Annotated in this window: 57 protein-coding genes, 2 tRNA genes and 1 pseudogene (1 of these 60 cut by a window edge); 25 read left to right on the top strand and 35 right to left on the bottom strand. The window is 73.6% G+C overall.

All coding sequences use genetic code 11. The features are described 5' to 3' along the window. On the top strand, positions 1-188 hold the 3' portion of the coding sequence (locus GA0070213_RS06195; protein ID WP_091058803.1) for a PIN domain nuclease. The gene continues 232 nt to the left of window position 1, outside the view; 188 of the gene's 420 nt are visible here — the last part of the coding sequence; its start codon lies off the left edge, out of view; its stop codon occupies positions 186-188. A 111-nt stretch (positions 189-299) separates the two neighbouring features. Here the strand turns inward: GA0070213_RS06195 and GA0070213_RS06190 are convergent, their stop codons facing one another. After that, complete coding sequence (locus GA0070213_RS06190; RefSeq protein WP_091058800.1) at positions 300-1,739, bottom strand: MFS transporter; 1,440 nt, start codon at positions 1,737-1,739, stop codon at positions 300-302. 103 nt (positions 1,740-1,842) lie between these two features. Here GA0070213_RS06190 and GA0070213_RS06185 point away from each other — a divergent pair, with 103 nt between their 5' ends. Genes GA0070213_RS06185 through GA0070213_RS06170 form a run of 4 tightly spaced genes read left to right on the top strand, consistent with a single transcriptional unit; the run spans position 1,843 to position 5,108 of the window. Then, positions 1,843-2,586, top strand: coding sequence for a TetR/AcrR family transcriptional regulator (locus GA0070213_RS06185; RefSeq protein WP_091058797.1), 744 nt, complete (start codon positions 1,843-1,845; stop codon positions 2,584-2,586). Positions 2,587-2,594: 8 nt separating this feature from the next. Then, a complete protein-coding gene (locus GA0070213_RS06180; protein WP_091058795.1) occupies positions 2,595-3,455 on the top strand; it encodes an alpha/beta hydrolase in 861 nt (286 codons plus the stop codon). 39 nt (positions 3,456-3,494) lie between these two features. After that, positions 3,495-3,911 carry a VOC family protein gene (locus GA0070213_RS06175; protein WP_091058792.1) on the top strand — a complete coding sequence of 139 codons (417 nt, stop codon included), beginning with the start codon at positions 3,495-3,497 and terminating at the stop codon, positions 3,909-3,911. 51 nt (positions 3,912-3,962) lie between these two features. Beyond that, positions 3,963-5,108 (top strand): site-2 protease family protein, encoded by a 1,146-nt coding sequence (locus GA0070213_RS06170; RefSeq protein WP_091060046.1) that lies wholly within the window; start codon positions 3,963-3,965, stop codon positions 5,106-5,108. Here the strand turns inward: GA0070213_RS06170 and GA0070213_RS06165 are convergent. After that, positions 5,090-6,316, bottom strand: coding sequence for an FAD-binding protein (locus GA0070213_RS06165; protein ID WP_091058788.1), 1,227 nt, complete (start codon positions 6,314-6,316; stop codon positions 5,090-5,092). The genes GA0070213_RS06170 and GA0070213_RS06165 overlap by 19 nt on opposite strands. 67 nt (positions 6,317-6,383) lie before the next feature. Between GA0070213_RS06165 and GA0070213_RS06160 the strand changes: the two genes are divergently transcribed. Beyond that, positions 6,384-6,734: a hypothetical protein gene (locus GA0070213_RS06160; RefSeq protein ID WP_091058785.1), complete on the top strand. Its 351-nt coding sequence runs from the start codon at positions 6,384-6,386 to the stop codon at positions 6,732-6,734. A gap of 141 nt (positions 6,735-6,875) precedes the next feature. Here GA0070213_RS06160 and GA0070213_RS06155 read toward each other — a convergent pair whose 3' ends face one another. Next, positions 6,876-7,805, bottom strand: a complete 930-nt coding sequence (locus GA0070213_RS06155; RefSeq protein WP_091060042.1) for an LLM class F420-dependent oxidoreductase — start codon at positions 7,803-7,805, stop codon at positions 6,876-6,878. A gap of 20 nt (positions 7,806-7,825) precedes the next feature. Then, positions 7,826-8,782 carry a TIGR03560 family F420-dependent LLM class oxidoreductase gene (locus GA0070213_RS06150; protein ID WP_217628591.1) on the bottom strand — a complete coding sequence of 319 codons (957 nt, stop codon included), beginning with the start codon at positions 8,780-8,782 and terminating at the stop codon, positions 7,826-7,828. Between the two features lie 65 nt (positions 8,783-8,847). Here GA0070213_RS06150 and GA0070213_RS06145 point away from each other — a divergent pair, with 65 nt between their 5' ends. Then, positions 8,848-9,156 carry an ArsR/SmtB family transcription factor gene (locus tag GA0070213_RS06145; protein ID WP_091058782.1) on the top strand — a complete coding sequence of 103 codons (309 nt, stop codon included), beginning with the start codon at positions 8,848-8,850 and terminating at the stop codon, positions 9,154-9,156. Between the two features lie 2 nt (positions 9,157-9,158). After that, a complete protein-coding gene (locus GA0070213_RS06140) occupies positions 9,159-9,689 on the top strand; it encodes an SRPBCC family protein (RefSeq protein WP_091058779.1) in 531 nt (176 codons plus the stop codon). A gap of 3 nt (positions 9,690-9,692) precedes the next feature. On the opposite strand, the gene GA0070213_RS06135 is transcribed toward GA0070213_RS06140, so the two are convergent. After that, a complete protein-coding gene (locus tag GA0070213_RS06135; RefSeq protein ID WP_091060036.1) occupies positions 9,693-10,874 on the bottom strand; it encodes an FAD-dependent monooxygenase in 1,182 nt (393 codons plus the stop codon). Between the two features lie 71 nt (positions 10,875-10,945). Between GA0070213_RS06135 and GA0070213_RS06130 the strand changes: the two genes are divergently transcribed. Further along, positions 10,946-11,536, top strand: a complete 591-nt coding sequence (locus GA0070213_RS06130) for a TetR family transcriptional regulator (RefSeq protein ID WP_091058776.1) — start codon at positions 10,946-10,948, stop codon at positions 11,534-11,536. A gap of 3 nt (positions 11,537-11,539) precedes the next feature. On the opposite strand, the gene GA0070213_RS06125 is transcribed toward GA0070213_RS06130, so the two are convergent. Next, entirely contained in the window at positions 11,540-12,145 is a 606-nt protein-coding gene (locus GA0070213_RS06125; protein WP_139128629.1) for a biliverdin-producing heme oxygenase, read from the bottom strand. A gap of 482 nt (positions 12,146-12,627) precedes the next feature. On the opposite strand from GA0070213_RS06125, the gene GA0070213_RS06120 reads away from it, so the two are divergent. From GA0070213_RS06120 to GA0070213_RS06110, 3 genes are all read left to right on the top strand, one after another. Further along, positions 12,628-13,899, top strand: a complete 1,272-nt coding sequence (locus GA0070213_RS06120; protein ID WP_091058769.1) for a quaternary amine ABC transporter ATP-binding protein — start codon at positions 12,628-12,630, stop codon at positions 13,897-13,899. Continuing rightward, the gene (locus GA0070213_RS06115) at positions 13,896-14,789 is read left to right on the top strand and encodes an ABC transporter permease (RefSeq protein ID WP_091058766.1); all 894 of its coding nucleotides are present in this window, start codon (positions 13,896-13,898) and stop codon (positions 14,787-14,789) included. The genes GA0070213_RS06120 and GA0070213_RS06115 overlap by 4 nt, the downstream gene beginning before the upstream one ends. Before the next feature lie 77 nt (positions 14,790-14,866). Continuing rightward, complete coding sequence (locus GA0070213_RS06110) at positions 14,867-15,754, top strand: glycine betaine ABC transporter substrate-binding protein (RefSeq protein ID WP_091058763.1); 888 nt, start codon at positions 14,867-14,869, stop codon at positions 15,752-15,754. 48 nt (positions 15,755-15,802) lie between these two features. Here GA0070213_RS06110 and GA0070213_RS32060 read toward each other — a convergent pair whose 3' ends face one another. After that, positions 15,803-16,150 (bottom strand): Uma2 family endonuclease, encoded by a 348-nt coding sequence (locus GA0070213_RS32060; protein ID WP_245716279.1) that lies wholly within the window; start codon positions 16,148-16,150, stop codon positions 15,803-15,805. Next, on the bottom strand, positions 16,084-16,359 hold the full coding sequence (locus GA0070213_RS32055) for a Uma2 family endonuclease (protein WP_245716278.1): 276 nt from the start codon (positions 16,357-16,359) through the stop codon (positions 16,084-16,086). The genes GA0070213_RS32060 and GA0070213_RS32055 overlap by 67 nt, the downstream gene beginning before the upstream one ends. A gap of 40 nt (positions 16,360-16,399) precedes the next feature. Between GA0070213_RS32055 and GA0070213_RS06100 the strand changes: the two genes are divergently transcribed. Continuing rightward, positions 16,400-17,122 carry an ElyC/SanA/YdcF family protein gene (locus GA0070213_RS06100; RefSeq protein ID WP_139128628.1) on the top strand — a complete coding sequence of 241 codons (723 nt, stop codon included), beginning with the start codon at positions 16,400-16,402 and terminating at the stop codon, positions 17,120-17,122. Here the strand turns inward: GA0070213_RS06100 and GA0070213_RS32635 are convergent. From GA0070213_RS32635 to GA0070213_RS06085, 3 genes and pseudogenes are all read right to left on the bottom strand, one after another. Beyond that, positions 17,106-17,210: pseudogene (locus GA0070213_RS32635) on the bottom strand (SRPBCC domain-containing protein); the annotation flags it as partial. The gene GA0070213_RS06100 and the pseudogene GA0070213_RS32635 sit on opposite strands and share 17 nt — an antisense overlap. A 21-nt stretch (positions 17,211-17,231) precedes the next feature. Then, positions 17,232-17,582, bottom strand: coding sequence for an ArsR/SmtB family transcription factor (locus tag GA0070213_RS06090; protein WP_217628590.1), 351 nt, complete (start codon positions 17,580-17,582; stop codon positions 17,232-17,234). Further along, on the bottom strand, positions 17,579-18,025 hold the full coding sequence (locus GA0070213_RS06085) for an SRPBCC family protein (RefSeq protein ID WP_091058755.1): 447 nt from the start codon (positions 18,023-18,025) through the stop codon (positions 17,579-17,581). The genes GA0070213_RS06090 and GA0070213_RS06085 overlap by 4 nt, the downstream gene beginning before the upstream one ends. Before the next feature lie 135 nt (positions 18,026-18,160). On the opposite strand from GA0070213_RS06085, the gene GA0070213_RS06080 reads away from it, so the two are divergent. Beyond that, positions 18,161-19,117 (top strand): ATP-binding cassette domain-containing protein, encoded by a 957-nt coding sequence (locus GA0070213_RS06080; protein ID WP_091058752.1) that lies wholly within the window; start codon positions 18,161-18,163, stop codon positions 19,115-19,117. Beyond that, the gene (locus GA0070213_RS06075; RefSeq protein WP_091058749.1) at positions 19,114-19,938 is read left to right on the top strand and encodes an ABC transporter permease; all 825 of its coding nucleotides are present in this window, start codon (positions 19,114-19,116) and stop codon (positions 19,936-19,938) included. Before GA0070213_RS06080 ends, GA0070213_RS06075 begins: the two co-directional genes overlap by 4 nt. On the opposite strand, the gene GA0070213_RS06070 is transcribed toward GA0070213_RS06075, so the two are convergent. After that, positions 19,864-23,097, bottom strand: coding sequence for an AfsR/SARP family transcriptional regulator (locus GA0070213_RS06070; protein ID WP_091058746.1), 3,234 nt, complete (start codon positions 23,095-23,097; stop codon positions 19,864-19,866). The genes GA0070213_RS06075 and GA0070213_RS06070 overlap by 75 nt on opposite strands. Before the next feature lie 90 nt (positions 23,098-23,187). Between GA0070213_RS06070 and GA0070213_RS06065 the strand changes: the two genes are divergently transcribed. Then, a complete protein-coding gene (locus GA0070213_RS06065) occupies positions 23,188-23,679 on the top strand; it encodes a hypothetical protein (RefSeq protein WP_091058743.1) in 492 nt (163 codons plus the stop codon). A 329-nt stretch (positions 23,680-24,008) separates the two neighbouring features. Here GA0070213_RS06065 and GA0070213_RS06060 read toward each other — a convergent pair whose 3' ends face one another. The 4 genes from GA0070213_RS06060 to GA0070213_RS06050 form a co-directional block, all read right to left on the bottom strand. After that, on the bottom strand, positions 24,009-24,254 hold the full coding sequence (locus tag GA0070213_RS06060) for a hypothetical protein (RefSeq protein WP_091058740.1): 246 nt from the start codon (positions 24,252-24,254) through the stop codon (positions 24,009-24,011). Then, positions 24,241-24,549 carry a hypothetical protein gene (locus GA0070213_RS31010; protein ID WP_139128627.1) on the bottom strand — a complete coding sequence of 103 codons (309 nt, stop codon included), beginning with the start codon at positions 24,547-24,549 and terminating at the stop codon, positions 24,241-24,243. Before GA0070213_RS31010 ends, GA0070213_RS06060 begins: the two co-directional genes overlap by 14 nt. A gap of 133 nt (positions 24,550-24,682) precedes the next feature. Beyond that, positions 24,683-25,453, bottom strand: a complete 771-nt coding sequence (locus tag GA0070213_RS06055) for a GNAT family N-acetyltransferase (RefSeq protein ID WP_091058737.1) — start codon at positions 25,451-25,453, stop codon at positions 24,683-24,685. Positions 25,454-25,843: 390 nt separating this feature from the next. After that, positions 25,844-26,428 carry a GNAT family N-acetyltransferase gene (locus tag GA0070213_RS06050; protein WP_091058734.1) on the bottom strand — a complete coding sequence of 195 codons (585 nt, stop codon included), beginning with the start codon at positions 26,426-26,428 and terminating at the stop codon, positions 25,844-25,846. A gap of 39 nt (positions 26,429-26,467) precedes the next feature. On the opposite strand from GA0070213_RS06050, the gene GA0070213_RS06045 reads away from it, so the two are divergent. After that, positions 26,468-26,935 carry an SRPBCC family protein gene (locus GA0070213_RS06045; protein WP_091058730.1) on the top strand — a complete coding sequence of 156 codons (468 nt, stop codon included), beginning with the start codon at positions 26,468-26,470 and terminating at the stop codon, positions 26,933-26,935. Positions 26,936-26,945: 10 nt separating this feature from the next. Here the strand turns inward: GA0070213_RS06045 and GA0070213_RS06040 are convergent, their stop codons facing one another. After that, a complete protein-coding gene (locus GA0070213_RS06040) occupies positions 26,946-27,590 on the bottom strand; it encodes a tetratricopeptide repeat protein (RefSeq protein ID WP_091058727.1) in 645 nt (214 codons plus the stop codon). A 74-nt stretch (positions 27,591-27,664) separates the two neighbouring features. On the opposite strand from GA0070213_RS06040, the gene GA0070213_RS06035 reads away from it, so the two are divergent. Beyond that, complete coding sequence (locus GA0070213_RS06035; RefSeq protein ID WP_091058724.1) at positions 27,665-28,099, top strand: hypothetical protein; 435 nt, start codon at positions 27,665-27,667, stop codon at positions 28,097-28,099. 13 nt (positions 28,100-28,112) lie between these two features. Here the strand turns inward: GA0070213_RS06035 and GA0070213_RS06030 are convergent, their stop codons facing one another. Continuing rightward, a complete protein-coding gene (locus GA0070213_RS06030; RefSeq protein ID WP_091058720.1) occupies positions 28,113-28,493 on the bottom strand; it encodes a winged helix-turn-helix transcriptional regulator in 381 nt (126 codons plus the stop codon). Positions 28,494-28,593: 100 nt separating this feature from the next. On the opposite strand from GA0070213_RS06030, the gene GA0070213_RS06025 reads away from it, so the two are divergent. Beyond that, positions 28,594-29,226 (top strand): NAD(P)-dependent oxidoreductase, encoded by a 633-nt coding sequence (locus GA0070213_RS06025; protein ID WP_091058717.1) that lies wholly within the window; start codon positions 28,594-28,596, stop codon positions 29,224-29,226. Here GA0070213_RS06025 and GA0070213_RS06020 read toward each other — a convergent pair. Continuing rightward, entirely contained in the window at positions 29,216-29,821 is a 606-nt protein-coding gene (locus GA0070213_RS06020) for a hypothetical protein (protein ID WP_139128626.1), read from the bottom strand. The two genes, GA0070213_RS06025 and GA0070213_RS06020, sit on opposite strands and share 11 nt — an antisense overlap. Positions 29,822-29,928: 107 nt before the next feature. On the opposite strand from GA0070213_RS06020, the gene GA0070213_RS06015 reads away from it, so the two are divergent. After that, positions 29,929-30,375: a nuclear transport factor 2 family protein gene (locus tag GA0070213_RS06015; protein WP_091058711.1), complete on the top strand. Its 447-nt coding sequence runs from the start codon at positions 29,929-29,931 to the stop codon at positions 30,373-30,375. Positions 30,376-30,400: 25 nt separating this feature from the next. Here the strand turns inward: GA0070213_RS06015 and GA0070213_RS06010 are convergent, their stop codons facing one another. Continuing rightward, on the bottom strand, positions 30,401-31,015 hold the full coding sequence (locus GA0070213_RS06010; RefSeq protein ID WP_091058708.1) for a DEAD/DEAH box helicase family protein: 615 nt from the start codon (positions 31,013-31,015) through the stop codon (positions 30,401-30,403). A gap of 35 nt (positions 31,016-31,050) precedes the next feature. After that, complete coding sequence (locus tag GA0070213_RS06005; RefSeq protein ID WP_091060031.1) at positions 31,051-31,632, bottom strand: DinB family protein; 582 nt, start codon at positions 31,630-31,632, stop codon at positions 31,051-31,053. Between the two features lie 68 nt (positions 31,633-31,700). Between GA0070213_RS06005 and GA0070213_RS06000 the strand changes: the two genes are divergently transcribed. The 3 genes from GA0070213_RS06000 (at position 31,701) to GA0070213_RS05990 (ending at position 34,492) form a co-directional block, all read left to right on the top strand. Then, on the top strand, positions 31,701-32,546 hold the full coding sequence (locus tag GA0070213_RS06000) for a hypothetical protein (protein ID WP_091058704.1): 846 nt from the start codon (positions 31,701-31,703) through the stop codon (positions 32,544-32,546). 98 nt (positions 32,547-32,644) lie between these two features. After that, positions 32,645-33,382: an ALF repeat-containing protein gene (locus GA0070213_RS05995; RefSeq protein ID WP_091058702.1), complete on the top strand. Its 738-nt coding sequence runs from the start codon at positions 32,645-32,647 to the stop codon at positions 33,380-33,382. Between the two features lie 381 nt (positions 33,383-33,763). Further along, positions 33,764-34,492, top strand: coding sequence for a PT domain-containing protein (locus GA0070213_RS05990; RefSeq protein ID WP_091058698.1), 729 nt, complete (start codon positions 33,764-33,766; stop codon positions 34,490-34,492). A 150-nt stretch (positions 34,493-34,642) separates the two neighbouring features. Here GA0070213_RS05990 and GA0070213_RS05985 read toward each other — a convergent pair whose 3' ends face one another. The 5 genes from GA0070213_RS05985 to GA0070213_RS05965 form a co-directional block, all read right to left on the bottom strand. Beyond that, positions 34,643-35,479, bottom strand: coding sequence for a nucleotidyltransferase domain-containing protein (locus tag GA0070213_RS05985; protein ID WP_175441228.1), 837 nt, complete (start codon positions 35,477-35,479; stop codon positions 34,643-34,645). Between the two features lie 101 nt (positions 35,480-35,580). Next, positions 35,581-35,657 (bottom strand) — tRNA-Ile (locus GA0070213_RS05980). 133 nt (positions 35,658-35,790) lie between these two features. Further along, entirely contained in the window at positions 35,791-37,023 is a 1,233-nt protein-coding gene (locus GA0070213_RS05975; protein WP_091058692.1) for an FAD-dependent oxidoreductase, read from the bottom strand. Continuing rightward, entirely contained in the window at positions 37,016-39,151 is a 2,136-nt protein-coding gene (locus GA0070213_RS05970) for an MMPL family transporter (protein WP_091060028.1), read from the bottom strand. Before GA0070213_RS05970 ends, GA0070213_RS05975 begins: the two co-directional genes overlap by 8 nt. A gap of 160 nt (positions 39,152-39,311) precedes the next feature. Beyond that, positions 39,312-39,384 (bottom strand) — tRNA-Asn (locus tag GA0070213_RS05965). A 194-nt stretch (positions 39,385-39,578) separates the two neighbouring features. On the opposite strand from GA0070213_RS05965, the gene GA0070213_RS05960 reads away from it, so the two are divergent. Both GA0070213_RS05960 and GA0070213_RS05955 read left to right on the top strand, forming a co-directional pair. Next, a complete protein-coding gene (locus tag GA0070213_RS05960) occupies positions 39,579-39,956 on the top strand; it encodes a hypothetical protein (protein ID WP_091058687.1) in 378 nt (125 codons plus the stop codon). Between the two features lie 123 nt (positions 39,957-40,079). Beyond that, the gene (locus GA0070213_RS05955) at positions 40,080-41,264 is read left to right on the top strand and encodes an ROK family transcriptional regulator (protein WP_091058683.1); all 1,185 of its coding nucleotides are present in this window, start codon (positions 40,080-40,082) and stop codon (positions 41,262-41,264) included. Positions 41,265-41,731: 467 nt separating this feature from the next. Here the strand turns inward: GA0070213_RS05955 and GA0070213_RS05950 are convergent, their stop codons facing one another. From GA0070213_RS05950 to GA0070213_RS05910, 9 genes are all read right to left on the bottom strand, one after another. Then, a complete protein-coding gene (locus tag GA0070213_RS05950) occupies positions 41,732-42,742 on the bottom strand; it encodes a sugar phosphate isomerase/epimerase family protein (RefSeq protein ID WP_091058679.1) in 1,011 nt (336 codons plus the stop codon). 174 nt (positions 42,743-42,916) lie between these two features. Next, the gene (locus GA0070213_RS05945) at positions 42,917-45,019 is read right to left on the bottom strand and encodes a ThuA domain-containing protein (protein WP_091058676.1); all 2,103 of its coding nucleotides are present in this window, start codon (positions 45,017-45,019) and stop codon (positions 42,917-42,919) included. A gap of 20 nt (positions 45,020-45,039) precedes the next feature. Continuing rightward, the gene (locus tag GA0070213_RS05940) at positions 45,040-47,877 is read right to left on the bottom strand and encodes a carbohydrate-binding protein (protein WP_091058673.1); all 2,838 of its coding nucleotides are present in this window, start codon (positions 47,875-47,877) and stop codon (positions 45,040-45,042) included. A 136-nt stretch (positions 47,878-48,013) separates the two neighbouring features. After that, positions 48,014-49,417 carry an alkaline phosphatase family protein gene (locus tag GA0070213_RS05935; RefSeq protein ID WP_091058670.1) on the bottom strand — a complete coding sequence of 468 codons (1,404 nt, stop codon included), beginning with the start codon at positions 49,415-49,417 and terminating at the stop codon, positions 48,014-48,016. Beyond that, positions 49,414-50,601, bottom strand: coding sequence for a metabolite traffic protein EboE (eboE, locus tag GA0070213_RS05930; RefSeq protein ID WP_091058666.1), 1,188 nt, complete (start codon positions 50,599-50,601; stop codon positions 49,414-49,416). The genes GA0070213_RS05935 and eboE overlap by 4 nt, the downstream gene beginning before the upstream one ends. Beyond that, positions 50,601-51,452 (bottom strand): TatD family hydrolase, encoded by an 852-nt coding sequence (locus GA0070213_RS05925; protein ID WP_091058663.1) that lies wholly within the window; start codon positions 51,450-51,452, stop codon positions 50,601-50,603. The genes eboE and GA0070213_RS05925 overlap by 1 nt, the downstream gene beginning before the upstream one ends. A gap of 1 nt (position 51,453) precedes the next feature. Next, on the bottom strand, positions 51,454-52,056 hold the full coding sequence (locus GA0070213_RS05920; RefSeq protein ID WP_091058660.1) for an EboA domain-containing protein: 603 nt from the start codon (positions 52,054-52,056) through the stop codon (positions 51,454-51,456). A gap of 35 nt (positions 52,057-52,091) precedes the next feature. Next, complete coding sequence (locus tag GA0070213_RS05915) at positions 52,092-52,982, bottom strand: sugar phosphate isomerase/epimerase family protein (protein WP_091058657.1); 891 nt, start codon at positions 52,980-52,982, stop codon at positions 52,092-52,094. After that, the gene (locus GA0070213_RS05910; RefSeq protein WP_245716277.1) at positions 52,979-53,434 is read right to left on the bottom strand and encodes a UbiA prenyltransferase family protein; all 456 of its coding nucleotides are present in this window, start codon (positions 53,432-53,434) and stop codon (positions 52,979-52,981) included. The genes GA0070213_RS05915 and GA0070213_RS05910 overlap by 4 nt, the downstream gene beginning before the upstream one ends. Positions 53,435-53,560: the final 126 nt, after the last annotated feature.

Here is a 53,560-nt window from a genome sequence, read left to right as displayed (position 1 = left end):
TCGATGTGCAGGTGAAAGCGCTGCACAAGGGCAACCACCGCGCGCTTTCGATGGCCGACCTGCTGATCGCAGCAACCGCCGAACGGCATGACGCAACGGTGCTGCACTACGACGGAGACTTCGACCTGATCACGGCGATCACGGGCCAACCCACCACCTGGGTGGTTCCTCCCGGCGCCGCCGACTGACCGGTGGTGCCCGGACAGCCGTCCTGCGTCCAGGCGCGGCCGATTGGCGCGAGGAGAACCAGTTAAGCGGGGGCCCTTCCTCTACCGAATCCGTTAACAGGGGCCCCTTCCTTACACATCATCGCGGGCGCGGCGGGGCAGCAGGAACGCGCCGACGACGGTGACCAGCACCAGGCCCAGCTCCGCGACGAGGGTGACCCGCACGGCGTGCCCGACGCCACCCGACGCGGCGTCGAAGAAGACGGTCCCGAGAAGCGCCACGCCGAGCGCGCCGCCGAGCTGCTGGACGGCGGTGAGGGTGCCGGAGGCCGAGCCGGTCTCCTCCTCGTCCACCCCGGAGAGCACGATGTCGAAGAAGGGCGCCATCACCAGACCCATCCCGAGGCCGACCGCCAGCAGCGCGGGCGCCAGCCGCCACGGGGTGACGTCGTCCCCGGTCAGGCGCAGGGTGAGCAGCATCCCGGCGACGCCGGCCAGCACCACCCCGAGCCCGAGGTGGATCAGCCGCCGGCCGAGGCGTCGGGCCAGGCCGGCGCCGGCCAGCACGAACGCGAGCACCATGCCGAGCGCCTGCGGCACCGAGGCCAGGCCGGTGCGCAGCGGTGACCAGCCCAGGCCGAGCTGGAGATAGAGGCTGAACACGAGCGAGAAGCCGGTGAGCGCGGTGAAGAAGGCCAGGCCGGCGATCAGGCCGCCGGTGAACGCGCGGCGGCGGAACAGCGTGGGTACGACCAGCGGGTCGCGGCCCGCTCGTTGGCGGGTCACCTCGTACCGGGCGAAGATCGCGAAGACCAGCGCCGCGCCGACCGGCATGGCCAGCGTCCACCAGGGCCAGCCCAGCTCGCGGCCCTGCACCAGCGGGTAGACGAGGAGGACCGCGCCAAGCGAGACGAGCGAGACGCCGGGCAGGTCGAGCCGGGCCACCCGGGCGGCCCGGGACTCGGGCAGGAAGCAGACCGCGCCGAACGCGGCGAGCAGGCCGAGCGGCACGTTGATCAGGAAGATGGCCCGCCAGCCGGTGCCGGCCAGGTCGGCGTCGACGAGCCAACCGGCCAGGATCGGGCCGCCGACGGCGGACAGGCCCATCACCGGCCCGAACGTGCCGAACGCGGCGGCGAGTTCGCCCGTCGAGAACATCTCCTTGATCAGGCCGAGTCCCTGCGGAAGGAGCAGCGCGCCGAAGAGGCCCTGCACGACGCGGGCGGTGATCAGCGTGCCCGGGCCGGCGGCGAGCGCGCACAGGGCCGAGGCGGCGGTGAAGCCGAGTACGCCGACAAGGAACATCCGCCGTCGGCCGTGAAGGTCGCCGAGCCGGCCGCCGGTGACCAGGCCGACGGCCATGGCCAGGGTGTAGCCGGCGCCGAGCCACTGGATGAGGGCGGCCGACCCGCCGAGGTCGGCCCGGATCGCCGGGCCGGCGAGGTTGGTGACCAGCACGTCCAGCAGGTCCATCACCTCGGCGCTGAGGATGACCGCGAGCGCGATCCAGCGCCAGCGGTGGCCGGCGGTGGACGGGCCGGTACGCGCCGGCCGCACGGTGGCAGTGGTCATGGTTCCCCCGATCTCGAACGGCGTTCGTTGTCGAACACCGTTCTAGCAACGAGCGACGTTCGTGGCAAGTACGATGTTCGGGACCCGACCGATGGAGGCGTCAGTGAGCGACCAACCCGCCCCGCCGTGGCGCACCCGCGCCCGAAGTCGGCCGGCCCCCCGCCAGCCGCTCAGCCAGCAGGCGGTGGTGGACGCCGCGCTCGCGCTGGTCAACCGGGAGGGGTTGGGCGCGCTGAGCATGCGACGGGTCGCCCAGGAGCTGGGCACCGGGCCGGCGTCGCTCTACGCCCACGTCTCCGGCAAGGAGGAACTGCTCGAACTGCTTGTCGACCGGGCCAGCGCCGACATCGTCGTGCCGGCACCGGACCCGACCCGGTGGGCCGAGCAGATCCGCGAGGTGGCCTGGGCGGCCTACCGGGTCTACGCCACCCACACCAACCTGGCGCTCGCCTCGCTCGCCACCATCCCCACCGGCCCCAACGCGCTACGCGTCACCGAGGGGATGCTGGAGATCCTGCTCGCCGGCGGCGTACCGCCCCAGCGGGCGGCCTGGTTCCTCGACCGGCTCTTCCTCTACATCGCCGGCGACGCCTACGAGGGCGCGCTGTACGCGGAGAAGGCCCGCGCCGCCGGCCAGGACCCGAAGACCTGGTGGGCGAACCTGCACCGGCAACTCCGGGCGTACTACCAGGGCCTGCCGGCGTCGACCTACCCGCGCATTTTGGGCCACCTGGACGAGCTGATGGAAGGCGGCGGCGACGAGCGCTTCGGTTTCGGCCTGGACCTGCTGATCGACGGGCTGGCCGCGAAGGCGCCGGCCGGGAGTGAGGGTCGCCCGGCCGGGTAAGCCGCGGTATGGGGGTACCGACCGGACGCGTCGACACAATCGTGCTCATCCACGGGCTCTGGATGACCTCCCGGAGCTGGGAGCGCTGGGCCGACCGCTACGCGGCGCGCGGCTTTCGGGTGCTCACCCCGGCCTGGCCCGGCATGGACCGCGAGCCGGCCGAGCTACGGGCCGACCCGACGCCGATCGCCGGCCAACGGATCGCCGACATCGTCGAGCACTACGCGGCGATCATCCGGGAGCTGCCCCGGCCGCCGATCGTGATGGGGCACTCGTTCGGCGGTCTGGTCGCCCAACTGTTGCTGGACCGCCGGCTCGGCGCCGCCGTCGTCGGCGTGCACCCCGCGCCGGTGAAGGGCGTGCTCAAGCTGCCGCTGAGCACGCTGCGCTCCGGGTTCTCCATCCTGCACAACCCGGCCAACCGGCACCGCGCGGTGCCGTTCACCGCCGAGGACTTCCGGTACGCCTTCGGCAACACGCTCACCCGCGCCGAGTCCGACGCCGCCTGGGAGCGGTACGCCGTGCCCGGCGCCGGTCACGTGCTGTTCGAGGGCTCGTTCGCCAACCTCGACCCGAACGCCGCCACCGAGATCGACCGCAAGCGCGCCGACCGCGCCCCGCTGCTGATCACCGCCGGCGGCGAGGACCACGTGATCCCGCCGTCGCTCGCCACCAGCCTGGCCAACCTCTACCGCAGCTCGACCGCGATCACCGGCTACCGGGAGTTCCCCGGCCGGTCGCACTTCGTCGGCGGCGAGCCGGGCTGGGAGGAGGAGGCCGACTTCGCGCTGGAGTGGGCCGTCGAGGCGGCCAACGAATTCTCCCCCACCGTGGTCAGCGAGGCGCCTCGACGACATCGCGCCGGGTAGCGGTCACCCGGTGACCGCCATCCCCGGCACGCTCAGGGCATGAGTCTTGATCGCTCGGGGTCCAGGATCGACCACCTCAACATCGCCGTGCCCGACCTCGCCACCGCCGTGGCCTTCTACGAGCCGGTGCTGGCCAGCATCGGGATCACCAAGATGCTGGAAATCCCGCCGAACGCCACCCCGAACCAGCCGACCGCCATGACCGGCTTCGGCCTGGCCGGCGTCAAGCCGTACTTCTGGCTCATCGACGGCGGCACGGTCGGCACGAACATGCACCTGGCCTTCACCGTCGACACCCGCGACGACGTCGCCACGTTCCACCGCGCCGCGCTCGACGCCGGGGCCGAGTCACTGCTGTCGCCCGCCGTGCACCCCGAATATCACGACGACTACTACGGCGCGTTCGTGCGGGACCCGCACGGCATCAACCTGGAGGCGGTCTGCCACCGCGGCTAGCGGCACCCTCTCGACCGGTGTGGGGGTGGTGGCGGTGGGTATGGGGGAATGATGAGGGCGAGTTTCCGGCTCGGAAAGGTCGCGGGCGTACCTGTCGGCGTCAACTGGAGTGTCCTGGTCATCTTCGTGCTGATCGCGTGGACGCTGTCGGCGAGCCTGTTCCCGCGCTCGTACCCCGGTCATTCCACGATCGCCTACCTCGCGGCCGGCCTGGCCGCGGCGGTGGTCTTCTTCCTCGGCCTGCTCGCCCACGAGGTGTCCCACGCGGTGGTGGCCAAGCGCAACGGCATCGAGGTCGAGGGGATCACGCTCTGGCTCTTCGGCGGCGTCGCCGAGCTGAAGGGCGAGGCGAAGGACCCCGGTGCCGAGCTGCGGATCGCCGGGGTGGGCCCGCTGGTCAGCCTGGTCATCGGCGTGGTGTTCGGCGCGATCGCGGTGGCCGTGGCGGTGGCCGGCGGGCACGGGCTGCTGCTCGGCGCGCTGTCCTGGCTGGCCGGCATCAACGTGCTGCTGGCGCTCTTCAACATCCTGCCGGCGGCGCCGCTGGACGGCGGGCGGCTGCTGCGCGCGGCGGTGTGGAAGGCGACCGGCGACCGGACCCGCGCGTCGGTGGTGGCCGCCGGCGCCGGCCGGGTGCTGGGCATCGTGCTGATCGGCCTCGGGCTGTGGCGGTTCCTCAGCGGGGCCGGGTTCGGCGGGCTCTGGCTGGCGCTGATCGGCTGGTTCCTGATCGGCGCCGCCGGGCAGGAGGAGCGGCAGGCCCGGATGGGCGACGCGCTGCGCGGGATCCGGGTCGGCGACGTGATGACGCCGCAGCCGCAGACCGCGTCCGGCGACCTGACCGTGGCCGACTTCGTCGACCACTACCTTTTCGCGTACCGGCACTCCGCCCTGCCGCTGACCGAGAACGACCGGCCGGTCGGCCTGGTCACGCTCGACCGGGTACGCGGCGTCGCGGCGGACCGCCGCCCGTCGACCACCCTGGCCGAGGTGTCCTGCCGGGCCGACGAGCTGGTGCTGGCCCGCCCGGACGAGCAGCTCACCGAGCTGCTCCCCCGGCTCAACGAGTGCACCGACGGCCGGGCGCTGGTGGTGGTCGACGGCCGGCTGGTCGGGATCGTCTCGCCCAGCGACATCAGCCGCGCGGTGCAGCGCGGCAGCCTGCGCGGGACGACCGGTCAGTCGCGGGGGAAGTAGCGGTCCATCTCCGCGGTGCGGAACTTCCCGGCCGGGTCGAACTCGCGCAGCAGGGCGGCGAAGTCGGCGTGCCGGGGGTACGCGGCGGCCGGGTCCCGCTCGAACAGCTTGCCCCAGTGCGGGCGGGGCGCGAACGGGGCGAGCCGCTGCTCCACCTCGGCCAGGACCGGCGCCACCGCCACCGGGTCGCCGATCCAGGTGAAGTGCACCGCCAGCGTGTCCCGGCGGTAGTTGGGGCTCAGCCACAGCTCGTCGGCGGCCACCGTACGCAGCTCGCAGATCTGGAGCACGGCGGCGATCCGCTCGGCGACCGGGTCGAGGGCGGCGAGCGCCGCCGCCGCGTCGGCGCGGGCCACGTGCCACTCGGACTGCAACTCGTCGCCGCTGCTGGGGGTGAAGCCGAGCCGGAAGTGCGGCAGCCGCTCGTGCCACGGCCCGGGTTCGCCGAGCTGGGCGGTGCAGTGCTCCGGCGACATGCCCGGCACCGGGTGCTGCGGCGTCTCGGCGGCCACCGTGTCCAGCCAGTCGGCGGCCGGCGGCGGCTGGTCGGCGTCCTGCTTGATCCACACCTGGTCGAGGCGCTCCGACCGCCAGTCGGTGAAGACGCTGACGCTGTACGCGGCGCCGAGCGCCTCCGCCAGGGCTTCCCGGGGCAGGCCGAGCCGGACGTACTGCCGCAGCGGGAACGTGGGGACCACGTCGAGCGTGAGCCGGGTGACCACGCCCAGCCCGCCGAGGTTGACCACCAGTCCGGCGAACCGGCTGTCGGTGCGGTCGACGGCGAGCACGTCGCCGTCGGCGGTGACCAGTTCCAGGGCGGCCACGGCGGCGGCCAGGTTGCGGTTGGCGACGCCGGAGCCGTGGGTGGCGGTGGCGACCGAGCCGGCCACCGAGATGTGTGGCAGCGAGGCGAGGTTCGCCAGCGCGTACCCCTGGGCCTGGAGCGCGGTGGCCAGGTCGCCGTAGCGCACGCCGGCGGCGACCGAGACGGCGCTCCGGTCGGGGTCGATCTCGACGGTGGGTGGCAGCCCGGCGAGCGCGATCTGGGCGCCCGGGGTGTCGCCGAGCCGGTTGAACGAGTGACCGGTGCCGACGGCCCGGACCCGGTCCGCGCCGGCGACCAGCCGGCGCAGTTCGTCCAGGGAGGTCGGCCGGTGCCGGGTCCGGGCCGACCAGCGGACGTTGCCGGCCCAGTTGGTGTCGGTCATGCGCTGCATCATCCGCCATCGCGCGCGGGCAGGGTTGCTCCGGGGTCGCAGCGGGAATCCTGGCGGGATGAGCAGTTACCGCGACCCGAGCCTCCACGGTGACGTGTACCCGTCGGAGGAGGAGATCGACCCGACCGGCGTCGGGCCGGACCTGACCGCTCCGGTGCCGGCTCCCACCCCGGAACCCGAGCCCGCCCCGGCGCCCCACCCGGGGCCGCCACCGCGCGACGGGCAGGCCCGGTCGATCGTGACCCGGCACCTGGACGGTTCCGTCGAGGTGGTGACCGACCTGGACGGCGACGGCGTGGCCGACGTGGTGCAGGTCGACATCGACGGCGACGGCATCCCGGACGTGATGTACCTGGACAGCGACCGGGACGGCCGACTCGACACCGTGCGGCGGGCGACCGCGGGCTGACCAGTCGGCCGCCGTCACAGTCGGTGACGGCCGTCAGCGGCTGCCTGGTCGAAACGGTTATACCTCTCGGGCATAATTATGCCTCTGAGGTATACCGCATTCAACCGATGCCTTCTCGACGGAGGCGGGGGGACGAGCCGTTCAGAGCCGCGGCATCACCTCGGCGGCGACCAGCTCCAGGTGGTCCAGGTCGGCCAGGTCGAGCACCTGGAGGTAGACCCGGCCGGCGCCGGCCTCGGCGTACCGGCCGAGCGTCTCCACCACCTCGGCCGGTGTGCCGGCGGCGCCGTTCGCGCGCAGCTCGGCGGGCTCCCGGCCGATCGCCGCGGCGCGGCGGGCCACCTCGGCGTCGTCACGCCCGCAGCAGAGCACCAGCGCGTTGGACCAGGTCATGGTGGAGGGGTCCCGACCGATCTCGGCACAGGCGTCCCGCACGCGCCGGAACTGCGCCGTGGTGTCGTCGACCGAGGCGAACGGCAGGTTGAACTCGTCGGCGTACCGGGCGGCGAGCCGGGGCGTGCGCTTCGGGCCCATGCCGCCGAGCAGGATCGGCGGGTGGGGGCGCTGCACCGGTTTGGGCAGTGCCGGCGAGTCACTGACCGGGTAGTGCTTGCCGGGGAAGTCGAACGTGGCGCCGGCCGGGGTGGACCAGAGCCCGGTGATGACCGCGAGCTGCTCCTCCAGCCGGTCGAACCGCTCCCCCAGCGGCGGGAACGGGATGCCGTAGGCGGCGTGCTCCTCGGCGTACCAGCCGGTGCCGATGCCCAGCTCGACCCGGCCGCCGCTCATCTGGTCGACCTGCGCCACGGTGATGGCGAGCGGGCCGGGGAGACGGAACGTGGCGGCGCTCATCAGCGTGCCGAGCCGGATCCGGGTGGTGTCGCGGGCCAGGCCGGCGAGCGTGGTCCAGGCGTCCGTGGGGCCGGGGTCGCCGCTCACCGAACCCATCTTCAGGTAGTGGTCGGAGCGGAAGAACGCGGCGAAGCCGGTCTCCTCGGCGCGACGCGCCACGGCGAGCAGTTGGTCGTAGCTGGCGCCCTGCTGGGGTTCGGTGAAGATCCGCAGTTCCATGACCCCGAGCATAGGAGCGGTCAGCCCAGGTGCGGCGCGACCTCCCGGGCGAACAGCCGCATCGGCGCGAGGTCGGTCGGCTCGTGGAAGTAGAGGATGAAGTACTCCATCCCCGCCTCGACCAGCCGGCCGAAGACGTCGACCAGCTCGGCCGGGGTGCCGACGGCGCTGCCGGCGGCGGTCGCCGCCCGGTCCCGTCCGGCCAGCCGGGCCGTCACCTCGGCGTCCGTCGCGCCGGTGAAGACGGAGAACGACGCCGTCTTCAGGATCGTGTCGGGGTCGCGGCCGAGGTCGGCGCAGTGCCCGGCGAGCACGTCCAGCTTGTGCCGGTAGAACGCCGGGTCGGTGTGGTCGGTCAGGTTGCAGGCGTCCGCGTACCGGGCCACCGTCCGCAGCGTGCGCTTCTCGCCGCTGCCGCCGACGAGCAGCGGTACGGGTGACGCGGTCGCCCCGGTCGGCACGTTCTGCGCCTCGCGTACCCCGTGGTGCCGGCCCTCGACGGTGCTGACCGGCCGGCGCAGCATGGCGGTGACCACGGCGGCGGCCTCGTCGAGCCGGGTCAGCCGCTCCCCCGTCGACGGGTACGGCTGCGGGAAGCCGTAGGCGTCGTACTCGCGCTGGTCCCAGCCGGCGCCGAGGCCGAGGAAGGCCCGGCCGGCGCTGGCCACGTCGAGGGTGGCGGCCATCTTGGCCAGCAGTGCCGGGTTGCGGAAGCCGTTGCAGGTGACGATCTGGCCGAGCCGCACCCGGTGGGTCTCCCGGGCGATCGCGGCGAGGCTGGTCCAGCACTCGAACGTGGTCTCCGGCTCACCGGAGACGGCCTGCACGTGGTCGTAGAGCCAGACCGAGTCGCCGCCCAGTTCGTCGGCCTCCCGGGCCACCGCGACCATGGCCTCGAACGCCGCGACCGGGTCGGTCAGGTGGGTGAGGTCGGACCGCCAGCCCTGGGGCAGCACGACGCCCCACCGAATTGTCATGCCCCGAGCATAGGGACAGGTCATATGCCTTGACCGGCATATAACCGCAATGGCATATTGGCGGGGTGACCGTGGACGCCTTCGCCGTGCTGGCCGAGCCCGCCCGCCGCGACATCCTCGACCGGCTGCGCCGGGCGGAGAGCAGCGTCGGCGAGCTGGTGGACGCGCTGGGCATGAGCCAGCCCGCCGTCTCCAAGCACCTGCGGGTGCTCCGCCGGGCGGGCCTGGTCACCTGCCGCACCGCCGCGCAGCGGCGGATCTACCGGGTGGACACCCGGCCGCTGCGGGCGGTGGACGACTGGCTCGGGCCGTACCGGCTGATGTGGACCGAGCACCTCGACGCCCTGGAGCGCCATCTCGACCGTCAGGAGTGACGATGCAGCGTGACGACTTCCGCCCCGGCCCGCTCGCCGACGTCGACCGGGTCCCGGTCGACGACCGGTGGGACCTCGTTCTCGTCCGGGAGCTGCGGCACCCGCCCGAGAAGGTGTGGGCCGCGTTGACCGATCCCGGGCAGCTCGCCGAGTGGGCCCCGTTCCTCGCCGACCGCGACCTCGGCCGTCCCGGCGACGCGACGCTCAGCACCGTCGACGGCGACCGGACCCATCCGGCGCCGGCGACCGTGCTGCGCGCCGACCGTCCGAGCGTGCTGGAGCACACCTGGGGCGACGGCCTGCTCCGGTGGGACCTGAACCCGACCGGCGCCGGGACCACGCTGACCCTGCGGCACCGGATCGACCGGCCCGACCTGGCGCCGATGGTGGCCGCCGGCTGGCACCTCTGCCTGGACGTCGCCGGGCACCTGCTCGACGGCGACCCGGTCGGCCCGATCCGCGGCGCGGAGGCGAAGGACTTCGGCTGGGCGGAGCTGCGCGACGCGTACGCCGAACGCCTGGACCGCCGCTGACGCTCAGGCCGCGTCGGGCAGCGCGATCGCGGTGGACGCCCGGCGGATCGGCTCGGCCACCCGGCTGATCATCCGCTCCCGGCCGGGCAGGTGCGTCAGGAGACGCAGCATCGTCGTCTGGAACCGGATCTGCCCGGCCGAGCCGAGCACCATGCCCTTCAGGTTCCGCTCGGCCAGCGCCTGGTTCGCCGCGACGAACGGCCGCATCCGGCGCTCGTAGGCGGCGAACCCGGCCGCCGGCCGCCCGCCCGCCCCGGCCAGCGCGTCGGCCAGCACGTACGCGCCGACCAGACCCAGGCTGGTGCCCTGCCCGGACGCCGGCGAGGCGGCGTACGCGGCGTCGCCGACGAGGCCGACCCTGCCGGTCGACCAGCTCGCCATCCGCACCTGGCTCATCGCGTCGAGGTAGAGGTCGGACGCGTCGACCGCCGCGGCGAGCAGTTCCGGCACCCGCCAGCCGGCGCCGGCGAACGCGCGGCCCAGCACGGCCGCGTCGTCGGGGTCGGGCTCGCCGGCGGGCGAGCGGAAGAGGAACAGCGCCCGGGCGTCGGGCGCGCCCGCGGTCCGGTAGACGCCGACGGTCCGCCCGGGGGCCGGGTGCAGCAGTTCGATCCGCTCCTCGCCGAGGGCGGCCGGCACGGTGCAGATGGCGATGTGGTGCCCGAGCGGGCGCAGGTGCGCCGCCGCCGGGCCGAACGCGAGCCGGCGTACCGTCGAGTGCAGGCCGTCGGCGCCGATCACCAGGTCGAAGCGGTGGTGGCCGCCCCGGGCGAACGTCACGTCCACCCCGTCGGCGTCGGCGCGCAGCGTGGTGACCGAGTCGTCGAAGCGGTGCTCCACGTCGCCGGCGGCGGTCCGCAGGATCCGGGTCAGGTCGCCGCGCATGATCTCGACGTCGCCGTCCGACCGGCCGCCGAAGAGCGCGGCGTCCATGGTGGCGAGTTGCCGGCCGCGCGGGTCGAGGAAGCGGGCCAGCCGCATCCCGGTGTCGTGGGCACGGACCGGCCCGGCGAGGCCCATCCGGTCGAGCACGGTCAGGGCCGAGCCCCGGACGTCGACCTTGTAGCCACCGTCGCGGGGGGCCGGGGCCCGCTCCACGACGGTGGGCCGGAAGCCGTGGCGACGCAGCCACCAGGCGAGCGCGGAGCCGGCGACACCGCCGCCGGAGATCAGGACATCGGTCATGGTCACGACGGTACGGGTGTGTGACACGTTTGTGCAAGACAAATGTTCCATCGCTTCGGTACGCTGTCCGCATGGGAAACCGGGAGGACCTGCTCGCCGGCGCGAAGCGCTGCCTGATCGAGAAGGGCTACGCCGACACCACCGCGCGCGACGTCGCCGCCGCGGCCGGCACCAGCCTGGCCGCCATCGGCTACCACTTCCGCACCACCCGGGCGCTGCTCGACGAGGCGCTCGTCGGGGCGATGGCGGAGTGGGGCGAGGAGCTGGACCGCGCGCTGGCGCACGACGCCGGCCCGGCGGCCGATCCGGAGCAGCGGTTCGAGCTGGCCTGGACCCGGATCATCGAATCGTTCGCCCGGCTGCGTCCGCTCTGGGCGGTCCAGTTCGAACTGATCGCCCGGATGGACCGCTCCCCCGAGCTGCGCGAGGCGTTCGCCGCGGCCAACCGCAGGGCGCGCCTCGGCCTGGCCGAGGTGTTCCACCGGCTCGACCCGGGCGCCGACGAGGCCACCGCGCTCACGCTCGGCGCGTTCCACCAGGCGCTGCTCGGCGGCGTGGCCGCCCAGTGGCTGGTCGACCCGGCCGCCGCCCCCTCGGCGGCGGAACTGGCCCGCGCACTGCGGGTCGTCGCGAGCGATCTGGGCCCCGCCCGCCCGGCGTGACCGTCAGCCGGAGGGGCGGGCCACCTCGACGCGACCGACCAGGTCGAACGTCGACCGCGCGGCGTCCACCGCGGCCGTCACCTCCACGACCGACCACTCCCGACCGCCCACCGCGAGGCGGAAGGCCCGCCAGTCGCGGCCCGGCGTGCCCCCGACCCGGCGGAAGAAGCCGGTCGCCTCCCCCGCGCGCAGACCGAGCCGGCGCTCCACCTCCGGCGCGACGACCCGGCCGCCCAGGGCGCTGCCGAGCAGGACGTACCGGCCGCCGACGGCCCGGGCGGTGGTGGCGAGGTCCAGGCCCGACGACCCGGCGGCCGGCCGGTCGACGGCGACGCCGAGGGCGGCGAGATCGCTCCGCAGCAACGCGGCGGCCTCGCCGACGCGGGGGTCGAGCGGCAGTCCGGACCAGTCCGCGGCGGCCAGTTCCCGCTCCAGCGGCCCCCAGGCGGCGAGCAGCGTGGCCAGCGCGGCGGCGAGGTCGTCCCGGGTGCGGATCCGGTCCGGCAGGCCCAGTCGACGCTCCACCGCGGTGTGGTGGTCGCGGGTGCCGTCGCGCAGCGCGGCAAGCATCGGCGACGCCACCGCCGGGGGCCGGGGCTGATCGGGCATCCGGCGAGTATGCCCTGCCACGCCGGACGACGCACAATTCCCGGAAGTCGTTTCGACGACGCCGCGCCGCCCTCCGGTCCGGCGCGTCCCATTCCGGAATGGGACGGCGACATCGGACCGGCAACCGGTGGGCGAATATGACGAACGCGTGACGGTCCGCTATCGGCGCCTTCATATTCGCGAGCGGACGGCACAACCGCCCACAATCGCCGGAAGTAACTTCTGGGCGAGCGGAAACGCTTGTCGCGCGGGCGTGGCGCGCGCGTACCGGACCTGCCCGGTCGACCGAATTCGGCTCCCGCTTTCTGTGTGCAGTTACACAGGCCCCGTAGTCCCGGCTGGATTAACCACGATGACGTCGGTAGGTTTCTCGGCCGGCCCTCATGAGCCGTTCAATGTGACCGATGTTGATATGACGGACGACACCGCAGACCGCTTCCCGCCGGCGTGATCCGCCGGCGGTTCGCGTCGGAGAGGGGATCGTGTCCGCGCTCGCAGTGCAGTCGCTCTACAAAATATTCGGGAATCGAGCTGACGAAGCGGTAAGACGCCTGGCGGACGGCGCGCCACGCGCCGAGGCCCTGGCCGGCCTCCCGGCCACCGCCGCCGTCGTCGACGCGACCTTCGAGGTACGCCCCGGCGAGATCTTCGTCGTGATGGGCCTCTCCGGCTCCGGGAAGTCGACCCTCATCCGGATGCTGAACGGCCTGCTCCGCCCCACCTCCGGCAGCGTCCGGGTGGACGGGGTCGAGCTGACCTCGCTCAAGCCCGCCGCGCTGCGCAAGCTGCGCCGGGACAAGATCAGCATGGTCTTCCAGCACTTCGCGCTCATGCCGCACCGCACGGTGGCGGAGAACGCCGGGTACGCGCTGGAGGTCGCCGGCCTGCCCAAGCCGGAGCGGCGCGAGCGCGCCATGGAGGCACTGCGGATGGTCGGCCTGACCGAGTGGGCGGACAACCTCCCGCACGACCTCTCCGGCGGCATGCGGCAACGGGTCGGCCTGGCCCGCGCGCTGGCCGCCGGCACCGACATCCTGCTCATGGACGAGGCGTTCTCGGCGCTCGACCCGCTCATCCGCCGGGAGATCCAGGACCAGCTCCTGGAACTCCAGGCCGAACTGGGCAAGACGATCATCTTCATCACCCACGACCTGAACGAGGCGATGCGCCTCGGTGACCGGATCGCGGTGATGCGGGACGGCCGGATCGTCCAGATCGGCACCGCCGAGGAGATCCTCACCGACCCGGCCAACGGGTACGTGGCGCAGTTCGTGGCCGACGTGGACCGCACCCGCATCCTCACCGCCGCCTCCGTGATGGAGAAGCCGCACCAGGTGCTCGACGTGGGCGCCGGGCCGCGGGTCGCCGCGAAGGCGCTACGGGACACCCAGACCTCGGTGGTCTACGTGACCGGTCCGGGAAAGCGGTTCCTCGGCACGGTGACCGAGGACGAGGTGCTGCGCGCGCTGCGCGAGAACCGGACCAACCTCGACGGACACGTCGTCACGGACCAGGTCCGCACCGTCACCGAGGACACCTCGGTGGCCGACCTCTTCGCCGACTGCGCGGAGAGCCGGCACCCGGTGGCCGTGCTGGACGACCGGGGGCGACTGGCCGGGGTGATCCCCCGGATCACGCTGCTCAGCGCGCTCGCCAGCGCCACACCCGACGAGCCGGCCCCGGTCGAGCCGTCGCCGGCGGCGCCCGCACCGGCCGACCTCGACGCGGCCGCCGGAAAGGAGATGTCGGCATGAGCCTGCGCGAGTTCCCGCTCGACGCCGCGCTGCCCCGGGTACCGCTGGGTGAGTGGGTCGAGTCCGCGGTGGACTGGGCCACCCGTACCCTCGGGCCGGTCTTCGACGCGATCACGGCCGGGGTCGAAGCCCTGGTCGGCCCGCTCGAACAACTGCTCAACGGCGTGCCCGCGGTGGCCGTCGTGGCGGTGCTGGCCGGGCTCGGCTGGTGGCTGCGCGGCTGGAAGTTCGCCCTCGGCGCCGCGGTCGGCCTCCTGCTGGTGGCCGGGATGCCGTACTGGGAGGAGACCATGAGCACGCTCGCGCAGGTGCTCGTGGCCAGCGTGCTCGCCCTGCTGCTGGCCGTCCCGTTGGGCATCTTCGTGGCCGAGAACAAGCGGGCGTCCGCGGTGGCCCGGCCGGTGCTGGACTTCATGCAGACGATGCCCGCGTTCGTCTACCTGATCCCGGCGCTCTTCTTCTTCGGCATCGGCACGGTGCCGGGCGTGCTGGCCACTGTGGTGTTCAGCATGCCGCCCGGCGTCCGCCTGACCGAGCTGGGCCTGCGCCAGGTCGACAAGGAGATCGTGCAGGCCGCCGAGTCCTTCGGCGCGCCACCGTGGATGGTGCTGCTGCGCACCAAGGTGCCGCTGGCGCTGCCGACCATCATGACCGGCGTCAACCAGGTGATCATGCTGTCCCTGTCCATGGTGGTCATCGCCGGCATGGTCGGCGCCGGCGGTCTCGGCGACGTGATCATCTTCTCGCTCTCCCAGGTCGAGGTGGGCAGCGGGTTCGAGGGCGGGATCGCCGTCGTGGTCCTCGCCGTCGTGCTCGACCGGCTCACCGACTCCCTGGGCGACCGGTTCCCTTCCGCGCGGGCGCAACGCCTCGCGCGGGAGGCCGCCTGACCCGTCGCCCGTCCGGCCGGCACCCCTGCTTGCGCGTACGCGCGAGCGCCGGCAACCCCGCAAGGAAAGGAAATTCTGTGATCACGACAGTGAAGCGCGTCCTCGCGCTGGCGGTGACCGCCGCCCTGGCTCTCGGCGGCGCGACCGCCTGCGGCGAGAAGTCGGACGGCGCGTCCGGCGGCGACAAGAAGCTGACCATCGGCTACATGGCCTGGGACGAGGCGATCGCCGCCTCGCACCTGTGGCAGAACATCCTCGAGGACAAGGGCTACCAGGTCCAGTTGAAGAACCTGGAGGCCGGCCTGGTCTACGGCGGTCTCGCCAACGGCGACATCGACCTGTTCCTGGACGGCTGGCTGCCGCTGACCCACGCCTCCTACCTGGAGAAGTACGGCGACAAGCTGGAGAAGCTGGGCGTCTGGCACGACGACGCCAGCCTCAGCATCGCGGTGCCGAAGTACGTCGAGGGCATCGACTCGCTGGAGGACCTGGCCGCCAAGGCCGGCACGTTCGGCGGCGAGATGGTCGGCATCGAGCCGGGCGCCGGCCTCACCAAGGCCACCCAGGAGCAGGTGCTGCCGAAGTACGGCCTGGAGGGCTCGATGAAGCTCAAGACGTCGTCCACCCCGGCCATGCTGGCCGCGCTCGACGGCGCCATCGCGAACAAGAAGCCGATCGTGGTCACGCTCTGGCACCCGCACTGGGCCTACGCCAAGTACGAGCTGAAGGACCTGGCCGACCCGAAGGGCACGCTGGGCCAGGCCGAGCAGATCAACACGTTCGGCCGTAAGGGCTTCGGCACGGACTTCCCCGAGGTCGCCGACATGCTGAAGAAGTTCAAGATGGACGGTGACCAGCTCGCCTCGCTGGAGGAGCTGATGTTCACCACGCACAAGGGCGACGAGGAGAAGGCCGTCGAGGAGTGGCTGAAGGCCAACCCCGACTACCTGAAGACGCTCGCCTGAGCGGCGCGTGACGACGAGGGGTTCCGCCGGTTCGGCGGGCCCCTCGTCCTACCGGTCGAGGTGGTCGGCGGGTGCGGTCTGCACCAGCCAGGCCAGCGGCATCCGGGCGTGTTCGGCGTACCGGCCGTCGCCGGTCAGCTCGTGGAGCGTCACGGTCTGCGGACCGTCCCGTTCGACCACCCAGTAGCGCGGGATACCGGCCGAGGCGTACTCCCGGACCTTGGTCACCGAGTCCATCGCCTCCGAACCGGGCGAGACGATCTCGACCGCCAGTACGAGGTCGGCCACGGCCGACCAGACCCCACGCCCGGGCGGCTTGCGCCACACGCTCAGGTCGGCGATCCGGCCGCCGTCGCCGTTGCGCCCGGGAACGCGTACGCCGACCGCCTGGAGCACCTGTTCGGCGGGCCAGCGGCCATGATCAGCCAGGCGAAGAGGCGGCTCGCGATGATCGCGTGCTCCGAGTCGGGCCGCGGCATGACCGACAGGACCCCGTCGGGGCTGGTCTCGTAGCGGTGACCGTTCGGGTCGGCGGCGTTCATCGTCGCCACGTCGTCGAGCGTCACGACGGCGGGCATGTGCATGCCGACGGCCTCAGCGCTCATGCCGCCACCCTAGGCGAGACCGGCTGGCAGGATCACGGACGTGACGAGTGTTTCCCGCCCGCCAAGGGCGCTGCCGCGGGTCGTGCCGGCGGAGGCGTTCGCGGACGTCCCCGCCGACCGGTTCCTCGCCGTGCTGGAGGCGGTGACGATGGTCCTCACCCTTCCCGGTCGCGCCGCCGAGCGGGTCGACGCGCTGGTCGTGCCCACCGGCCAGGGCGAGGACTGGCGCCTTGCCGACGCGATCCGCGCCTGGGAGTCCGGCCCGACGCTGCGCCACCTGCTGGTGGCCGGCACCAACCCGGCCGAACGGACCTACCGTCCGCTCACCCTGGACCGCCTGCGGGGTCTCGGTCTGCGCCGGGTCGACGGGGTCGTGCTCCAGGCCGAGCCGGCCACCGACACCGGCCGGCAGGCCAGGTGGATCGTCGACCGGGTCCGGGGCCTGGGCATCGACAGTCTCGCGCTCGTCGTCTCCCCGTACCACCTGGTCCGGGTCTACCTCACCGTGCTGCGGGCCTGCGACGACGGCGGCCTCCGGGTCCCGATGGTCCCGCTCCCGGTGGTGGTCGCACCGGACGCCCCGGTCCCGGAGACCGGGGCGTCCGGCTACGACCTGGTGGCCGGCGAGGTCGGGCGGCTGCTCCGCTATCCCGACGAGGGCTGGATCGCCACGCCGGAGCGGCTGCGCAGCTACCTGCGATGGCTCTGGACCGAACACCTCGCCCTACTCACCGGCATCGGCCCGGTCAGTGCCAGTCACTGATCGGCACGTCGCGCGGTGACGGCGCGCCCTCGCCGGTCTCCACCAGCGCCTTCAGGCTGAGCAGGTACGACCCCCACCTGGTGCCGCACGATCTCCCTGTCTCTCGTCGTCATTCCGGTCGGGCGCGTTGGATGTCCTCGGCGATCCGCTTGATCCGGCGCAGTCGGGCGTCCCAGGCGGAGCCGACGGACGCGAGCTGGGCCACCGCGCGGGCGAGCTGGGCGTCGTCGACGCGGTAGCGCCGTTCCCGGCCGGCGGGGTCGCCCCGGACCAGGCCGACCCGGTCGAGCACGCCGAGGTGCTTGGCGACCGCCTGGCGGGTGACCGGCATCTGCCGGCTCAGCGAGGTGGCGGTGCCACCGTCGGCGGCGAGCAGCAGGTCGAGCATCCGGCGGCGGGTCGGGTCGCCGATCGCGGACCAGAGGTCGTCGTCGACCGGTTCGACCAGGGCGGTGCTCACGGCCGGACGGCCAGCGTGGCGGCGTAGGGCGCGAGCCGCGGCAGGAAGTGGTCCCAGCCGCTGACGTGGTCCTGGTACTGCTGCTCCAAGACGGCGATCTCCCAGCCCATCTCGCGGAAGCCGGTCTCGGTCATCCGCAGCGTCGTGCCCGCGCCGGACGGGGTCAGCTCGAACGTGACGAGCAGCGAGTTGCCCTCGGCCGCGCTCTCGCCGGCCGGGTGCGTCCAGCGGAACGAGAACGTGCGGGGCGGGCGCGCGTCGACGACCGTGAACGGGACCACCGTGTCACCGAAGGCGATCTCCCCCACCGACCCCGGGGTGGGCTCGTAGCGGGCTTCGTCCGGCCACCACTTCCGGAGATGCTCGGGGCTGCTCACCACCTCGAAGACGATCTCGGGGGACGCCTCGACGTAGATCTCGCGCTCGATGGTTCCGTACTCCATGACAACCTCCTGCAACCATTGGTTGCGTTTGACACTAGACCCGACCACCGCGAAGCGCAACCATTTGTTGCATGTGCGTGGTGATGTCAGCGTCGTGTGCGTCCGCTGCCAGCGGCCCCCGCCAAGGTCGGTGCCATGAGTTACGCATTCGAGGCGGAGGGCCTGGTCAAGCGGTTCGGTACGACGACCGCGCTGGCCGGGATCGACCTCGCCGCACGACGGGGGACCGTGCTGGGGGTGCTGGGGCCGAACGGCGCCGGCAAGACCACCGCGGTGCGCATCCTCGCCACCCTGCTGCGCCCCGACTCCGGGCGCGCCACCGTCGGTGGCCACGACGTGGTCCGCGACGCCGGCCAGGTGCGCCGGCTGATCGGGCTGACCGGGCAGTACGCCTCGGTCGACGAGGACCTGACCGGGACGCAGAACCTGGTGCTGATCGGTCGGCTGCTCGACCTGAGCCGGCGCGACGCGCGGGCCCGGGCGGCGGAGCTGCTCGCCTGGTTCGACCTGACCGACGCCGCCGGCCGCCCGGCCAAGACGTACTCCGGTGGCATGCGCCGCCGGCTCGACCTGGCCGCCAGCCTCGTCGGCCGGCCGGACGTGATCTACCTGGACGAGCCGACGACCGGCCTGGACCCGGCGAAACGCGAGGAGATGTGGGGCGTGGTCCGCTCGCTCGTCGACGACGGCTCGACAGTGCTGCTCACCACGCAGTACCTGGACGAGGCGGACGCGCTGGCCGACGAGATCTCGGTGATCGACCACGGGCGGGTGATCGCCCACGGCACGCCGGGCGAGCTGAAGCGGATCGCCGGCAGCCAGACCATCGTGGTCCGGCCGACCGAGCCGGAACGGATCGGCGAGGTCGCCGACATCCTGCGCGCCGGCACCGGCGCCGAACCCGAGCTGCCCCGACCCGGCCTGCTCACCGTGCCCGTGGAGAACGACGCGACGTTCACCGCGGTGGTCCGCCGGCTCGACGAAGCCGGCATCGGGGTGGTCGAGCTGGCGCTGCGGCTGCCCAGCCTGGACGAGGTGTTCTTCACGTTGACCGGCCACGGCGCCGAGGAGCCCACGGAGGTGGCGGCATGACCACGACCATCCGCGCGGCGGCGACGCCGCCCCGGACCGGCGCGCCCCGGGCCGGCAGCCGCCCGTTCGGGCTGGCCCGGCACAGCCTGTCGCTCGCCGGCCGGAGCCTGATCAAGACGCTGCGCACCCCGGAGCAACTGCTGGACGTGACCCTCCAGCCGATCATCTTCGTGGTCATCTTCGTCTACCTGCTGGGCGGCGCGATCTCCGGCTCGCAGCACGCGTACCTGGAGTTCCTGCTTCCGGCGATCATGGTGCAGACCGTCCTGTTCGCCTCCATCGCGACCGGGGTCAGCCTCAACACCGACGTGGAGAAGGGCGTCTTCGACCGGTTCCGCAGCCTGCCGATCGCCCGGTCCGCGCCGCTCGTCGGCTCCGTGGTCGGCGACCTGGTCCGGTTCGTGGTCTGCATCGCGGTGCTGTTCGCGTTCGGCTACGCGATCGGCTTCCGGATCGGCACCGACCCGCTGTCCACGCTGGCGGCCTGCCTGCTGACCATCGCGTTCGCGTTCGCGGTGAGCTGGATCGGCGTGCTGCTCGGCGTGCTGATGCGCAGCCCCGGCGCGGTGCAGGGCACCGCCTTCCTGCTGCTGTTCCCGCTGACCTTCGGCACCAACATGATGGTGCCGACCGACACCCTGCCCGGCTGGTTGCAGTGGTGGGTCGGGGTGAACCCGGTGGCCGACGTGATGGAGGCGGCCCGGGGACTGATCATCGGCGGTCCGGTCGCCGGGCCGGTGACCCGCTCACTCCTCTGGACCGTGGCGATCATCGCGGTCTTCGCGCCGCTCGCCGTCCGGGCCTACCGCCGCCGCGCCTGACCGGTCGCACCGAGCCGGGTCGCCGCCCACGGACGCGAGGGCGTCGGCCCGGCTCAGGCCGTGCCCCCGGGCGTACGCGGCGGCGTAACCGTCGTCGCCCAGCTCGACGCGCAGCCGCGCGGCGAGCCGCTGCGCGTCCGCGTTGGACCGGTCCGGCCAGCCGCGCAGCGAGTCGGACGTGCCGAGCAGCTCGGCGGCCCGCTCGACACGGCCCTCCGCCTCGGCGACCGCCGCCCAGCCGACCGCGATGATCGCGACCACCGGCATGTCCCGGGCGGCGAAGCCCCGCTCGGTGGCCTCGGCGAGGCAGGTCCGCGCCCCCGGCACGTCGCCACGGGCCAGCGCGAGGTGACCCATCGCGGTCAGCAGCAGGCCACGGAACTGCGGCGCGACCATCGGCGCCTCGTCCTGCCGGCGCATCGCGACGGCGAAGCAGTCCCGCGCCTCGTCGAGCGAGCCGTCCAGCCGGGCGATGTCGCCGAGCATCATCAGCCCGAACGCGGCGTCCTGGCCGTACCGGTCCGCCGTCCGGTCGGCGACGAACCGCCGCAGCTCCGCCTTGGCGCCGGCCACGTCGCCGGCGCGGGCCCGGATCGCGGCCAGCCAGATCAGCTGGAAGCTCGGCTCGGCGCCCGGGTCGAGTTCGCGGGCCAGCCGCGCCGACTCCTCCAGCGCGGCCGTGGCCCCCTCGAAGTCGCCGCGCTTGGTCAGCGCGTCGGCGTAGTTGCTCAGGGCCATCGACAGGCTCCACCGCTCACCGACCGCGCGCAGCTCCGCGACCGCGTCGGTCAGGTCGCGGAGCATGCCCTCGGCGTCACCGTCGTTCTCCCGGATCTGGCCGCGCATGGCCAGCAGCGTGCCGTCGGTCCACGGGTCGGGATGCCCGCGCGCCCGGTCCACGGCGGCGATCCCGGCGGCCGTGTCGTCGGTGAACATCGACAGCGCCGGTTCGAGCAACGCCACCAGCGGATGTCCGGTGCCGTCCGCCGCACGCACCGCCTCGGTCATCTCCGCGACCCGCTCGCCGGTCGGCTCGCGGGTGCCCTGGAACATCTCGGTGACCATCCGGATGGCGAGCACCACGGCCCGTTCCGCCGCCGGGGTGGCACCGGGCAACGCCAGCGCGCGGGCCAGCACGTCACCGCCGATCCCGCCGTCGTCGCCCCAGATGATCAGCGGCAACGCCAGGCCCGCCCCGATGCGCAGCGCGGTGTCCGCGTCACCGGCGTCGCAGGCGAAGTGCAGCGCGCCGACGATGTTCTCCCGCTCCGCCGTCAGCAACCGCAGCCAGGGCACCTGGCCGGCGGTGCGCAGGTGCGGCTCCGCGGTCGCCACCAGGTCCCGGAAGTACGCGGCATGCGCGGCGCGCGCCTCGGCGGCGACCCCGGCGGCGGCGAGCCGCTCCAGCCCGTACTCCCGGATGGTCTCCAGCATCCGGAACCGCCCGTCGCCGACCACCTGGAGCAGCGACTTGTCGACCAGCGCGTCGAGCAGCGCGGCGGCGGCCGGCCCGGCGACGCCGGCGGCCGACTCGGCGGTGACCGAGGCGGGGAACACGGCGAGCCGCTCGGCCAGCCGGCGCTCGTCGTCGGTGAGCAGCCCCCAGCTCCAGTCCACCACCGCCCGCAGTGTCCGGTGTCGGGGCAGCGCGGTCCGGCTGCCGCCGGTCAGCAGCCGGAACCGGTCGTCCAGGCCGGCCACGACCTGCCGCGGCGAGAGCGTCCGCAGCCGTGCCGCGGCCAGCTCGATGGCCAGCGGCAGGCCGTCCAACCGGCGGCAGATCTCCACCACGTCGGCCACGTTGTCGCCGGTCACCGCGAAGCCGGCCCGCACGGCCCGGGCCCGGTCGCGCAGCAACTGCACCGACGGGTACGCGGCCGCGTCGGCCAACGCCGCGTCCGCCGGCGGCAGGCGCAACGGTGGTACGGGCTCCAGCGCCTCGCCGACGATGCCCAGCGGTTCGCGGGACGTGGCCAGCACGATCAGCCCCGGGCAGCGGCCGAGCAGTTCCTCGGCGAGCCGGGCGGCGGCCTCCACCACGTGCTCGCAGTTGTCCAGCACGATCAGCGTCCGGTCGGTGGCTATCGCGTCGACCAGCCGCCCGAGCGTGTCGCGCGCCGTCGGCCGGGCCGGTTCCCGCGGCCGGTCCCGCCGGCCGAGCGTGTCCAGCACGGCCCGCGGCACGTCGGCCGGGTCGGTGATCGGCGCCAGCTCGACCAGCCAGGCCCCACCGGGCACGCCGTCGGCCAGCAGCCCCGCCGCGACGCTCGCCAGCCGGGTCTTGCCGGCCCCGCCCGGCCCGATCAACGTGACCAGGCGGTTGTCGGCGAGCAGCCCGGTCAGCCGGTGCAGGTCCTCGTCGCGCCCGACGAACGTGGTGAGCGCGGCACGCAGGTTCCCGCGCGGCGCGACGGCCGGCGGCGGGGTGGTGACGTCGCCCCGCAGCAGCGCCAGGTGCGCCGCCCGCAGCTCCGGCGACGGGTCCACCCCCAACTCCTCGGCGAGCCGTGCCCGGATCCGCTCGTACCCGGCCAACGCCTCGGCGGGCCGCCCGGCGGCGGCGAGCGTCCGCAGGTGCAGCGCGGCCAGCCGCTCCCGCAACGGGTGCGCGGCGGTCAACTCGTCCAGCTCGGCGACCGGCAGCTCCGGACCGCCGGTGCGCAGCTCCGCCTCGATCCGGTCCTCCTGCGCGGTGAGCCGCAGCTCCGCCAGCCGCGCCACCACGGCGCCCGCGTACGGGGCATCGGCCACCTCGGCCAGCGCCGGGCCACGCCACAACGCCAGCGCGTCCCGCAGCGTCGCCAGCGCCCGCGGCGCGTCCCCGCCCCGCAGCGCCTCCCGGCCGGCCCGGGCCAGCCGGGCGAACCGCTCCGCGTCCACGTCGTCCGGGTCCAGGTCGAGCCGGTAACCGGCCGGGCCGCTGCGTACGCCCAGCCCGGGCACCGCCCGGCGCAGCCGGGACACCAGCGTCTGCACGGCGTTCGCGGTGTCGGCGGGCGGCGCGTCCGCCCAGAGCGCCTCGGCCAGCGCCGGCACGCTCACCGGCCGGCCCGGGTCCAGGGCGAGGCGGATCAGCAGCGCCCGCAGCCGCGCCCCGGCGACGTCGACGGGCTGCTCGCCGTCGCGGACCTCCAGCGGCCCGAGGATCCCCACCCGCACGCTGCCACTCTCTCATCCGCGTGCGGTACCGAGCGGTCGGGCCGCGACCGAGGACCCGCGCGATGGAGCGACTCTGCCAGGATCAGCGCCATGCCGCACCCGTACCGCACCGTTGCGCTCCTCTCGGCGCCACTCCTGGTCGCCACCGGCTGCACGAGCCGGGTCGTCACTTCCCCACCACCGACCGGTCCGGCGTCCGCCACCACTGTGGCGCCCGCGCCCGCCTCCGCCGCGCCCACGGTCCCCGCGCCACCGTCCGTCGCCCCCGGCGAGGTCAGCCGCGTCGTCTGGACCGCCGGGACCGGCAGGATGAGCCAGACCATGCGGGCCAAGGCCCGCGCCGGCCAGGAGTACGCGCTCGACGCCGCCTGCGCATCGACGACGCCGGGCAAGGTGATCCGGTACGAGCTGCACAGCGCGACGCCGGACTCGAACACGCCACTCTCCGGCGGGGACCTGCCCTGCGACGGCCGCGCGATCCGCAACAGCGGCCCGCTGCCCGCGACCGCCGTCCAGATCCGCCTTGGCTCGGACCTGACCGGTGTCACCTCCGCCTGGGCGGTCCTCCGACCCGTCACCTGACCGATCTTCACGCCTCGGGGACCCGCACCGAGAGCACCCGGCCGAGCGGGCGGAAACCGACCACGTCGCTGCGGGCAACGGGCACGATCGAGGCGGGCCACGGTCGTGGCTTTGGCCGGGACGGCTGTCAGCCGACGTCGAACACGTCGTCGAGCACCAGTCTTGCCCGCCCCGGGACCTCCTCATCCGGGAAGATCTCGGCGCAGAGGACGAGGACCTGCTCCGCACTCGTCAGCCCAAGGTGATCGACAAGAAATCGAATGTCCTCCGCATCCCGCCTGCGGGCGCCGCGTCGCCGCCAGGTACGACGTAGGCGCTCGCCTGCTCATTCAGCCACCAGTGGGCATGCCGAGTTCGTCGGCGACGGCCCGTGCCTCGTCGAGCACGATGCCGTGCGGCTTGAAAACGGCATTGATGTCTCGCGTGGCCCGTCGTGCGTCGTAAGCCAGGGCCATCGCCGCCCCGCCGAAGATGTGGAGGTCCGCGACGACGCCCCGCCTCGCCAACCGGTCACCGAGCCGGCGGAAGGCGACCTCGATCGCGCCACGGTCCAGAAGCGGATCATCGATGCTCATGCCACCTCCAACTCGTGCGCCGAACATGGACGCCACGGCGACGGAATGCGGCGGGCGCATGGACCACAGCATCCACCCGGGCGGCGCTCGTGTTGAACGGGAACCAGAACCTGCGTAGCGAACGCGGCTCGGCCCACGGTGGTGCACCACGCCCGTCCTTGGCGCTCAGGTGCTCCGCCAGGGCCGCGAGGAACACGTCCCAGCGCTCATCTCCGGTGGGCGCGGGCTCCCCGCCGAGCAGCACACCGCGGGTCTCCCCCGACTCCCAGCGATATTCCTCCAGGAACTCCGCCACGAGGCGCCACCACCGGTTGTCGTCCGCCCCGGCGAGCAGAGCGCCCAGACGTGCCACCGTCAGCGGCTCGTAGCCCGCCCCACCTTCCCGACGCTAGTACACAAGGAGGTGCCACCGCGGACGGCACTACAGGTCACGCCTCGGGGACCCGCACCGAGAACACCCGGGTGAGCGGGCGGAAGCCGGCCGCGTCGTACATCCGGCGGGCCGGATTCCCGTCGGCCACCGACAGGCCGACGGACGGCAGCCCCGCCTGGCGGGCGCCACGCAACGCGTGGGTCAGCAACGCCCGGCCGAAGCCGCGACGCTGCGCGCGGGGTGCGACGGCCAGGTTGAGGATCCAGGCGCACCCGTCGTCGGTCCACGGCACCGGCCCGGCGCACAGGACGTGACCGGCGCTGCGGCCGTCGGGGTCGACCAGCCGGGCCGAGGCGGGCACCAGCGGCGGCACCGGCTCACCGGTGTCGAACATGCCCCGCACCTCCCGGGTGTCGCCCGACTGCCACCGCCCGTCCGGATGGTCGGGCCCGTACGCGGCGGCCAACTCCGTCGCGAGGTCGTCGTCCCATCCCGGGGCGCCGAGCGACCAGCCCGCCGCCAGGGTGGTCGGCTCCGGCACCCCGGTCAGGTCGTGCCGCATGTCGGTGGCGGCCCGGCTCAGGTCGAGGCCGTCGGCCACCAGCGCCGCCGCCAGTTCCTCGTCGGCGGTCTCCAGGCGGAGCCCGGTGAGGTCCCGCCGCACCTGCGCGGCGAGCCTGGCGAGCGCCGTACCGGGCATCGGTCGGACGTCGGCCGCGACCCGCTGGCCCTTCTCGTCCCGGACCCGCATCCGGGCGAGCGGTGTGCCGTCGTCCCCGAGCAGCAGCGACCCCTCGGTTTCCTCAAGATGCGCACGCACCGGCATCCCCCGCTCCCTCTCCTCCGCAGACACCCACACCGTTCCACCCACGCCCCGCCGCGCGCGCGACGGGAACGCCGTGGGTGTCTTGAGGGCGTGTTCGGAAGTGTCGTGGTCGGGGCCGCGCCGGCGGTTTCAGGGCGGGGGGCGAACACGGACGTGAAGATGACGACCAGCGAGGCCACCGAGATGACGACGGCGCCGAGGGCCACGTCGACCGTCACCGTCAGCACGAGCCCGACCAGCGCCAAACCCATGCCGGCGAACACCACGACGCGTTGCTTCCTGGTGAGGCGGGACCACGCCGCCCGCTGCCGGTCCATGCCGCCACGGTGTCACGGGTGGCCGCGTTCCGCAGCCCGGGCCGCGTCGAGCACGGCCGGCGCGGGCCGGGTGTCAGTCGTCGCCGCGGACCCGGGCGTGCAGGTGCATGTCGTGCGGCCCGTCCGCGTGCACGGCGGCGCGGCGCCTGGTGCCCTCCGGGCGGAAGCCGGCCTTGACCGCCACCCGGCAGGAGGCGTGGTTGCGGGTCGAGTGGTCGAGTTCGAGGCGGTGGAAGCCGGCCGCACCCAACGCCCAGTCGCTCACCGCCCGCAACGACCGGGAGGCCAGGCCCGCGCCACGAGCGGCCGGGACCACCCAGTACGCGCACACCGCCACCCCGTCACCGAGGTCCATGCCGCCCAGGACCATGCGTCCCACCATGGCGCCGCCGTCGTACGTCATCGCCCAGCTCGCCGCCGTCTCCTGCCGCCACGCCCGGTGGTAGAACGCGAACCACTCGCGGACCTGCTCCTCCGAGGCGGGGCGGCGGGTGTGCCAGCGTCGGATCTCCGGATCCTGGTAGGCCGCCAGGAACGCCGACGCGTCGTCGTCCTGCCAGGGCCGCAGGACGAGGTCGCCGGCGGTGAGCGTCGGCTGCGGGCCGGCGGCGAGGGTGCCGGCGGGAACGGCGAGCGGTGTCGAGAGTGGAAACCTCACCCGCCCATCCTGCACCCGATCGGACCCTAGAATCGAGCGGTGAGCAGGGTCGATCGGGCGAGCCGGACGATGGCCGCGACGCCGGCGGCCGTCTACGACGCGCTTCTGCGCCGGGACGCGCTCGAGACGTGGCTGCCGCCCGACGGCATGCGCGGGCGGATCGAGCGGTGGGATCCGCGCCCCGGCGGCGGCTTCCGGATGGTGCTCACCTACCTCGACCCCACCGACAGCCCGGGCAAGACGTCGGACGCGACGGACGTCGTCGACGTCGGGTTCGCCGACCTGGCGCGGCCGGCACGGGTGGTGCAGACCGCGGTGTTCCAGGCCGACGACCCGGCGTACGCGGGCACCATGACGATGACCTGGCACCTGGCCGCGGCCGGCGACGGCACCGAGGTGACGGTCACCGCGACCGGCGTGCCACCCGGCATCGACCAGGGCGTCCACGAGGAGGGCATCAGGTCCTCGCTGGCGAACCTCGCCTCCTACGTCGAACGCGGCGAGTGACCCGCGCTCGTCACCGCATCGCGGCGCGCGCCTGCTCGATCTGCCCGACGATGCGGGCGGCGCCGGCGGAGCCGGCCAGTGCCTCGGCCTCGTCCAGCAGGGCCCCGGCCTCCTCGGGGCGGCTTCGCGCCCGCGCGACGTGGGCGAGGCCGACCAGGTTCGCGGCGATACCCGCCGGGAACGCGCACTCGCGGCGCAGGCGGGTGGACTCCTCCAGGTGGGCGTGTGCGTCGTCCAGATCACCCGCCATGTGGGCGGCGATCCCCAGGTGTCGCAGGGCGTACGACCGGGTCAGGCCGTCCGCGACCTGCTCGGCGAGCGCACGGGAGCGTTCGAGGTGGGGGACGGCGGCGGCGTTGTCCGCGCGTACCACCTGGTGGTAGACGCCGATCTGGAAGCGGGCCCGAGCCTGCCCACCCAGGTCTCCCAGGGCTTCGTAGGTCGCGCACGCCCGCTCGAAGAGCGCCAACTCGTGCGGGTCCTCGACCCGGTCGTCGAGGAAGCGGGCGTGCAGGACGCGGCCCCTGGTGAGCGCGAGCTCCGCCTCCACGGCGTCGAGCGCCCGGTCGGCGTCCGGCAACAGGCTGCGGTCGCCTTCGAACACCACCCGGTCGCAGAGGTCACCGGCCCGTCGCAGAAGATCGTCAGCGTTCATCGGTCCAGTGTGGAAGACACCGGTCTCTTCTGTCCGCCCCGAGGGTGTCGAGTCCGGGCCGGTACCGTGCTGGCATGACAGCGGTGGCGGCGGGAGTCTTTCGGCGGACCCCACTCGAACGGTCCGACCAACGCGTCGCCTGGGACCGCACGGATCAGGCCTTCTTCGCCGCCGGCGCGTGCCACATCCTGGCCTGGGTGTGCCGGGACGCCCACCCGGACCGGCCGATCGGGCTCGCCGGGCTGCGCTTCGCCGACGACCCGCAGGTCTGGCACGTCTACGCGACCTGGGCGGGTTGGACGTTCGACCACTCCGGCTGGCATCCCGAGCCGCACCTGCTGGCGGCGAACCGCGACTTCGAGAGCCGGCCGCTGGAAGCGGTCGCGCTCCCCGACGACCTGGCGGAGTTCTGCGCGGCGCACCACAGCCGGATGCCGCACCAGTACTGGGGGGACCCGCTCCCCCGCGCCCGCGCCTACCTGGCCCGGCACACGCCGCCGTGGGCGTAGCCGTCCGACTGCCTCACCGGTCGTGGCGGGCGGCGTCGTCGTAGGACTCGCGGGCGTCGAGCAGCTCGTCCCAGTGCCGCTCGGTCCAGGCGCACGCCACCGCGATCGGTTCGAGCAGGCTACGACCCACCGGCGTCAGTTCGTACTCGACGTGCCGCAACCGCCCCGCGTGGACGTTGCGCCGGACGAGTCCGTCGCGTTCCAGGGCGCGCAGCGACCGGGTGAGCACCTTCGGGGTGACGCGGCGCAACGGCACGCGCAGCTCGGAGAACCGACGTGGCCCGCCTTCGAGGCACCGGATGACGAGCGCCGCCCACTTGTCGCCGAACCGGATCGGGTTGAGCGACGACGGGCACAGCTCGTCGAACATGTCTGCCGGCAGCGGTTGCCTCATCGACCCACGATACGGGTATCCCCGCGGTAACCACGGCCCCCGATACCGTCGGCGAACCGGCCGGGCGTGAGGACTCCGGCCCTGGCGAGAGGCGTGCGGCATGAACATCGTGGTCTTCGGCGCCGGCGGTCGCGCCGGGCGAGCGGCCGTCGGCGAGGCGCGGCGACGCGGACACCGGGTCACCGCCGTGGTACGCGACCCGGCGCGCCACCGCGACCCGGTCGACGCGCCAATGGTGGCGGGCGACGTCACCGACGCAGCCGACGTCGCGCGGGCGGCAGCCGGGCACGACGCGGCCGTCAGCGCGGCGGTCGACCTCAACGCGCCGCCGCGCGACTTCTTCACCGCCGCGTCCCGTGCGCTGGTGACCGGGCTGGCGCAGGCGGGCGTACGCCGGCTGGTGGTGGTCGGCCTCGCGTCGATCCTGCCGGGCGCATCCGGTGCTCCGCTGATGGACGAGCCCGGCTATCCGAACGCCTACCGGTCCTTCTCCCTGGGCCATGCCGCCGGCCTGGCGGAACTGCGGGCCTGCGACCTCGACTGGGCGTACGTGGCGCCGGCCGGCGACTTCGACCAGGGTGGGGCGCGCACCGGCGGCTACCGGCTCGCCGAGCACGGCGACGCGGCCAGCCGGATCAGCTACCCGGACTTCGCGATCGCGCTGCTCGACGAGGTCGAGGACCCTCGCCACCATCGGAGCGCCGCGAGCATCCGGGAGGCGATCACCAGTTGACCGCGACGCCGGGATATGCCGGAACCGCCACCTGCTGACGCGACCGGTAGAAGGCATTCGCCGCCGGCAGGGCGAGCAGGACCACCGCGACCAGCAACGCCGGTGACGCCACGAACCCGGCGATCGTGGCTACGGGCTCGACCCAGGCCGGCACCAGCTGACGCGCGATCGCGTCGATGCGGTCCCAGTCGGTCGTGCCGGGCGACGATCCGCCGTCGGTGGGGGTGACGGCGGCGAGGAGGGACAGCACCGACCCGAAGCCGGCCACCAGAAGCGTGATGCCACCGATGACCCAGGTGCTGATCCGGGTCCAGTTCCGGCCGGCGAGATTGGCCACCGCCAGCACGAGCAGGGCGACGGCGGAGAGCGCGACGAGCACGGCGAGGCCCATGGTGAACACCAGCGGCAGTGCGGCGAATCCGCCCGACGTGCCCACCTGGTCGTGCGCCCGCTGGTAGGCGTCCTGACGAACCGTGTTCGCGGCCAGTTGCGCGAGCCGGGCCAGGCCGCTGAGCCCCAGCAGCAGGCTGGACGCGACGACGACCGAAGACACCCGTTGTCGGCGCGGTTGTCCCGCGACGTCCCCCGTGTTCATCAACGGATGCTAGCCCGGGGGTACGCCGGCCGGAGGCCCGCTTTCGCCGCCGCTTGTCGGAGGCGGTTGGTAGAAGTGCGCCGGGCATCGAGGAGAGGAGACGGATCGTGGACACGCGCGACGCGGCCGGCCGGTGGGCGAACATGTGGGCCGACGGATGGCCCACGAAGGACAGCGACGGCATCGTCGGCCTGCTGGCCGAGGACGGCGTGCACTGGGCGTCGATGTTCCGGCCCTACCGTGGACGTGCCGGTCTGCGCGGCTATCTGCGGGAGTGCTTCGACGAGGAGACCCGCCCGGCCGAGGTCTGGTTCGACGAGCCGCGCGTCGACGGCGACACGGCGACCGTGGAGTACTGGGCCGTCACCTACCCGAACGACCAGCCCCTGACCATCTCCGGCTGCACGCTGCTGCGCTTCGACCACGACGGGCTGGTGACCGAGGCCCGTGACTACTCCCACGTCAGCCAGGGCCACACCCTGCCACCGACCGGCCTGATCCGCGGAGCTGCGGGCCTGAGCTCGGGAGACGCGATCGACCACGGCCGAGGTTGAGTGGGTGAACCCCCGCGGTGGCTCGTCAGCCCAGACGGAACCGGGCGGCGAGGTCGTCGGCGAGGTCCCGCACGTCACGCGCGCCGTCGACGGTCACCACCGGCAGGCCCGACGCGACGGCCTGGCGGCGGATCTCGGCGTCCCACAGCTCGTCGCGCGCCAGCCGCAGGGTGAGCGCCTCGTCGTGGTCGCCGTCCCCCCAGTTCGCCCGGGCCCGGGCCGGGTCGGCGAACCGGGTACGCAACGCCCGGTCCCGGAAGACCGGCGTCGGCAGGAGGAACGCCGCCTGCTCCGGCCACGTCAGCAGCGGGGCGACCTCCCGGGGCAGCGTCCGGAAGTCGTCGACCAGGATCGGACGATCCACGGGCAGCGCCAGCAGGTCGTCCACCACGAAGCCGAACGTCTCGCCGTGCAGGCTCGGCATCGACTCGTAGACCTCCTGTGCGCTGCGGCCGGTCCACCGCCGCGCCGCCGGGGCGTTCAGCAACGCCCAGAGGTACGGCTGGTCCCGCGCGGTGCACCGGCCGACGTAGCCCCGCTCGGCGCGGTCACCGTCGTAGACCAGCACGTCGTGCTGCTCGGCGAGGGCCCGGGCCAGGGTGCTCTTGCCCGACCCGGTGCCCCCGGCGAGCCACCGCACGTGCGAGAGACGGTGAGCGAGGTCGGCGGGACGCCTCACCGCCCGGCGGCCTCTCGCGCGTGCCGCTCCACCATGTCGCGATGCGCGACCCAGTGCGCCGCGTCCGTCGTCGGCACGTTCGTCGTCGTACGCAGCAGCCCGACCGTGCCGTCGATCAGCTCCCGGACGATGTCGGCGTGACCGGCGTGGCGCTGCGTCTCGGCGGTCACGTGCACCAGGACGTGATGCAGCGTCACCTCGCCGCCGTCGCCCCACCACGGCACCCGCCCGACCGCGTCCAACGGCAACGCCTCGATCGTCGCGTCCGCGTGTGCCCAGGCCTGCCGGTAGAGATCGACGACGGACTCGCGCGACTCGGTCGGCAGCGCCCAGGCCTCCCACGCCTCCTCGCCCTCCGGCCACCGAGGAACGGCGTCGCTCGGACGCCCGAAGGTCTCACCGAAGTATCCGAACTCGCCGCGCGCCAGATGCTTGACCAGGCCCAGCAGGTTCGTGCCGGTGGCCGTCAGCGGGCGGCGGACGTCGTACTCGCCCAGCCCGTCGAGCTTCCACACCACCGCCTCGCGGGCCCCGCGCAGGTAGTCGCGCAGATCCGCCTTGGGGTCGTAGATCGCCATGGCGGACAGCATGCGGCATCGACAGTCGACGCGGAGCCCCGGTCGCGCATGTGCCACGATCCTCGACCATGCGTCTCCCGTACGGTCTGCTCGCCGCGTCCGTCGCGGCCGGTCTGCTCTCGGTCGCGGCGGCGCTGCTCGCCATGCGGGCCGCGGCGCTGCAGTCCGGCCTGGTCATGCTGCTCGCACTGGTCGGCCACGTGCTGGCGAGCCGGGGTGTGCGCCGGGTCAGGTGGGCCGTCGCCGCGGGCGTCGGGCTACTGGCCGTGGTGACGGCGACCCGGCTGTTCTGGTACCAGGAGCAGGCCGATGACACCGGCTGGCCGACCACCGGCCAGGGGGTGGCGGAGGCGGCCCTGGCGGCGCACTGGCGGGCACAGATCGACCGGGAAAGGCTCGCCGCGCTGGGCGTGGCGCTCGGCGTCCTCTGTCTCACGGTCGGGGTCGCGGCGCTGCCGTCCCGCGGCCGGCGCGGGGGTGCGGCGACGGCGGTCCTCGCGGTGCTGCTCCTCGCCGGGTTCGGCGTACGTATGGCGCCGGAGTTCGGCGGTCGTCCGCTGCCGGACCTGCTCGGGACGGTGTGGCCGGCGCTGCTCGCCGCCGTCGTGGCCGTGGGGGCGCTCGCGCTGTCCGGGTGGCGGGCCGACCGGCGGCGGCTGCTCCCGGTGGGGCTGGTCCTACTGTCACTCGCGACGGCCCATGCGTCCTCGGATCTCGCGGCGTCGTGGGCGGGCTGGTGGATCGTGGCCAATCCGGCCGAGGCCACCTTCCTGCAGGTAGGGGTGGCGGTGAGCGCGGGAACCTACGACCTGCCCCGGGTGTCGGAGGCCGTCGAGGTGGCGGTCGCGCTCGCCGGCACGGGCCTGGTGGCCGTCGGCGCGCTGCGCAGTTCCGGCGAGGCCTGCGCTTCCTAGGTGGACGCTCAGCAAGGTCGATCCTGCGGGGCAGTGCGGTCCGGCCGCTGCCGCTAGGATCTCCCTGTTTTTTGCCTGCAACGGGGAGGACCATCCATATGCGATCGAAGTTGGCGGCCGGTGTCCTGGTGGCACTCGCCTTTCTGATTCCGGCCGCGCCGGCGGCGGCTCAGGCCCAGGCGCCCGGGTTGGACCCGGCCTGCCAGACGGTCGAGCGCAAGGTCTACAAGGACATCCGCGAACTCGTCACCATCGACCTGGACACCGCCACCACCACCCAGGTCCGCCTGCTGGCCAACCAGATCCTGGCCGAGGCGAACCGCGAGCAGTTGCCCGTCCTGTCGGAAGCCATTCAGAAGCGGCTCGACGGCACCGCCGACGATCTACGCGCGTTCCTCAAGGCGGACTTGAGCGGCGCCTGGTTGGCGGCGCTGCGGGTCGAGGCGTACCGGACCTTGACGAACGCCGGCCCCAACGTGCAGGACGCGGCGAAGAAGGCGCTCGACGACGGTTCCATCGACGTCCTCCTGGCCTACCTGAACACTGGCGTGTACGAGGCACGTGAGCTGGACTGCAAGTCGCAGCCCACCGCGACCCCGACGTCGCAGCCCACCGCCACGCCGAGCGCCACGCCCAGCGCCACGACGACCGCCGCGCCGACCGGTGCCCCCTCCGTCAGCCCGGGCGCTCCCGGCGGCGAGGGCGGCGAGGGCGGCGGGCTGCCGGTGACCGGTTCCGACACCGCGACCGTGGCCGGCATCGGCGGCGCACTGCTGCTCCTCGGCGGCGTCGGCTTCGTGATCGGCCGCCGGCGCCGGGCCCGCTTCGTGGCCTGACCCCCACCCGACGCGCCCGGCCCGACACTCCGTCAGGCCGGGCGCGTCCTGCGCGGTGCGTGACAAGCCCCGACCTGAACGAGGTACCAGCCGCTACGGTGACGGGCGATGTGCGGCGACTACCTCGCGGTCACCCCCCCACGCCGCCCGCCGCTACGAGGCGGCGAAGAGGCGTGCGGCGGCGCTGCATCCCCAGAGTCGGGCCCAGCACGGTGCCGCGATAGCGGAGATGATGACGCAGTTGTCGGCCGAGGCCCGGCTGTGGGGCCGGTCGGCACGGCACGCCCGCCACCGCGCCGGCTCGTCTTCGCGGGGCAGTACGGTCCGCGCGCCGCGGCTAGGATCTCCCTGTTTTTGCCTGCAACGGGGAGGACCATCCACATGCGATCGAAGTTGGCGGCCGGTGTCCTGGTGGCACTCGCCTTTCTGATCCCGGCCGCACCGGCGGCGGCTCAGGCCCAGGCGCCCGGGTTGGACCCGGCCTGCCAGACGGTCGAACGCAAGGTCTACACGGACATCCGCGAGCTGATCACCATCGACCTGGACACCGCCACCGATCAGGAGCTGCGGGTGTTGACCGCGCAGATCCTGCACGTGGCGAACACCGACGAGTTGCCCGTTCTGCCGCAAGCCATCCAGGAGCAGCTGAAGGGCACCCCGGAAGGCCTGCGCGCATTCCTCAAGCAGGGCGTGCTCGACGCCTGGTCGACGGGCCTGCGCGTCACGGTGGCCCAGACGCTGACGAACGCCGGCCCCAACGTCGAGGCAGCCGCACAGAAGCTGCTCGGTGCCCCCTCCATCGACGCCTACCTGGAATACCTGAACAACGGCGTGTACGAGGCACGTGAGCTGGACTGCAAGTCGCAGCCCACCGCCACCCCGACGTCGCAGCCCACCGCCACGCCGAGCGCCACGCCCAGCGCCACGTCGACCGCCGTGCCGACCGGTGCCCCCTCCGTCAGCCCGGGCGCTCCCGGCGGCGAGGGCGGCGGGCTGCCGGTGACCGGTTCCGACACCGCGACCGTGGCCGGCATCGGCGGCGCACTGCTGCTCCTCGGCGGCGTGGGCTTCGTGATCGGCCGCCGACGCCGGGCCCGCTTCGTGGCCTGACCTCCACCCGACGCGCCCGGCCCGACACTCCGTCAGGCCGGGCGCGTCCTGCGCGGCGCGTGACAAGCCCCGACCACACGATGGCGGCGAGAGCGGTCGCCGCTCTGCCGGTTGCCGTACTGCGTGAGGTACGCCAGGTATCCGTCCTCGTCACGGGGATGGGTGACGTGGACGCAGAGAACGGCGACCACTGAGGATCTGCAGTTCGTCTCCCCAGCCTTCGATGACGGGGGTCAGCACGGGCACGGGGCGCTCGCTGTCGAAGGCCGCGCACAGGCTCTCGACCCGCTCGAAGGTCGCCCGTATGGCGGCCGGATCGCCGTCGAGGGTGGCCTGTAGCAGAGACAGGAGTTCCTGTGCACCCCACTCGGGCACGGGGTGTTCGCGGAGTTCCCAGGGCAGGTACTTGTGATAGGGACGCACCCTTCCGGCCAGCGAAAAAATCACGTCCAGCAGCCAGGGCACTGATTCGGCAGCATCGAGGCGGCGTTCCAATTCGCGTCCGTCGCGGTCGCTCTTGAGGGCTCGGTAGGCATGGTTCAGCCACCCGTCCAGGCGGTCGTGCTCGACCAGAATCGTCTCTGCTTCGTCGGGCGTCACCGTGGCCAACCGGTGAAGGGCGGAGGGCAGCCGGCCCCGGGTGCGGTCGAGGAGGATCGGGGCCCACGCGAACGACCAGCGGAACCACCAGCCTCCGCTTCCGAACGGGGGTACCTCTTCCAACTGGGAGAGCGGGACCGGGATCTCGTCGAGATCCCGGGATCGGGTCGTTGTGCGCTCGCCCATGCCGTGGTCGGTGAGAACGACGTACACGTCCAGGTCTGAGCGCTCGGTGGCGAGCCCTCGGCCTACCGAACCGGAGAGGACCAGGCCCAGCAAGTCCTCGCCGTGATCCGCATCGTTCCGGGCCGCAAGCTCTGTCAGCACCTCCACGCGCCGGGACGAGAGACCCGGTGGAAGGTTCAGGCCGTCGGGTGCTTCGGTCACACGCAGCACCCTTCTCGCACCGAGCCGGCTGCAGCAAGCAGGTTTCTGTGACGCGCGCGCCGGCCTGGCGGGATGCTCCGACGGTGAACAGAGGGAACGGCTGGTGGGGCGGGCGGGGTTCGAACCCGCGACCGAGGGATTATGAGTCCCCTGCTCTAACCGGCTGAGCTACCGCCCCGTCACCGCGCCGGATCGTAACCTGCCGATCGATTCCCGGCCACCACCGACCGGGCGGCGACACAGGCCGCGACAGCACGATGGGCAACGCGAGAATAACAGCGAGCAGCCGGCCGACACGCGCCGGAAAGGCCTCAGGAACGAAGCTGGTCCAGCACCGCGCCGGCGGTGCGCCAACCGCTGGCGAGCGCGCCCTGGATGGACGGGCTGTCCCGGTGGTCGCCGGCCACGAACAGGCCGTCGCCGAGCGCCACCGGCTTGCGCAGCCGGCCCTGCGGCGGCGGGGCGGCGGGCAGCGCGTCCGGCACCGTGACGGTGGTGAGGTGGGTCCAGTCGGCGGTGGAGCGGCCGTAGAGGCGGTCCAGTTCGCGCCGGATCACCGGCTCGGGCGGGGCCTGCGGGCCGACCACGGAGGTGGCCACCAGGTGCTGGCCGTCCGGCGCGTACGTGGGCGCGGCCTTGCTGATCACCACCGTGTTGGCGACCAGTTCCCGCCGGTCGCCGTCGAGCAGCAGGATCGGCTCGTCGAGCGGCGCCGAGTCGGTGCGGTGGTAGTAGGTGGTGTAGGCGTGCATGCGTACCCGGCCGATCGTGGGCAGCAGCGTGGCCGCCGCGGGCGGGTCCGCGGCGACCACGACGGCGCGGCAGGTGATCTCGCCGGCCTCGGTGCGGACCCGGCCGGGCGCGACGGCGGTGACCGGCGTCCGCAGGGCGATCAGCTCGGCGGGCAGCGGCGCGGCGACGGCCCGGGGCAGCGCGCCCATGCCCCGCGCGGGCAGGCCGATCCGGCCCCGGGCGAACGAGCGCAGGATGACCGCGAACACGTGGCTGGAGGTGGCCAGCTCGCGGTCGAGCAGCACGCCGCTCAGGAACGGCCGGAGCAGTTCCTCGATGATCGCGCTGGAGAGCCCGGCCCGGCGCAGCGCCGTCTCGGTGCTGGTCTCCGGCGCGGTGAGCAGCCGCCCGACGGGCACTGTGGCGCAGCCGCCGGCGAGCGCGGCCAGGCGCAGCCGGTCGCGCAGCGAGCCGACGCCGGCGGTCAGCGCGCCGGGCGCACCGGTGGGCTCGCGCAGCGGGTTGACCAGCCGTTCCAGCCGGTCGCCGCGGCGCACCAGCACCCCGGAGGTGAACCAGCCCAGGTCGAGGGTGTCGAGGTCGAGCAGTGAGCCGAGCCGGGGGTAGGCGGTGTTGAGCACCTGAAAGCCCCGGTCCAGCAGGAATCCGTCGACCTCGTCGGTGGCGACCCGCCCGCCGAGCCGGTCGCCGGCCTCCAGCAGCCGCCACGGCACGCCGGCGCGGTGCAGCCGACGGGCGGCGGCGAGCCCGGCCAGGCCGCCGCCGACGATCACCACGTCGGTGTCAGGCACGGTCCGCCCCCGCTCCGGCGCGGTCGCCGTCGCGGTGCGACTTCGACAGCCGGCTCGGCCACCACACCTTGGGCCCGATGTCGTACGCGAGCGCCGGCACCAGCAGCGAGCGGACCACGATGGTGTCGAGCAGCACCCCGGCGGCGACCGCCACGCCCAGTTCCACCAGCACCACCAGCGGCAGCACGGCGAGCGCGGAGAACGTGGCGGCGAGCACGATGCCGGCGGAGGTGATGACGCCGCCGGTGACGGCCAGGCCGGCGAGCACCCCGGCCCGGGTGCCGCGCCGCACCGATTCCTCGCGGACCCGGCTCATCAGGAAGATGTTGTAGTCGATGCCGAGCGCGACCAGGAACACGAACGCGAACAGCGGGAAGGACTGGTCGACGCCGGGGAAGTCGAAGACGTACGTGAAGAGCAGCGCGCAGAGGCCGAGCGTGGCCAGGAACGACAGCACCACGGTGGCGATCAGCAGCACCGGGGCGACCAGGGCGCGCAGCAGCAGCGCCAGGATGATCGCGATGACCAGCAGCACCACCGGGATGATGACGTTGCGGTCGCGCACGGACGCGTCGGCGGTGTCGACGTTGATGGCGGTGAAGCCGCCGACCACGGCGTCCGCGCCGGGCACCGCGTGCACCGCCTCGCGCAGGTCGCGGATGGCCTGTTCGGCGCCGTTGCTGTCGGGCGGGTCGGCGAGCGTGACGTTGAGCTGCACCCGGCCGTCGACCACCTTCGGCGGCGCGTTGGGGTCGGGCGGCGCGTTCTGGCCCTGCTGGCCGAGCGGCGCCACCGAGGAGACGCCCTTGACGCCCTGTGCCACCTGGGCGACCCGCTGGGCGGCGGCCTGCTCGGTGAAGATGGTGGCCGGGCTGCCGGTGCCGGCCGGGAAGTGCCTGTCGATGACCTCCTGACCGGCCACCGAGTCGGTGCGCTGGGTGAACAGCTGCGTCTGGCCGAGGGTGGTGGCGCCGAGCTGGGTCACCCCGATCGCGAGGGCGGCCAGGACGACCGCGGTGACGATCCAGACGGTACGCGCGCGGCGCGCCACGAAGCCGGCGATGCGCCCCCAGATGCCGTGCTCGGTGCGCGGGTCGGCGTCGTCGTGCCGGGGGCGCCGGGGCCAGAACGCCCAGCGGCCGCCGAGCACCAGCAGGGCGGGCAGGAACGTCAGCATCACCAGCAGCGTGGCGGCGATGCCGACGGCGCTGACCGGGCCGAGCGCCCGGTTGGAGTTGAGGCTGGACAGCAGCAGGCAGAGCAGGCTGACGATGACGGTGGCACCGGAGGCGACGATGGCCGGGGCGGCGCCCTTCCAGGCGGCCTTCATGGCGTCCCAGGGGCGTTCGTGCCGGTGCAGTTCCTCGCGGTAGCGGGCGATGAGCAGCAGCGCGTAGTCGGTGCCGGCGCCGAAGACGAGCACGGTGAGGATGCCCTGCGCCTGCCCGTTGAGCTTGACCACGTCGTTCTTGGCCAGCAGGTAGACGGCGACGGCGGCCAGCGAGTACGACATCCCGGCGGCGAGCAACGGAAAGATCCAGAGCACCGGGCTGCGGTAGACGATCAGCAGGATGATGAGCACCACGACCAGGGTGACCAGCAGCAGCGGCCCGTCGATGGCGGAGAACACCTCGATCAGGTCGCCGAGCAGGCCGGCCGGGCCGGCCACGTCGACGCTGAGCCCGTCGCGGTCCGGGCCGGCGATGCCGCGCAGTTGGTCGACGACGCTGCGGATCTGTTCGCCCTCGGCGCTGTCGATCGGCACGATGATCTGGGCGGCCTGCTTGTCCTGGCTGACGATCGGTGGGGGCAGCGGGCCGATCACGCCGGGCACCTGGGCGAAGCGGGCGGCGTCGGCCTGGATCCGTTGCTGGTCGGCGGGCGTGATGCCGCCGGCGCGTTCGTAGACCACGAGCGCCGGGGTGGTCTCCCGGTCGACGAAGCCGGCGGAGAGGTCCTGCGCGCGGGTGGCCTCGGCGTCGGCCGGCAGGAAGGAGGCGTTGTCGTTGGTGGCGACCTCACCGAGCTTGCCGGCGTACGGGCCGGCGACGCCGCCGACGATCAGCCAGCCGAGCACCACCGCCACCGCGATCAGCGTCGCGGTCCAGCGGCTGCGTCCTGCGGCCATCTCCACCACCCTCGAATCGACGCATCAATCGACGCAGCGGGAGTCTAAGTCGACCCGGACCATCCTGCCGTCCCAAGCCGCGTTCGCGGGCGGAAATCGGGCGGGCCCGGCGACGAGAAACGCCCGCCGGCGGGGCCGACGGGCGTGTGGTGGAGCGAAGCTCCCCCGATTGGACTCGAACCAATAACCTGCCGGTTAACAGCCGGCTGCTCTGCCAATTGAGCTACAGGGGATCGTGCACCGCTCGGCTCGGATCTCCCCGTGCCGTGCGACGGGAAAAGAATACAGGACATCGGGGGGTGGTGCGCCAGTGGGTTGCCGGGCCCTCGGAATCGGGATAAATCGTCATCTCGGCACAGGGAGGCATGAGCCGAGAGGAGGATGGGTAGTTAGCCACCAACAGAGTTCAGGGACGGAAGGAGCCGCCATGCGCGGAAAGATCATGTTTCTTGGCGGGCTGGCAGCGGGATTCGTCCTGGGCGCCCGTGCCGGCCGGGAGAAGTACGAGGAGCTGGTGGTCCGCGGGCGTAAGGTGCTCGACCACCCGACCGTCCAGGAGGCGGCGGGCGTCGCGCAGGCCCAGGCGACCCGGCTCTACTCCGAGGGCAAGGACAAGCTCGGGCAGAGCAAGCTCGGCGAGAAGATCTCGACCGGCAACGGCAGCACGTCAGGGCTGACCGACGCCGACAAGCCGTTCGCCGGCACGCCGGCGGCCGTCGGCAGCAAGACCGGCACCACCGGTACGAGCACGACCGGCTCGACCACCACCGGCACCAAGCCGAACGGCACGAGCAGCACCCTCTGACATCAGCGGACAGCGGGCCGGACACCTTCGGGTGACCGGCCCGCTCCCGTGTGCCCGCCCCACGCGTTCACGCCGCCGTGACGGCGGTGTGGCACATTCTCCGGTGGGGAGGTGGACGATCACATGGCGATGGTCGGACCGGAGACCGGGGATCAGGCGCGGCTGCTGCGACTGCTGCGCGACGACGGCCCCCGGTCACGGGTGGAGCTGGTGGACGTCCTCGGGCTGCCCCGGGCACGGTTCGCCGCCGAGGCGGATCGGCTGACCGAGCTGGGCCTGGTGGAGACCGCCGGGCCGGCCGCGTCCCGGGGCGGGCGCCGCTCGTCGCTGCTGCGGATCGGCGCGCAGGTGCGCTTCGGCGCGGTCGCGCTCGGCGCCGGCCGGCTGCGGGTCGCGCTCACCGACGGCGAGCTGAACCCGCTCGCCCGCCTCGACGAGCCGGTCGACGTGCGGCTCGGCCCGGAACCGGTGGTCGGCCGCGCGGTCGAGCTGCTCGGCAAGCTGCGGGCCGAGGCCGGGCTGGCCCGGCTGACCGGCGTCGGCGTGGCGCTGCCCGCGCCGGTCGCGGTCCGCGACGGCTCGCCCGTCTCACCGCCCGCGCTGCCCGGCTGGCACCGATTTCCGGTACGCGACACGCTCGCCGCCGAGCTGGGCTGCCCGGTGCGGGTCGACAACGACGCGAACGCCATGGCGCTCGGCGAGCGGCACGCCGGCACCGGCCGCCCGTTCGACGACTTCCTCTACGTCAAGCTCGGTGACGCCGTCGGCTGCGGGCTGGTCCTCGGCGGCTCGCTCTACCGGGGCGCGGCCAGCGGGGCCGGCGACATCGGGCACCTCCAGCTCACCGAGGACGGGCCGCTCTGCGGCTGCGGCAACACCGGCTGCGTCGAGGCGTACTGCGGCGACGCCGCCCTGGTGCGGGAAGCGGCGACGGCCGCACGGGCCGGACGCTCGACGGCGCTGGCGGACCGGCTCGCGGCGGCCGGTGCGCTGACCGTGGCGGACGTCGCCGCGACGGCGACCGAGGGCGACCCGGCGGCGCAGATGCTGGTCCGCGACGCCGCCCGCCGGCTCGGCCAGGTGCTCGTCAACCTGGTCAGCTTCGTCAACCCGGCCATCGTGATCATCGGCGGCGCGGCGCCGGGCATCGGGCCGGTCCTGCTCGCCGAGATCCGGGGCGTGGTCTACCGTCGATCCACGCCGCTGGCCACCGGCAGCATGCCGATCGTCCTGTCCGACGTGGACGACCGCGCCGCCCTCGTCGGCGCCGCCCACCTGGTCAGCGACCAGGTCTACGCCGCCCGCTGACCGCTCCCTGCCCCCAAGCTGCCGGCGGCCACCAGCCCGTTGCCGAACCGCCGACCCGAACCCGTCCGGTCGCCAGGCCGTCGGCGCCCCCTGCTCGACCCGCCCAGCTCGCCGGGTCGAAGCGGGCCGGCGGCGTGCAGGCCCATGCCACGCCCTGCCCAGCGGCCCACCCCGCGCGTCGGCACGCCTACCGGGACAGCAGTGCCGCCCGGCACCGCATGCGTCTCGCGCGCCGACGAACCTGATGACGTAGGTGGGTCACGGCCGGTCCGCTTCACAGGGCTCGCCCCGCTGGTGAGTGGAACGCTATGGGTGCCAATCACGCCTTCAGACCCCCATGCCGTTCCACCCACGCCCCCACCGGACCACCGGTGGAACGTCATGGCACCGGAGGGGCGCGCCGGCCGGGGCGCGCCGGGCTGCCGTGACCGGCGCGCCGGAGGGGGCGCGCCGGCCGGGGTGGGCGGTCAGTCGCGGGTGCTGCTGAAGGCGGCGTCGAAGGCGGCGCTCGGGGCGTCGAAGGCGAGGCGGCGGACGAACTGGAGCGCCTCCGGCGCGCCGACCAGGCGGTCCATGCCGGCGTCCTCCCACTCGATCGAGATCGGGCCGTCGTAGCCGATCGCGTTCAACGCCCGGAAGCAGTCCTCCCAGGGCACGTCGCCGTGGCCGGTGGAGACGAAGTCCCAGCCGCGTCGCAGGTCGGCCCAGGGCAGGTGGGAGGAGAGCCGACCTCGCCGACCGTCGCCGGTGCGGACCTTCGCGTCCTTGCAGTCCACGTGGTAGATCCGGTCGGCGAAGTCGAAGATGAAGTTGACCGGGTCCAGCTCCTGCCAGACGAAGTGCGACGGGTCCCAGTTGAGCCCGAACGCCTCCCGGTGGCCGATCGCCTCCAGCGTGCGCTTCGTGGTCCAGTAGTCGTAGGCGATCTCGCTGGGGTGCACCTCGTGCGCGAAGCGCACGCCCACCTCGTCGAAGACGTCCAGGATGGGGTTCCACCGGTCGGCGAAGTCCTGGTAGCCGCGCTCGATCATGGCGGGCGGCACCGGCGGGAACATCGCCAGCGTGTGCCAGATGGACGAGCCGGTGAAGCCGACCACGGTGCGGACGCCGAGCTTCGCCGCCGCCCGCGCGGTGTCCTTCATCTCCTCGGCGGCCCGGCGGCGCACCCCCTCCGGCTCGCCGTCGCCCCAGATCCGGGCCGGCAGGATGTCCTGGTGCCGCTCGTCGATCGGATGGTCGCAGACCGCCTGACCGACCAGGTGGTTGGAGATGGTGAAGACCTGGAGGTTGTGCTTGGCGAGCGTCTCCCGCCTGCGCTCGACGTAGGAGTCGTCGGCGAGCGCCTTGTCGACCTCGAAGTGGTCGCCCCAACAGGCGATCTCCAGGCCGTCGTACCCCCACTCGGCGGCGAGCCGGCAGACCTCGTCGAACGGAAGATCGGCCCACTGGCCGGTGAAGAGCGTGATGGGTCGCGCCATTGTCCTTCTCCCCTGTCGTGGTGGGGGATTCCGTTGCGGACCGGGGCGAGGGTGACCGGGGGACGGCGACGGACGGGCACCGGTGGACGCCGTGGGCGTCTGCTCCCGACGGGTTGCGCCTCCCGTCGGGTCACCGGCCACCTCGCGGTCGCCGTCCCCACTCTATGGCCTACCTCACGGCAGGGTCCAGCGCTGGTTGGCGGCGCCGGTGCAGGTCCACAGGTGCACCGGCGTGCCGTCCGCCGAGTTGTTGCCGGACACGTCCAGGCACTTGCCCGACTGCGGGTTGCGCACCGTGCCGTCGGCCTGCGCCGACCAGGTCTGCGCACCGGTGCCGTTGCACGTCCACAGCTGGATCTTCGTGCCGTCGGCGTTGGCGCCGCCGTTGACGTCGAGACACTTGCCCAGCGCCTTCACCGGCCCGTTCGGCGTGACCGTCCAGGTCTGCGCCGTGAACGAGTTGCAGGTGTAGAGCTGGATCTGGGTGCCGTCGGCGGTCGCCGCGTTGCGTACGTCGAGGCACTTGCCGGCCAGTCCCTTCACCGGGCCGGTGCCGCCGGTGCCGCCACCGCCCCGGACCAGCGTGAAGTCGTCGACGTCGAACAGCCCGGAACCGCTGCCGGTGAACGTCAGGTGGACCGTCTGCGTCCCCGACGGCACCCCGCTCAGCGCGGTGGTGACGTCGGCGAACGTGGTCCAGCTTCCGGTGTTCGGCACCGCCACCTGGCCGAGCAGCGGGCCGGTGGGTGAGCCGGTGCGCACCTGGATCGTGCCGCCCGGCCCGCCCGAGACCACCCGGGCCCGCAGCGACGTCACCCCGGTCAGGTCCAGGCCCTGGTACGCGGCCCAGTCGCCCGGGTCGACGTACCCCAGGGTCTGTCCGCCGTTGGCCCCGGCCTTGGTGAACGCGCTGACGCCGCTGGCCGCGCTGAACGACTCGGCCTGCACGGTGGTGTTGCCGGTGGGCGGGGGCGGGGTGCCGCCCAGTTCCTTGATCCGGATGTTGCGGAACGAGGCGTCGTCGCCGGTGCCGTGGTTCTGGATGCCGACGTGCCCGGCGAGCGACCGGACCGGGTCGGTGTTGGTGAAGTCGTTGATCCGGACGCCGTTGAGGAAGACCTGGAGTCGTTCGCCCTCGACCAGGATCTCGTAGGTGTTCCACTCCCCCGCCGGGTTCAGCGCCGCGTCCCGGGCCGCCAGGTCGGCGGACTTGAACCCGTAGATCGCGCCGGTGGTCTTGTCCGCCGAGTCGGTGGGGTCGATCTGCACCTCGTAGCCGTTGTTCACCGCCGAGTTCGGGTCGCTCGACGGCGGGAAGCCGACGAACACCCCGGAGTTGTCGTCGCCGGCGAGCCGCCAGTCCAGCTTGAGCGAGTAGTTGGTGAACTGCTTCGCGCTGTACCAGTAGAGGCCCATGCCGCCGACCGAGGTGAGCGTGGCGTCCGAGTTGGTGAAGCTGCCCGGCCCGGCCTGCGACCAGCCGGTGGTGCCGCCGTCGTAGAGCGCGGTGTAGCCGGTCTCCGGCCGGCAGTCGGCCTTCGTGCGCCCGGCGGCGTAGCGGATGCCGCCGAGCAGGTGGGCGCGGAACGCGGGCTCGGCGTACGACGCCTGGGTGTGTCCGCCGCCGGTGTAGAAGGACCGGCCGCCGCTGACGGACTTGCACCAGGCGTGCGGGTGGTCGCCGCCCATCGAACCCCCGCTGTAGGTGGACTCGTCGAGGCTGGCCAGCACGTGCGCGGTGGAGCGGGCGTTGGTGCGGTAGTCGTACCACTCGTCGGTGCGGTTCCAGCGTTGCGGCAGGTGCGCGGTGGCGGCGTGCGCCCGGTCCTCCACCCTGACGGTGGCCGGCTGGATCGCCGGGTGGGACGCGAACCAGGCGCCGACCAGGTTGCCGTAGAACGGCCAGTCGTACTCGGTGTCGGCGGCGGAGTGCACGCCGACGTATCCGCCGCCGGCGCCGATGTAGCTCTCGAACGCGGCCTGCTGGGTCGCGTTGAGCACGTCGCCGGTGGTGTTGAGGAAGATCACCGCCTCGAAGCGGGACAGGTTGGCGGTGGTGAACTGGGTGGCGTCCTCGGTCGCGGTGACCGTGAAGTTGTTCGCCGCGCCCAGGTCGCGGACGGTCTGCGTGCCGACCGCGATGGAGTCGTGCCGGAAGCCCGCGGTCTTGGAGAAGACCAGCACGTCGTAGGGGGCGTCGGCGGCGCTCGCCGGGGTGGCGGCGCTGGTGGCGGCCACGACGGTCATCGCCACCAGCGCGATACGGCGGAGTCTCATCGTCGTTCTCCCTTCCCACCTCACGGCAGCGTCCACTTCTGGTTGGCCGCGGCCGTGCAGGTCCACAGGTGCACCGGCGTGCTGTCGGCCGAGTTGTTGCCGGACACGTCCAGGCACTTGCCGGACTGCGGGTTGCGCACCGTGCCGTCGGCCTGCGCCGACCAGGTCTGCGCGCCGGTGCCGTTGCACGTGTAGAGCTGGATCTTGGTGCCGTCCGCGCTCGCGCCGCCGGAGACGTCGAGGCACTTGCCGTACGCCTTGACCGTCGAGTTGGGCGTCACGGTCCAGGTCTGCGCGGCGGTGCCGTTGCAGGTGTAGAGCTGGATCTGGGTGCCGTCGGCGGTCGCCGCGTTGCGTACGTCGAGGCACTTGCCGGCCAGTCCCTTCACCGGCCCGGTCCGGACGGCCGAGGTGGTGAACGTGAACGCGTCCAGGTCGTAGAGCGCCCCGGTGCCGCCGGCGAACGTCAGGTAGAGCGTGGTGGTGCCGGCCGGCGGGTTGGTGATGGTGCCGGTGACCGTGGTGAACGAGTCCCAGGCGCCGGTGACCGGGACGGTGGCCGAGCCGAGCACGGTGCCGGTGGCCGAGCCGGCCCGCACCTGGAGCGTGCCGCCCGCGCCGGCCGAGGAGACCCGGGCGCTGAACCCGGCGGCGTCGGCGAGCAGGTAGGGCTGGAACGCGATCCAGTCGCCGTTGTTGATGTCGCCGACGGTCTTGCCACCCTCGGCGGTGCCCTTGTCGAACGTGTTGATCCCGGACGAGGTCTTGAAGTGCTCGGCCTGCCGGTGCCGGGGCTGGAGCGTGTGCTGGGTGTGGGTGGTGAGGCCGCCGGAGTCGGTGTACTCGGCGTCGAAGATGGCGAAGATGTTCGCCGCGTCGTCGTGCTCGCCGTCCACGGGGATGGCGATCGTGCCGGTGCAGCCGGTCGCCGAGGTGATCTGGTGGCCGTGCTGGTCGTGGCCGAGCACGTAGGTCATCTTGACCTTGGTGCAGTCGATGGTGGCGTCCTCCGGGTCGGTGACGGTGATCCGGAACGGGACCGTGTCGCCGAAGGAGAAGAGCTTGCCGTTGCCGGGCGTCTCGATGACCACTGTCGGCGCGGTGTTGCCGACGGTGATCGTCACGCTCGCGGTGCCGGTGGCGCCCTGCGGGTCGCGGACGGTCAGCGTGGCGGTGTAGCGGCCGTCGGCGGTGTAGGTGTGCGACGGGTTGGCGGCGGTGGAGGTGCCGCCGTCGCCGAACGCCCAGGCGTAGGTGAGCGCGCCGCTCTCCGGGTCGGACGAGCCGGCCGAGGAGAACGCCACGGTCAGCGGCGCGACGCCGGAGGTCTTGTCGGCGGCGGCTCGGGCCACCGGGGCGCGGTTGCCGCCGCCCAGGTAGTCGAAGCGGTAGAGCGCCGAGTTGGCGTCGCCGTTGAAGTAGCCGGTGCCGTAGTCGAGTACGTAGTAGGCGCCGTCCGGGCCGAACGCGGAGTCCATCACCTGCTTGCCGGTCCACGGGAACGCGTCGATGGTGCCGGGTGAGCCGTCCGCGTTGACGTGGATCGGCTTGATCCAGCCGCGCCCGAACTCGGTGGCGAAGAACTGCCCGTCGAAGGTCTGCGGGAACTTGGTGGTGGACGGGTTGGCCGCGTCGTATCGGTAGACCGGGCCGCCCATCGGCGACTCGGAGCCGCCGCCGAACTCGGGCGGGCTGCCCGCGTCGCCGGCGTAGCGGATCCAGGCCGGCTTGGCGGCCGGCAGCGTGGTCAGGCCGGTGTTGCGGAACGAGTTGTTGGTCGGTCCACCGGTGCAGTTGAACTTCGCGCCGGCGGTGCCGGTGGCGAAGTCCCACTCGGCGTACGTCTCGGTGGCGGTGTTGGTGCCGGTGCAGTACGGCCAGCCGTAGTTTCCCGGCCCGGTGACCCGGTCGAACTCGACCTGCCCGGACGGGCCGCGCGCCGAGGTGGTGCCGGCGTCCGGCCCGTAGTCGCCGACGTAGACGACGCCGGTGGCCTTGTCGACGCTCATCCGGAACGGGTTGCGGAAGCCCATCGCGTAGATCTCGGGGCGGGTCTTCGCGGTGCCGGGCGCGAACAGGTTGCCGCTGGGGATCGAGTAGGTGCCGTTGGCGTTCACCTTGATCCGCAGGATCTTGCCGCGCAGGTCGTTGGTGTTGCCGGCGCTGCGCTGCGCGTCGTATCCGGGGTTGCGGTTGGTGCGCTCGTCGATCGGGGCGTAGCCGGCGGAGTCGAACGGGTTGGTGTCGTCGCCGGTGGAGAGGTAGAGGTTGCCGGCGGCGTCGAAGTCGATGTCGCCGCCGACGTGGCAGCACAGCCCCCGGTCGGCCGGCACGTCGAGCACGTCGACCTTGCTGGACTGGTTGAGCGTGAAGTCGGCGTTGAGCGTGAACCGGGAGAGCCGGTTGACGCCCTGCCAGGCGGAGAAGTCGGTGCCGGTGGCCGGCGCGTCCCCGGCCGGGGTGGAGAGCGGCGGCGCGTAGTAGAGATAGATGTGCCGGTTGGTGGTGAAGCCGGGGTCGACGCCGACGCCCTGCAACCCCTCCTCGTCGTGGGTGTAGACCGGCAGCGTGCCGACGACCGTGGTGGCGCCGGCCGCGTCGGTGCGGCGCAGCGTGCCGTTGCGGGCGGTGTGCAGGACCGAGCGGTCGGGCAGCACGGCGAGCGACATCGGTTCGCCGGTCTCGGCGACGCCGCGGGCCAGCTCGACCTGCTGGAAGTCGCTCGCCGTGATGGGGTGGGCGGACGCCGGGACGGGCGTCGTGGCCAGGGTGACCGTGCCGGCGGTGGCGGCGAGCAGCAGCGCCGCGCCGGCGGCCAGTCGTCGTCGGGCGGGTGGGTGGTGGGGGTGGCTGGACATGCCGTGCAGTCCTTCCTGACGCGCGCAGCCAGGATCGGGCGCGCGTCGCGCCGGATGCCGAAAGGGGGGAGCTGGTGCTGGGCACGACATTAAGACCTTTCGATCGGCATGTCCATAGCTTCTGATCGATCGGAAACTACTTTTGACGCAGATCGACAAAAGTTAGCCCGGCGAGGTGGAGTAGCAACGCCTTCACCTCGGTCGCCGCGACCCGCTCCCGGGCCGCCGTCGGGTCGGAACAGAGCAGCACCGGACCGTCCGCCGGGTCGGCCGGCAGCCGCCCGTGCGAGCCGCGGACCGCCCGCGCGCCCGCGTCCAGCCCCACCACGCTCATCAGGTAGCGCATCCCGAGCTTCTTGCGGGCCAGCGCCACCGCCGCCCGGCGCTTCGCCGCGCCCGGCGCGGCCGGGTCGAAGAACAGCTCGGCCGGGTCGTAGCCGGGCTTGCGATGGATCTCGACCAGCCGGGCGAAGTCGGGCGCCCGCGCGTCGTCGAGCCAGTAGTAGTAGGTGAACCAGGCGTCCGGCGCGGCCACCAGCACCAACTCGCCGGAGCGGGCATGGTCCAGCCCGTAGCCGGCCTGCCCGGTCGCGTCCAGCACCTCGGCCACGCCCGGTAGCGCGGCGCAGAGCTTCGCCACCGCCGGCACGTCGGCCGGGTCCCGCACGTAGACGTGCGCGACCTGGTGGTCGGCCACCGCGAAGGCCCGCGACGTCCACGGCTCCAGGTATTCCATTCCGGCCTGGGTGTGCACCCGCAGCAGCCCCTCGGCGCGCAGCATCCGGTTGACGTCCACCGGGCGGGACACGTCGGTGATGCCGTACTCCGACAGCGCCACCACCGTGGCGTCGCGCTCGCGCGCCGCGTCCAGCAACGGCCCGAGCACCGCGTCCAGCTCCGCCGCCGCGGCGGCGGCCCGCGGCGCGGACGGGCCGAAGCGTTGCAGGTCGTAGTCGAGGTGCGGCAGGTAGACCAGGGTCAGGTCCGGGGCGTGGTCGGCGAGGATCCGCTGCGCGGCCCGGCTGATCCACGCCGAGGACGGCAGCCCCGCGCCCGGCCCCCAGTAGCTGAACAGCGGAAACGTGCCGAGCGCGTCGGTGAGCGTGTCGTGCAGCTCCGGCGGGTCGGTCCAGCAGTCCGGCTCCTTGCGCCCGTCCGCGTGGTAGACCGGGCGCGGCGTGACCGTCCAGTCGACGTCCGCGCCCATCGCGTACCACCAGCAGACGTTCGCCACCCGGTAGCCCGGCTCGACCCGGCGGGCCGCCTGCCACACCTTCTCGCCGCCGACCAGCGCGTGGTGCTGCCGCCAGAGCAGCACCTCGCCGAGGTCCCGGAAGTACCAGCCGTTGCCCACCACGCCGTGCCCGGCGGGCGGCTCGCCGGTGAGGAAGGTGGCCTGCGCCGAGCAGGTCACCGCCGGCAGCACGGTGCCCAGCTCGGCGGCGAAACCGGCCTCGGCCACCGCGCGCAGCCGCGGCATGTGCGCCAGCAGCCGCGGCGTCAGCCCCACCACGTCCAGCACCACCAGCCGCCGGCTCATGAGGGCACCCCCACCCCGCCGGCCACGCCGAGCGCGGCCAGTTCGTCGCGGGCGAAGGCCAGTTCGGCGGCGATGCCGGCGGCCAGCTCCGCGTCGCCGCGCGGCCGCCGCGCCTGCGGCAGCACCCCCCAGGTGTACGTCTCCACGTCGAGGTGGTCGCAGCCGGCGGCCGGTCCGGCGAACAACGCGGCGAGGGCGGCCCGCAGCACCGGCACGGTCGAGCGCAACGGTTCCTCGGGTGGCGCGTGCAACGGCACGTGGTAGTGCACCCGCCAGGCCCCGGGCAGCCGCGCGTCCAGCGCCGCGTCCAGGTCGTCGGCCGCCCACGCCGGGTCGGCCGGGTCGACCGCGCCGGCGCAGCCCGCCGCCCGGGTCTGGTGCAGGAACCTCGGCTCGACGAAGCGGCGCAGCGCGCCGGTCGCGCCGGCCGGGTCGGGCGCCTCGACGGCGGCCGAGACCTGCACCTTGACCACCGGCAGCCCGGCGTCGCGCAGCCGGGCCAGCGCGTCGGCCGGCTCCTCCCAGGCGCACGCCAGGTGCGCCAGGTCCAGGCAGATCCCGAGCCACTCCGGGTCCACGCCGGACAGCGTCGCGGCGGCCTGCCCGGTCGACTCGACCAGGCAGCCGGGCTCCGGCTCGAAGCCCACCCGGACCGTCCGGCCGGTGTCGCGTCGGACGGCGGCCAGCCCGGCGGTCAACGCGTCGAGCCGGCGGCGGGCCACGTCGGCCCGCGCCGGGTCCCACGGCGTGCGCCAGGCCAGCGGCAGCGTCGAGATCGAACCCCGGGCCGCGTCGTCGGGCAGCAGGTCGGCGAGCACGCGGGCCAGGTCCACTGTGTACGCGAGGCGCTCCGGCGTGGTCCAGTCCGGCCGGTAGACGGCGCCCTTGACCACCGGCGCCTGGAACGCCGCGTACGGGAAGCCGTTGAGCGTGACCACCTCCAGCCCGCGTACGGTCAGCTCGTGGCGCAGCCGGCGGCGGGCCGCCGGGTCGGCGGCGAGCGCGGCGGCCACCGGTGCGGCCAGCCACAGCCCCAGCCCGAGCAGGTCGGTGTCGAGTCGCCGGCGGACCGCCACCGCGTAGGTGTCGAGTTGGGCGAGGATGCCCGGCAGGTCCTCCGCCGGGTGGACGTTGGTGCAGTAGCCGAGGTGGACGGTGGTGCCGTCGGCGTGGCGCAGCCGCATCACGCGCCTCCCCGCAGGATCGAGTTGCCGGCGAAGGTGGCGGCCGGGTCCTCCAGGTCGGTCAGGTCGAGCCGGCCGGACTGGCCGTAGAACTCCACCGGGTTGCGCCACAGCACCCGGTCCACGTCGTCGGCGTCGAACCCGGCGTCCAGCATCGCCTCCCCGGTGGCCCGGGTGAGCAGCGGGTCGGAGCGCCCCCAGTCGGCGGCCGAGTTGACCAGCATCCGCTCCGTCCCGTACGCCTTCAGCAGCTCGACCATCCGCGGCGGCGACATCTTGGTCTCCGGATAGATCGAGAAGCCGAGCCAGCAGCCGGTGTCCCGGACCAGGTCCACGGTCACCTCGTTGAGGTGGTCGATCAGCACCCGCCCGGGCGCGATGCCCGACTCGGCGACCACCGCCAGGGTGCGTTCGACGCCGCGCGCCTTGTCCCGGTGCGGGGTGTGCACCAGGGCCGGCAGGTCGTGCGCGACGGCCAGGGCGAGCTGCCCGGCCAGCGCGGCGTCCTCGGCCGGCGTCATCGCGTCGTAGCCGATCTCGCCGACCGCCACCACGCCGTCCTTGTCCAGATAGCGGGGCAGCACGTCGAGCACCGGGCGGCAGCGCGGGTCGTTGGCCTCCTTCGGGTTCAGCGCCACGGTGGCGTGGTGCCGGACGCCGAACTGGCCGGCCCGGAACGGCTCCCAGCCGATCAGCGAGTCGAAGTAGTCGACGAAGCTCTGCACGCCGGTACGCGGCTGGCCCAGCCAGAACGCCGGCTCGACCACCGCCCGCACCCCGGCGGCGGCCATCCGCTCGTAGTCGTCGGTGGTCCGGGACGTCATGTGGATGTGCGGGTCGAAGATGCGCATGTCACGCCTCCGTGGTGGTGGTGAGCCGGTCGAGCAGGTCGGTGGCGTCGGCCGGCATGGCCCGTCCGGCGGCGTGCCGCTCGGCGGCGTACGCGGCGAGCATCTGCGCCAGCTCGCCGTCGGCCCGGTCGGGCAGGCCGTCCACCACGGCCAGCGGCACACCGGCGAAGACGCACTTCAGCACCGCCTGCCGCCAGGCCGGCTGCTCCAGGTGCCGGGCGTAGGGGCCGAGCGCGGCGGCGACCAGCCGGGTGTCGTTGGTGCGGATCGCGTCGTGCAGCAGCGGCACGCACTCCGCCCCGATCGGCAGCAGCGGCAGGGCCCGCAGCACGGCCCGCTTCTCCGCGGCGTCGCCCTCCCGGTAGAGCGTCTCGGCGACCGTGGCGTGACCGCCGGGCAGCGCGGTGAGCAGCAGCGCCCGGGCGGCCTCGTCGACGGTCCAGCCGGGCGGGTCGGGCACCGGACCGCGTCCGCACCGCCGGGCGGCGGCGGCGAAGTAGCGCGGGATCGCCGCGGGTTCGGTCGCGACGCGGCGCAGTGCCGCGTCCAGCCACTGCGGATCGGGTACGCCCCGCAGCGCGGCGCGCAGTCGGTCGGGTGTCATGCCGTCTCCCTCTGCCGGTGGTGGAAGGTGGTCGGTCACCGCCTCTCGCCGCGGCGGGCGGCGGCGCGCAGGAAGTCGAGCGAGCGGGCGGCGACGGTCGGGGCGGCGTGCGCGTGCCGGGGCAGCTCCACCGCCACCAGGCCGGGGTAGCCGGCGTCGGCGAGGGCGGCCAGCACCGGCGGGAAGTCGATCTCCCCGGCGCCGAACTCCAGGTGCTCGTGCACGCCCCGGCGCATGTCGTCGATCTGCACGTTGACCAGGTGCTCGGCGACCGCCGTCACGCAGTCGGGCACCGGCAGCGGCTCCAGGCAGCGGCAGTGTCCGATGTCGAGGGTGATGCCGAAGCCGGGCGGCGCGCCGAGCGCGTCGCGCAGCCGCCGCCAGCCGGCGATGTCCTCGACCAGCATGCCCGGCTCGGGTTCGAAGCCCAGCGGCACGCCGGCCGCCTCGGCGCAGACCGTGGCGCACCCGGCGACCAGGCGCTCCCACGCGACCGCCGGGGGCACCTCGGGCGGTCGGACGCCGGCCCAGAAGGAGACCGCCTCGGCGCCCAGGTCCGCCCCGATCCGGACGGCCCGGCGGAGGAACTCGATGCGCCGGGACGGGTCGTCGTGCAGCAGCGTCGGGGCGTGCTTGTGCCACGGGTCGAGCAGGTAGCGGGCCCCGGTCTCGACCACCACGGCCAGCCCCAGCGCGCTCAGCCGGCGGCGCACGGCGTCCACCCGGCGGGCCAGCCCGGGAGCGAACGGGTCCAGGTGGTCGTGGTCCAGGGTGAGCGCCACCCCCTCGTACCCGAGGTCGGCGAGCACACCGAGCGCGTCGTCGAGGCGGTGGTTGGCGAAGCCGTTGGTGCCGTACCCGAATCGCAGCCGGCCCGGCGCGGTCGCGGGCCGGCGGGGCGCGGCGGCCGGCGTCACGGTGGTCATGTCGGCGAGACCAGCCGGGCCAGGCGTCGGCCGAGCGGGGCGGCGCCGGCCACCGCGAGGCCGAGCAGCCCGGCGCCGGCGCGGGCGGTCAGCGCGCCCTGCAACGCGGGCAGCCCGGTGATGCCGGCGCCGACCGCCGCCCGCACCCGGGCCGGCGACGGGTCGGCGAGCACCCGGGCCTGCGCCCGCCCGTACCGAACCATGTACCCCGCCGCCAACGCCCCCGGCACGAGGCGAAGGAAGGGCCCCTTCTTAACGCATTCGGTAGAGGAGGGGGCCCCGCTTAACACGGTCGGCCGGCCCGGGGCGGCGAGCGCGATCAGCGCGGTGCCGGCGAGCGTGAAGGCGGGCATCCGGCGGTCGGTCGCGCCGGTCACCTCGCGGCGGGACAGCGCGGTGACGGTCCAGGTGTGCGCGGCGACGGTCAGCGCGGCCGGCAACGCCCGCAGCAACGCCGGTCCGACGCCCCCGCCCGACCCGCCGGCACCCCGGCCGCGGCCGACGCCAGACCGCCCCCCGCCCGACCCGCCCGCACCCCGGCCGCGGCCGACGCCAGACCGCCCCCCGCCCGACCCGCC

The sequence above is a fragment of the Micromonospora humi genome, from assembly GCF_900090105.1.
Classification (GTDB): Bacteria; Actinomycetota; Actinomycetes; order Mycobacteriales; family Micromonosporaceae; genus Micromonospora; species Micromonospora humi.
Note: the sequence above shows the minus strand (reverse complement) of the source record. Positions and strands in the feature narration are given on the sequence as shown.

Bases quoted from the DNA above. Each gene is read 5' to 3' on its own strand.
- GA0070213_RS06190 (WP_091058800.1), bottom strand. From the start codon at position 1,739: ATGACCACTGCCACCGTGCGGCCGGCGCGTACCGGCCCGTCCACCGCC.
- GA0070213_RS06180 (WP_091058795.1), top strand. From the start codon at position 2,595: ATGGGGGTACCGACCGGACGCGTCGACACAATCGTGCTCATCCACGGG.
- GA0070213_RS06175 (WP_091058792.1), top strand. From the start codon at position 3,495: ATGAGTCTTGATCGCTCGGGGTCCAGGATCGACCACCTCAACATCGCC.
- GA0070213_RS06170 (WP_091060046.1), top strand. From the start codon at position 3,963: ATGAGGGCGAGTTTCCGGCTCGGAAAGGTCGCGGGCGTACCTGTCGGC.
- GA0070213_RS06165 (WP_091058788.1), bottom strand. From the start codon at position 6,316: ATGACCGACACCAACTGGGCCGGCAACGTCCGCTGGTCGGCCCGGACC.
- GA0070213_RS06160 (WP_091058785.1), top strand. From the start codon at position 6,384: ATGAGCAGTTACCGCGACCCGAGCCTCCACGGTGACGTGTACCCGTCG.
- GA0070213_RS06155 (WP_091060042.1), bottom strand. From the start codon at position 7,805: ATGGAACTGCGGATCTTCACCGAACCCCAGCAGGGCGCCAGCTACGAC.
- GA0070213_RS06150 (WP_217628591.1), bottom strand. From the start codon at position 8,782: ATGACAATTCGGTGGGGCGTCGTGCTGCCCCAGGGCTGGCGGTCCGAC.
- GA0070213_RS06140 (WP_091058779.1), top strand. From the start codon at position 9,159: ATGCAGCGTGACGACTTCCGCCCCGGCCCGCTCGCCGACGTCGACCGG.
- GA0070213_RS06135 (WP_091060036.1), bottom strand. From the start codon at position 10,874: ATGACCGATGTCCTGATCTCCGGCGGCGGTGTCGCCGGCTCCGCGCTC.
- GA0070213_RS06130 (WP_091058776.1), top strand. From the start codon at position 10,946: ATGGGAAACCGGGAGGACCTGCTCGCCGGCGCGAAGCGCTGCCTGATC.
- GA0070213_RS06125 (WP_139128629.1), bottom strand. From the start codon at position 12,145: ATGCCCGATCAGCCCCGGCCCCCGGCGGTGGCGTCGCCGATGCTTGCC.
- GA0070213_RS06115 (WP_091058766.1), top strand. From the start codon at position 13,896: ATGAGCCTGCGCGAGTTCCCGCTCGACGCCGCGCTGCCCCGGGTACCG.
- GA0070213_RS32055 (WP_245716278.1), bottom strand. From the start codon at position 16,359: ATGAGCGCTGAGGCCGTCGGCATGCACATGCCCGCCGTCGTGACGCTC.
- GA0070213_RS06085 (WP_091058755.1), bottom strand. From the start codon at position 18,025: ATGGAGTACGGAACCATCGAGCGCGAGATCTACGTCGAGGCGTCCCCC.
- GA0070213_RS06080 (WP_091058752.1), top strand. From the start codon at position 18,161: ATGAGTTACGCATTCGAGGCGGAGGGCCTGGTCAAGCGGTTCGGTACG.
- GA0070213_RS06075 (WP_091058749.1), top strand. From the start codon at position 19,114: ATGACCACGACCATCCGCGCGGCGGCGACGCCGCCCCGGACCGGCGCG.
- GA0070213_RS06065 (WP_091058743.1), top strand. From the start codon at position 23,188: ATGCCGCACCCGTACCGCACCGTTGCGCTCCTCTCGGCGCCACTCCTG.
- GA0070213_RS06060 (WP_091058740.1), bottom strand. From the start codon at position 24,254: ATGAGCATCGATGATCCGCTTCTGGACCGTGGCGCGATCGAGGTCGCC.
- GA0070213_RS06055 (WP_091058737.1), bottom strand. From the start codon at position 25,453: ATGCCGGTGCGTGCGCATCTTGAGGAAACCGAGGGGTCGCTGCTGCTC.
- GA0070213_RS06040 (WP_091058727.1), bottom strand. From the start codon at position 27,590: ATGAACGCTGACGATCTTCTGCGACGGGCCGGTGACCTCTGCGACCGG.
- GA0070213_RS06035 (WP_091058724.1), top strand. From the start codon at position 27,665: ATGACAGCGGTGGCGGCGGGAGTCTTTCGGCGGACCCCACTCGAACGG.
- GA0070213_RS06030 (WP_091058720.1), bottom strand. From the start codon at position 28,493: ATGAGGCAACCGCTGCCGGCAGACATGTTCGACGAGCTGTGCCCGTCG.
- GA0070213_RS06025 (WP_091058717.1), top strand. From the start codon at position 28,594: ATGAACATCGTGGTCTTCGGCGCCGGCGGTCGCGCCGGGCGAGCGGCC.
- GA0070213_RS06020 (WP_139128626.1), bottom strand. From the start codon at position 29,821: ATGAACACGGGGGACGTCGCGGGACAACCGCGCCGACAACGGGTGTCT.
- GA0070213_RS06005 (WP_091060031.1), bottom strand. From the start codon at position 31,632: ATGGCGATCTACGACCCCAAGGCGGATCTGCGCGACTACCTGCGCGGG.
- GA0070213_RS06000 (WP_091058704.1), top strand. From the start codon at position 31,701: ATGCGTCTCCCGTACGGTCTGCTCGCCGCGTCCGTCGCGGCCGGTCTG.
- GA0070213_RS05995 (WP_091058702.1), top strand. From the start codon at position 32,645: ATGCGATCGAAGTTGGCGGCCGGTGTCCTGGTGGCACTCGCCTTTCTG.
- GA0070213_RS05990 (WP_091058698.1), top strand. From the start codon at position 33,764: ATGCGATCGAAGTTGGCGGCCGGTGTCCTGGTGGCACTCGCCTTTCTG.
- GA0070213_RS05970 (WP_091060028.1), bottom strand. From the start codon at position 39,151: ATGGCCGCAGGACGCAGCCGCTGGACCGCGACGCTGATCGCGGTGGCG.
- GA0070213_RS05960 (WP_091058687.1), top strand. From the start codon at position 39,579: ATGCGCGGAAAGATCATGTTTCTTGGCGGGCTGGCAGCGGGATTCGTC.
- GA0070213_RS05955 (WP_091058683.1), top strand. From the start codon at position 40,080: ATGGCGATGGTCGGACCGGAGACCGGGGATCAGGCGCGGCTGCTGCGA.
- GA0070213_RS05950 (WP_091058679.1), bottom strand. From the start codon at position 42,742: ATGGCGCGACCCATCACGCTCTTCACCGGCCAGTGGGCCGATCTTCCG.
- GA0070213_RS05945 (WP_091058676.1), bottom strand. From the start codon at position 45,019: ATGAGACTCCGCCGTATCGCGCTGGTGGCGATGACCGTCGTGGCCGCC.
- GA0070213_RS05940 (WP_091058673.1), bottom strand. From the start codon at position 47,877: ATGTCCAGCCACCCCCACCACCCACCCGCCCGACGACGACTGGCCGCC.
- GA0070213_RS05935 (WP_091058670.1), bottom strand. From the start codon at position 49,417: ATGAGCCGGCGGCTGGTGGTGCTGGACGTGGTGGGGCTGACGCCGCGG.
- eboE (WP_091058666.1), bottom strand. From the start codon at position 50,601: ATGCGGCTGCGCCACGCCGACGGCACCACCGTCCACCTCGGCTACTGC.
- GA0070213_RS05925 (WP_091058663.1), bottom strand. From the start codon at position 51,452: ATGCGCATCTTCGACCCGCACATCCACATGACGTCCCGGACCACCGAC.
- GA0070213_RS05920 (WP_091058660.1), bottom strand. From the start codon at position 52,056: ATGACACCCGACCGACTGCGCGCCGCGCTGCGGGGCGTACCCGATCCG.
- GA0070213_RS05915 (WP_091058657.1), bottom strand. From the start codon at position 52,982: ATGACCACCGTGACGCCGGCCGCCGCGCCCCGCCGGCCCGCGACCGCG.